Consider the following 56445-nt stretch of genomic DNA (forward strand, 5'->3'; position numbering starts at 1 on the left):
GCCGCGCCCTCGGCCGCGCCGGCCGCGTCCGGGGCCACCGCATCGGCCGCGCCGACCGCGTCGCCGAGCCCCTCGGCCACGACGCCCGCCCCCTCCGCGACCGCGACGGCCCCGGCCCCCACCGGTGCTCCGATCGACATGACGGTCGTGCTGCAGCCGTCCGATCGCGGTGAACTCCGCGACCTGGTCCGCCGGGCGGACACCATGACGAAGGCCCAGCGGAACGACGCGCTCACCGACGTCGCCCCGACCACGGACACCCGGGACGACGTGGTCGACGCACTCCGTGCGGCGGGCCTCCACGTCACCGCACAGGACACGTGGGACGTCCAGGTCTCGGGCACGGTCGCCCAGGCGGAGTCCGTGTTCGGCGTCGACCTCGCGGGCAAGGGGGACACCCTGCACCCGACGACTGCGCTGGACCTGCCGTCGGGCCTGTCCGGCGCGGTGACGACCGTGCTCGGCCTCGACCAGCGCCCGGTGTTCGAGCACCACGCACTCCCCGGCGGCAGGACCCCGGCCGACCTGGCCAGCGCCTACGGCGTGACGCGCTCCGGGAGCACCGGTGCCGGGACGACGATCGCCACGGTGCAGTTCTCCGGCTGGTCGAAGAGCGATCTGACCACCTACGCGAACGCCGTGGGCGTCACCTTGCCGTCGATCACGCAGGTCGCCGTCGACGGCGCCTCCACCACCACGTCCGTCGACGGTGGCGGCTCCGAGGTCGCCCTGGACCAGGAGATGCTCTTCGCCACCGCGCCGAAGGCGTCCCAGCGCATCTACGTCGCGCCGAACTCGGCCCAGGGCATCTACGACGCGTACGACCGCGTCGCGACCGACGTCACGAGCAGTGGCATCGTCGCGCTGAGCACCTCGTGGGGGATGTGCGAGTCGTCGCTGTCCTCGTCGTTCGAGAGCGCCGTCCAGGACGCCATCGATCGCGCGGTCGTCGCCGGTGCCACCACCTTCGCGGCCTCGGGTGACGACGGCGCCTACGACTGCGGCGGCGGGACCTCGAGCACGCCCGACGTCGACTTCCCGGCCGTCCTGCCGTCGGTCGTCGGTGTCGGTGGGACCAACCTCACGGGCAGCGGCACGAGCTGGCGCGAGACCGCCTGGAGCGACCGGGCCGACGCGGTCGGCAGCGGTGGTGGGTCCTCGACCCGGACCGCGCGGCCGACGTACCAGAGCGGTGTGGGCCTCCCGGGCAGCACGCGGCTGGTACCGGACATCAGCGCGGTGGCCGATCCCGACACCGGCCCCGGCGTCTACATCGGCGCGGAGGGCGGCTGGGTCCTCGGCGGTGGGACGAGCGCGGCGGCGCCGATCATGGCGGGGCAGCTCGCCGCCACCCTGTCGAGCCTCGGCTGCAGCACCGGCGTCGGCGACGTGCACGCGACGCTCTACGGGAACCGCGGGGACTTCCGCGACGTCACGAGCGGCAACAACCTGCTCTACAACGCGACCACCGGCTACGACATGGCGACCGGTCTCGGTTCCCCGAACTGGGCGGCCCTGGCGACCGCGCTGCCCGGGACGAGCAGCTGCAGCACCTCGCTGACCGCGCCCGCGACCCTCGCCGTCGGCCACTCGATCACGTCGCCGAACCAGCAGTACACGCTGACGATGCAGGCCGACGGCAACCTCGTGCTGTACGGCAACGGGCGCGCGCTCTGGTCGTCCGGGACGAACGGCCGTGGTGGGACCTCGCTCGCGGTGCAGGCCGACGGCAACGCGGTCATCTACACGGCCGCGCAGAAGGCGGTGTGGCAGTCCCGCACGAGCGGCAAGGGCAGCGGGGCTGTCCTGGCGGTCACGAACACGGGCGACCTCCGTCTGACCAGGGGGAGCACGGTGCTCTGGCACACGGGGCTGTCCGGCCGCGACACCCTCAAGGCGCCCGTGACGCTGACCGGCGGCCAGTTCATCCAGGACGGCTCGGGCACGCGGCAGTTCATCATGCAGGCCGACGGCAACCTCGTCATGTACATCGGCGGCCGAGCGCGCTGGGCGACGAACACGAGCAAGTACCACGGCGCGTACATGAGCCTGCAGGCGGACGGCAACCTGGTGGTCTACGACACCTCGGGCAAGGCGCGGTGGGCGTCGAACACCAGCCGGGCCGGGTCGGGCACGACGCTCGTCGTGCAGGGCAACGGCAACGTCGTGCTCAAGAAGGGCTCGACGGGCATCTGGTCGACGGGCACGAAGGGCTGAGTCGCCAGGAGGGCTGGGTCAGTCGACGCGCGGCCAGTCCGTCGTCAGGTACGCCTCGACGGCACGGTTGCGGAACGAGTAGGGCTTGCCCCGGTCGATGATCCCGCGGACCGTGTCCAGTCGCTGCGAGAACGGCCCCACCTTCGTCGCGGAGGTCATGCCCATCTGGGCGGCGATCTTCGTCAGCGTGCGGTCGGCCGGCGGCAGCGCCGCCATCGCCTCGACGAACTCGTGTTCACGAGCCGGCAGCCGGTTCAGGATGCGCTCGACGTGTGCCGAGGCCTCACCCTGAACTCCGCGCCACCCGGCCACGACCTCCTCCTGGGAGATGGTCGAGGCGCTCCCTGCATTCCAGGCGCGTTGACCGGCGAGCTGGAACAGGAACGGCTCCCCGCAGCAGAGAGCCACGACGGCTCTCGCAGCCCCGGAACTCATCTGGATGGATTCGAGACCGCCGTTCCCGTCGGGGGTGGCCCAACCGTCGAACACGAATGGCTGCAGCGCCTGCAGGAGATCCGCCTCGTCGAGGGCGGCAAGCGTGATGGTGCGGAATCGCCGGGCGAAGGTGGCGCCCTTCCGAGCGCCGGCCATGTCCTCGAAGTCCGGCAGCCCCGTCAGGTACACGGCGAGGGGCAGGTGTCGCTCGACGAGGACACCGCCCGGAGCCGTGACCTCGACCTGGTGCGACAGCGCGTCACCGAGAGCGATGAGCAACTGCGACAGCGCTGCCTCGTCGGTGATGTTCTGCACCTCGTCGATGTGGATCAACACCACGGTGTTCTGCGCGATGGCGGCCTGCCCGAGTTCGACCAGCAGGTCGAACAGTGCGGTGAACGGCTCTGGTCCTGCTTCTCCGCGCACCGCGACGGAGAACCCCGACACCGCGATCTGTTCGACTCGCGCGAGGACGTCCAGGACCCGTTGCCGACTCGTTGCCAGGAGGCCGGCCTTGTCGGCCAGCCGCAGCACTGCGGACGCGACGATCTTCAACGGATCAGCACCGGCAGGTATGCGCAGTTGGGGGGTGACCCAGTCGCCGCCCTCTGCGGCATCGCGTGCGATCCGGCGTACCAGGCTCGACTTGCCGGTACCAGGTTCACCGAGGATGGTTCGGCCTGTCTCGTACAGGCCCGCATGACGACGCGGGCGAACGACGTCCCGCCAATCGGCCAACTGCTCGACACGACCAGCCCATACATCTGGAACCACGTCGGAACCCGGTTGGAACGGGTTCGTGAGAGGTGAGCGCACTTGATAAATTTAGCACATCCGGCAGATGTTGGTGTTAAATTTAACGAGCAACCATGCTCCTCATGGACCGTCGTCCCGGCCATGTGGTGGACGAGCTGGAGCTGGGAGCTGGTGGCATCGGGGCTGCTCACTCACCTGACTCGTGCAGCGGCGGGTACCGTTCCTCGTATGACGGATGCTCGCGATCCCCTCGAGACGCCCGACGACGGCGTGGACATGACGTTCTCGGAGCGGCGCCACGACGAGCTCACCCGGGCTTCGGGGTCGACCGAGGCGGATGCGGCCCCGCGGATCACCACCGAGGACCGTGGCGACGGCATGACCCGGATCGATGTCGCCGACACCGCGGCGGTGCGACCGGGTGGCGTCGACACGGAGGACTGAGGGCACGGCCCGGGAGACAGAGGGTACGGCATGTGGCGACTGCTGTGGACACTGACCCGTTGGGTGGCGCTCCTGGGGCTGGTCATGGCCGTCGGTGCCGCGCTCTGGTTCAACAGGACTCCGTGGGCGATGGTGCTCTTCGACCTGGGGGCTCTGATCTGCGCGGTGGCGGGCATCGGTCAGTCCGTTCTCCGGAGTCGCCGGTGGTTGTCGCGGTACGACGTCCAGCCGGCGGCGCGCTCAGACCGGTCGAACACGCGGGCGCTCGTGCTCCGGGGTGCCGCGATGCTCCTGGCGGTGGTCGGCGTCGTCCTCGTCGTCGGGACCGTTCATGCCGTCGACGCCCGGACGTACGACGGGGGAACGGACGCGCTCGGCTTCTTCTTCGCGGTCGTCGTGTTCGTGACGAGCGCCTGGTTCTGGTCGGGTGCGCGGGTGCGACGATGAGGAGACCGGTGCGGAGCGACACGGTTGGCCGAGGTCACGGCACACGGCGGACCGGCTGATCTGGTCGCGTTGCCCGTGTCGGCCCTCGGTCACCTGGTTCAGATCGGACCGTGCTTCGGGGAAGTCCGACGGCGGAGGAACCGGGACCCGGGTGGGGCGCGCCGCTCGACCTCAGCGCCCGGTGCGCACCCGCGGATCCACGACCCCGTACACCAGGTCGACGATGACGTTCGCGGTGACGACCAGGAACGCCGCGAACAGCGTGAACCCGACGACGACCTGCAGGTCCAGCGAGTGCACCGCGTCGATGAGCAGTGCGCCGAGCCCCTGCATCGAGAACACCTTCTCGGTGATCACCGCACCGCCGAGCAGGGTGCCGAGGTCGAGCCCGAACAGGGTCACGACGGGCAGGATCGCGGTGCGGAGCCCGTGCCGGGCGACGACCTGCGACTCGCTCAGGCCCTTGGCGCGGGCGGTGCGGATGTGGTCCTGGCCCATCACCTCGAGCATCTCGCCGCGGGTCAGTCGGGCGTAGATGGCGGCGCTGATGAACGCGAGCACGCACCAGGGCAGGAGCAGGTGCAGGAACCACTGCACGGGGTCGTCGGTGAACGCGACGTAGCCGCCGGTCGGCAGGATCCGGAGCACGAACCCGAACAGGAGGATCGCCAACAGTCCCACGAGGTACGCCGGCGCCGAGACCCCACCGACGGCGATCGTCATGACCGCCCGGTCGAGGACCGATCCACGCCGGAGCGCGGACACGGTGCCGCCGGCGACACCCGCGACGAGCCACAGCACGGCGGCGCCGATCGCGATGGAGGCCGTGACCGGCAGGCGGGACAGGATCAGCGTCGTGACACTCTGGTGGAGCTGGAACGAGTACCCGAAGCACGGTGCGCCGCAGACCACGGCGGTCGAGCCGCTGCCGAAGTGCCGCCCGACGAAGATGCCCGACAGGTAGTCGAGGAACTGCTGCCACCAGGGCAGGTCGGTGCCGATGAACGCCTTGACCTGCGCCAGGCGGTCGGGCGTGCAGGGCTTGTCGCACATCGCGCGGGCGGCGTTCGTCGGCAGCAGGGTGAACAGCGCGTAGGTGACCGCGGCCACGACGAACAACACCACGATCGCGCCGAGGACGCGGAACAGCACGAAGCGCCAGGTCCTCATCGCGACACCTCCGTCCGGCGCGGGTCGAGGGCGTCGCGGAGGGCGTCCCCGAGCAGGTTGAACGCGAGCGTGATGACGAACAGGGCGGCTCCCGGGAACACGAGGTACATGGGGTCGGTCTGCACCCACCCCACGGCGTCGCCGATGGTGCGGCCCCAGGACGGCGTCGGGGGCGTCACCCCGACGCTGAGGAACGACAGGGCGGCCTCGGCCCCGATCATGCTCGGGATCGAGATCGTCGCGTAGACGGTGATCGTCGCGGCGAGGTTCGGCAGGAGCTGGCGGATGATGACGTGCCAGGAACCGGCGCCCATCGCGGTCGACGCGACGACGAAGTTCCGCTGCCGCAGGGACAGTGTCTGCCCGCGGATCACCCGGGCGACGGCCGGCCAGCCGAAGAACCCGATGACGAGCACGACGAGCACGGGGGCGGGGAACCGGTTCGGCACGATGGCGGTCAGCGCGATCATGAACACGAGCGACGGGAACCCGAACATGACGTCGACGACCCGGCTCATCCCGCGGTCGTACCATCCGCCGAAGAACCCGGTGGTGACGCCGACGAGCACGCCGAGCACCATCGACAGGATCGTCGCGGCGATCCCGACCCCGAGCGAGGTCCGGGCGCCGTAGGTGACGATCGCGAACAGGTCGCGGCCGGTCAGCGGCTCGACGCCGAACCAGTGCGCGGCACTGATCCCGCCGCCCGTGCCCTTCGGTGCGCCGAACCCGGTGAGCGTCCCGAGGTGGTACCGGTACGGGTCCTGCCCGCTGAGTCCGGCGATGAGCGGTGCGCCGATCGCGACGAGCGCGAACACGACGATGACGATCGCGCTGGCGAGTGCCCAGCGGTCCCGGCCCACGCGGCGGGCGACGGCGCGGAACCCGGTGGCGGCGGGCGTGGGGGCGACGGGGCGGTCGACGACGTTCGCGGTCATGCGCGGGCCTCCTCGGTCGTGCCACCGGCGGCGACGAGCCGGCGCCAGGTGGACCGCCGCTCGGCCTGGCGGATCGGGTCCGCGACGGGGGCGGCGGCGAGCAGCATGCGTGTGTACGGGTCCTGCGGGTCCTCGAGGACCTCGGCCGCCGTGCCGCGCTCGACGACGTGGCCGCGGCGGAGCACGACGACCTCGTCGGCGAGCTGCCGGACGACGGCCAGGTCGTGGCTGATGAGCAGGCACGCGAACCCGAGTTCCGCCTGCAGCGTCGCGAGCAGGTCGAGCACGGTGCGCTGCACGGTGACGTCGAGCGCGCTCGTCGGTTCGTCGGCGATCAGGAGGACCGGGTGCAGGGCGAGCGCGCGCGCCACCGCCACGCGCTGCCGCTGCCCGCCGGAGAGCTGGTGCGGGAACCGGTCGGCGTACGCGGGGTCGAGACGCACGGCCTCGAGCAGCTCGCGGACCCGGGCCCGGCGGGCGGTCTCGCCGAGGTCGGTGTGCAGGCGCAGCGGCTCAGCGATGCTCCACCCGATCGTCGCGCGGGGGTTGAGCGAGGACGCGGGATCCTGGAACACGTACCCGACGCGGCTGCGGACCGCGCGGAGCCGCCGCCGCCGCGCGCGCCGGAGATCCGTGCCGGAGACCTCGACGGTCCCGGATGACACCGGGACGAGGCCGGCGAGCGCCCGCCCGATCGTCGACTTGCCCGAGCCGGACTCGCCGACGAGCCCGAGGACCTCGCCCGAGCGGATCGCGAGGTCGATGTCGGCGACGGCGGGCGTCGCGCGCCGTCCGCCGTACGTGATGGCGACGTCGGTCAGGCGGGCCACGACCTCCCGGTCCGTGGACCCGGCCGTGGATCTCGGTCCGGACGACGACGTGCCGGTGGTGGGCCGCGTCTCCGCGTCCGGCCGGGAGGCCCGGCTCGGCCCGCCGAGGACGGGGACCGCGGCCAGGAGCTCGCGGGTGTAGGCGGCGTGCGGCGCCGCGAACAGGTCGGCGGCCGACTGCGCCTCGACCGCCCGCCCGGCCCGCATGACGAGGACGTCGTCCGCCACGTCGGCGACCACGCCCATGTCGTGGGTGATGAGGAGCACGGCGAGGTCACGCTCGCGACACAGGCGGCGGAGCAGGTCGAGGATCCCGGCCTGCACGGTGACGTCGAGTGCGGTCGTCGGCTCGTCGGCGATGAGCGCGACCGGGTCGGCCGCCAGCGCCATCGCGATCATCGCGCGCTGGAGCTGCCCGCCGGACAGCTCATGGGGGTACGCGCGCCGGACCCGGGCGGGGTCGGCGATGCCGGCGGCGGTGAGCAGCGCCTCCGTCCGGGCGACGACGTCAGCGCCGGACCGGTGCGCACGGGCGGCCTCGGCGATCTGCGTGCCGATCGACAGCACGGGCGTGAACGACCCCATCGGCTCCTGGAACACGGTGCCGATGCCCGCACCGCGCACGCTGCGGAGGACGTCCGCGTCCGCCCCGACGAGCTCGACGGGCTCCGCGTCGGGCGTGCGCCGGAAGCGGATGCTCCCCGACACCGCGGCGGTCGACGGCAGGAGCCCGAGGACGCTCATCGCCGAGACGGACTTGCCCGAACCGGACTCGCCGACGAGCGCCAGGACCCGGCCGGGGTGCAGGGCGAACGTGATGTCGTCGACGACGGGGGCACCGCGGCCGAAGGCGACACGGAGCCCCCGGACGTCGAGGACGGGCGCGGTGCGGTCCTCGCTCACTTGGCGAGCGTGACCTTGAGGTAGTTCGGGTACGCGGGGAAGTCCGGCACGAAGAAGTGCTGGACGTCCGAGCCGCGGAGGAACGACTGCTTCGCGTAGGTCAGCGGCACGATCGGCGCGTCCTGCATGATGCGACGGTCGACCTGGGCCCACAGCGCGTTCGCCTTCGAGCGGTTCACCGTCGCCGTCGCCTTCGTGATGAGGGCGTCGACGTCGCTGTTGCTGTAGTGCGACACGTTGTACCCGCCGTTCCCGATCTGGGACGAGGCGAACAGCGGCTGGATGTTCGCGTTCGCGCTCGGGAAGTCCGGCTGCCAGCCGTACAGGACGAGGTCGTACGACGAGTCGTTCGTGGCGTCGGTGTAGAAGCTGTCGACGTCCTCGGGCTTGAGCGTCACCGCGATGCCCGCGCGCTTGAGCCCCTGCTGGAGCGCCTGCGCCTGGGCGAGGTACGACGGGTCGTTCTGCGTCAGGAGCGTGAAGTGCAGGTCCTTCTGGCCCGCCGCCTTGAGCAGCGCCTTCGCCTTCTTCACGTTCCCGGACGCCGGCGCCTTGTACAGGTCGTACGACTTGCGGCCCGCGATGCCCGGTGTGATGAGCGTCGACGCGTACGTGCCCGCCTGGGCGCCACCGGCGGCGATCCGGAAGGCGCGCTTGTCGGTCGCGTACTCCAGGGCCTTGCGCACCTGGAGGTCCTTCAGTGCGCCACGCTGCGTGTTCATGGCGAGGTACGTGATCGGACCGGCCTTCGACGTGGCGACGCGCGACGCGGCGGACGGGTTCTGGCGGACCTGGTTGAGCTCGGCGGCCCCGAGGTAGGTGGCGGCGAACGAGTCCTTCGCGTCACCCGAGTCGGCGATGAGGCTCTGGGTCACGGTCGACTCGTCCTGGCTCTCCTCGAACACGATCTTCGCGGGGCCCGCGGTGCGCACCGTGTCCGTCCCGGCGCTCCAGTGCTTGTTCCGCACGAGGGTCAGCTGGGAGCCCTGCTGGTTCGACTGCACCTGGTAGGGGCCCGACGCGACCGGCTTCGCGTCGTACGTGTTCGGGTCGCCCTTGCCCTGCGGCACGGGCGCGAACGCGGGCATCGACGCGATCCACGGCCAGTCGCCGTAGGCCGCATCGAGGTGGAACACGATCGTGCGGTCGTCGGGCGTCGCGATGCTGTCGAGCTGCCCGCCGTCGAACGGACCCTGGTACCTCGAGCCGCCGACGAGCAGCGACTTGTGGTAGCTCAGGCCACCGGTGAGGGTCGGCGCGAAGGAGCGCTCGACGCCGTACTTGATGTCCTGGCTGGTGATCGGGGTGCCGTCCTGGAACTCGATCCCCTTCTTCAGGTGGTAGGTCCAGGTCTTCCCGCCGTCGCTCGGCGTGCCCGTGGTCGTGGCGAGGTCCGGCACGACCTTCGCGGTCTTCCCTGGCCGGATGTCCCACGTGGTGAGGCGTCGGACGACCAGGCCGAGCGTCGTCGTCGACAGGTTCTGGCTCGTCGCGGGATCGAGGTGCACCGCCGTCGCGGTGGTCAGGATGTGGAGCGTCCCGCCCTTCGTGCTGCTGGCGGCGCTCGCCGGCGCGGTCCCCGTGGCGCCGGAGTACCCGGTGAGTGCGAGTGCGAGTGCCGCGGTGGCGGCGACGACGGTGGCGGTTCTCAGGTGGTGCATGGGGTTCCCTCGGTGCGTTCGCGGACGTTCCTGAAACCCAGCCTGGACCGCGCCCATTCCCGCGCCACTCGAGAATGACGAAATGCGTCCGGTTCAGGCGGACGCCCCGGTCACGGAGAACGCGACGGAGTCGTTCGAGTCGTCGCGCAGTCCCACACCCGGTGCGATCGCCGGGTCCGCACCGGTGAGGACACGCGTGTAGTCGTCGGTTCTGGAGTTGTTCCCGCCGTAGTGCCACCGCCACACCTCACCGGTCGTCGTGACCCCCACGACCGCGAACCGGTTGTGCGCCTCCGCGTCCGCGGCGAGATGCGTGAAGCGGCCGGTCGCCGCCGGGAAGACAGGCGTACTCGACCAGGTCGAGTACGCCCGGCCGTCCGTCCCGACCCAGACGGGAACGTGGTCGTTGGCGTCGGAGCGGATCCCGACCACCGGTGTGACCGTGGGGTCGGCGCCGGTGGCGACGCGGTCGATGAGGGTCGGCGCGCTGCTGCGGTAGCCGAGGCGCCACACCTCGCCGGTGGACGTCACGGCGACGAACGCGTAGTGGTTGGCCAGGGTGCTGGTCGCCGACGCGCCCACGAACCGCGCCGTCGTCGGGAAGGGAGTCGCGTCTGCAGTACTGCGGGAGTGGAGGACGCCGTCCCGGGTCACGAAGACCTGCGAGGAGTCCCTGCTGACGGATCTGATCGCCGACACCGGCGGGATCGTCGGATCCGCGTCCGACGCGACCTGCGCCACGCTGGAGGACGTGTTGCCGTAGAAGTACCGCCAGACGGCACCGGCAGACGTCACCGCGACGACGCAGTACAGGTTGTCCGCAGTACTCGTCGCGGTCAGGTGCGTGAACGGTCCCGGTACCCCGGGGAACAGCGGTGAGCCATTGTCGTTCAAAGCCACGCCTCCCTTCACGTAGTGGGTGAAGCTGTCGTTCGAGTTCCCCCGGAGGGCGATCGCCGGCGCGATCGACGGATCGGCACCGGTGGCGACCCGTCGCACCGTGTTCGTCCCCGAGTAGTAAGTCCACACCTCGCCGGTCGACGTCACGCCAGCGACGCCGTACCGGTTGTTCGACGTGCTGTTCGAGGCGAGTGCGGTGAACGCGCCGGTCGCCGCCGGGAACCGGACCGCGGCCTCCTGGTGGAGCACACCCTGATGGAGGACGCTGATCGTGGCGGTGGCAGTCCCCGCACCGGTCACGGTCGCAGTGAGCGTCACCGTGCCGTTGGTCGTGCCCGCGGTGAGACCGGCGGCAGTCGCCTGGCCTGCGGCGTCGGTGGTGACCGTGATCGTGGTGGTCCCCGGGGAGCCGAAGGAGGCGGGTCCGGAGACCGTGAGGACGACGGTCTCGTTCGGCAACGGAACTCCGCTGCCGGAGCGGACGGTCGCGGTCCCGTCGGCGAGCGAGGAACCCGGTGCGCGAGGCGCGGAATCGGCGAACGAGACCGTGATGGTGGCGCTGTCACTGGCCGCATGTGCAGGGGTCGCGGTGGCGAGGGCGATCGCGGGAACGCTCCACGCCCCCGCGAGGACGATCGAGCGACGGCTGGGACTCCCTAATCGATCCTCCGACGCCGTCGCCGGCGAGAGGGTGCGGGGTTGCTGCTGGTCGGGTCGGTCGTCGCTCATGTGGATCTGTGCTCCAGTTCGGTCGGAGGGGGTCGGGAAGCGTCCGGGCATGGTCACATCCGGTCCTCACCCAGTCCGCGTCGGGCACGGGGGTCGGGGCATCGGCGGCTGGACCTTCACCCGATGTGTCGCCCGTCGTCGCTCGACCGCCACGCCCTGCACGACCCCGCCGTCGTGCGTACGGTGCTCGCGGACGGCTCTCTTCGGAAGTACCTCGTCGGAGCCGAGGAGGGCTGACCGTGCCGGTCGTGCCGGTGGTTCCGGGCATGATCGACGGGTGCACATCGTCCTGAACCGCGTCGACGGCGGCGCGCTCGCGACCGTCCTGTCGGACGCGGGGACCGCCCAGGGCGCGCCGGTGCACGTGGCCGCGGCGGGCCTCCCGGCCTGGATCGCGGCACACGAAGCGCCGGGCGTGCGGTGGGTGTGGGACGACACGGCCCGCTGGTACCCACAGGTGCTCGCCGCGGGCGGCCGCGTCGCGCGCTGCGTCGACCTGCGGCTGTGTCACCGGATCCTGCGCACCGCGGTCGCGACCGCGGGCTCGCCGCTCGCGACGGCGCCGGACGGTTGGTGGGACGACCCCGGCGAGGCCACCCCCGCACCGCGCGCGGACGCCCTGTTCGACGACTCGATCTTCGCGTCGGGGCCGTCGTCCACCGGACGGATCGCTGCAGATCCGGTGTCCGATGCCGATCCCGTCGCCGAGTTCCGCGTGCAACAGGAGGCCGTGGCCGGGTCCCGGGATCCGCGCGCGCTCCGACTGCTGCTCGCGGCCGAGTCGGCCGGGGCGCTCGTCGCCGCGGAGATGCGCTTCGGGGGCTTGCCGTGGCGGGTCGACGTGCACGAGCGGATCCTCGAGGACGTGCTCGGCCCCCGCGTGCCGTACGGCGTCCGGCCGCAGCGGCTCGAGGACCTCGCCGCCGTGCTGCGAGAACGGCTCGACGACCCCGCGCTCAACCCCGACTCGCCCGCGGACGTCCTCCGCTCCCTCCGCCGGGCCGGGCTCGTCGTCGAGTCCACGCGCAAGTGGGAGCTCGCGCGCCACGACCACCCGGCGATCGAACCGCTGCTCGACTACAAGCGGCGCTCCCGGCTGCTCACCGCGAACGGCTGGACGTGGCTCGACGAGTGGATCGAGGACGGCCGGTTCCACCCGGAGTACGTCGTCGGCGGTGTCGTCTCCGGACGGTGGGCGGCCAGCGGCGGCGGAGCCCTGCAGCTGCCGAAGCAGATCCGGGCCGCGGTCGTCCCCGACCCCGGCTGGAAACTCGTCGTCGCGGACGCGGCGCAGCTCGAACCCCGTGTCCTCGCCGCGCTCGCGCAGGACCGTGCGATGGCGGAGGCCGGGCGGGGCCGCGACCTGTACGACGGCGTGGTCGCCTCGGGTGCGGTCGAGACCCGGCAGCAGGCCAAGGGCGCGATGCTCGGCGCGATGTACGGCGCCACCCAGGGCGAGGGCGGACGGCTCGTGCCCCGGCTGGCGCGGGCGTACCCGAGGGCGCTCGCGCTCGTCGAGGCAGCGGCCCGGGCGGGCGAGCGGGGCGAGGTCGTCACGTCGCGGCTCGGGCGGACCTCGCCGGCACCGTCCCCCGACCAGCTGGCCGCCCAGGCCCACGCGTTCTCGGCCGAGGGTTCACCGGCACTCGAACGGGCGGCGCGGAGTCGTGGGCGGAGCTGGGGTCGGTTCACCCGGAACTTCGTCGTGCAGGCGAGCGCCGCCGAGTGGGCGCTGTCCTGGCTCGCCGGGCTCCGGACGCGCCTGATGGCCGAGTGGCCCGGACCGGTCACCGCCGGCCCGCACCTGGTGTTCTTCCTGCACGACGAGATCATGGTGCACACGCCCGAAGGCGACGCCGACCGTGTCGTCGAGCACGTCCGGTCCGCGGCCGCCGATGCCGGGCGCCTGTTGTTCGGGGACTTCCCCGTCGAGTTCCCGCTGCAGGTCGCGGTGGCCGACGACTACGCGTCGGCCAAGTAGGCGGCGCGGCACTCGCCGGGGAGGGTGAGGCGCTCCCCGGTGATCACCCGACGTCGGCTGACACGGCGAGTGATCGAGATCCGGTGGATCCCCGTCGACGTGGGGATCCACCGCGGACCCGGTCGTCCTCGGCGCCCTGTGCACCTACCGTTCCGATCACCTCCGGCACGGGCCGGAGTCCGACGACGAGAGGTGGACGACCGGATGAGCGACGACGACGAGCGGCGGACGGGCCCCGACGGGCGCCCGCAGACGATCGCACGCCGCACGCTGGTGGGTGCAGCGGCATGGAGCATCCCGGCCATCGCGCTGAGCGCGACCACGCCCGCAGCGGCGGCGAGTGCTGGAGCGATCCTCCACGTGGTGTTCGACGAGCCCGACCAACGGCCGACGGGCGGTGATCTGTCGGACGGCCGCGCGGTGCTCGTCGGCGCGGACGGGAAGCCCGTCGCTGGCGAGACGATCGTCCTCCGGGTCTCCGGGCCCGCCTTCTTCGGCGCGCCCGGGGTGACGCAGCGCACGGTGACGACGGACGCCTCGGGGACCGCACGGGCGACCGACCTGACGGCGGGGACGGCAGCCGGGACCGTGACGCTCACCGCGACCGTGAGCGGCATCGCCCCGGCGAGTGCCACCCGGACGGTGGTCCCGGCCTTCGACATCGCCGTGGTCAGTGCCGGCGGACCGACATGGCCGTTCCTGCAGGGCCCCGGCACGACGATCAGCGGGCAACCCGCGTACCGGGTGAACGGCACCTACACGTTCCGCAGTGTGATCCGGAACGCGGGCAGCGTGCCACTGCCCGCGGGGTCCCTGCTCACGTACACGTTCGGCACGATCTCGATCGGGGGCGCCACCATCGTGTCGGCCATCGAACTGGTCGGCGTCGGCGCGGACGGTGCCGCGATCGGTCTGACGACCGGCAACGTCGTCCCGACGGGTCCCGCGACCTTCCCCGGCGGGGCGGTCGGCATCAGGCGCGAGTACCGCGTGGACGCACCGATCCCTACCGGGGCGAGCTTCACCCTCGAGCACTCGGCGCACATCCCGAACCGGGCCCTGCCGTTGCGCACCAACAACGGGCAGGTGCTCGTCGAGGCCGCCGCGGTCGGGGCCCCGGGGAGCGACCCGGTCCCCGGGAACGGCCAGACGTACGGGCCGCTCTTCGCCACCTACGTCATCTGAGGCCGACGACCGCCGAGCTGCACGACGCTGATCCGATCCCGTCACGCCGGAACCGCGCCCCGCGCCCCGCTGTCGGCGCGTGCGGGGAGCGCTGGCATCGTGGGCACATGCACACCGAGGACGCCAGCCGAGTACCGTTCGCCGCCGCGGCCGGCGCGCTCGCCGCGGCGGGCATCGCTGCCGTCCGAGCGGCGCGTCGCGGCCGCCCGGTCCACCCGCACGGGGTCGCACTGCGGGGGCGGATCGACTGGTACCGACGTGCGGAGCCCAGTGGCATCGGGTGGATCGACGACGGCGCTGCCGATGGCCAGGTCGTCGAGGCACGGTTGTCGCGGGGGATCGGCCTGCCGGCGGTGCTGCCCGACATCTGGGGCCTCGCTGTCCGCGCCACCACCCCGGGCGGGCCCGCAGACCTCCTGCTCGCGGCCACCGGGCTCGGGCTGCCGGATCGCTGGATGCTCCGCCCTGCCCGCACCCCCGACGGTCTCCGCTTCACGTCCCTGGTGCCGTACCGCGGCGCGCTCGGCCCCGTGCTCGTCGCCGCACGTGCGCTGCCCGGACCGACGCTGCCGTCCGATCCGAGCGCCAGCGCAGCCGTGCTCGACGAGGGCTCGTGGGTCCTCGAGCTCCTGCACGCGGAACCCCTCGGCGTGTGGCACCCCTTCGCGCGACTGGTGCTCGCCCGCGACGCCGGCACGACGGACACGGACACCGGCACGCGGTTCGACCTGATGCTGCGACCGCTCCCGGGGAGTGGGACCTACCCGTGGACCCGCGCCCTCCGTGAACCCTCCTACGCCGTCGCACGCGAGGGCCTGGCCGGCAGTGCTTCCGTCCCGCTCGGAACCACGCGGCCCCTGCCTCGGTAGCGTTGGGCAGCATGAGCGACGACGGACGTGCCCCACGGACCATCGGCGGCCGCTACCAGGTGCTCGGGACGCTCGGCCACGGCGGCATGGCGACCGTGTACCGCGCGGTCGACGAGCAGCTCGGGCGCGAGGTCGCCGTCAAGGTGTTCCGCACCGGGCCCGTCGACCACGGTGAGCGCAGCCGGGCCGAAGCCGAGATCCGCGTCCTCGCGAGCCTCCGGCACCCCTCGCTCGTCACCCTGTACGACGCGGCGATCGCCGACGGCGACGGTGAGTCGTTCCTCGTCATGGAACTGGTGCCGGGCACCGACCTGGCCACCCGCATGCGCGACGGTGCGCTCCCGCGGGGCGTCGTCGCGCACATCGGCGCGCAGGTGGCCGACGCGCTCGCCGCCGTCCACGCGCAGGGCATCGTCCACCGCGACGTCAAGCCCGCGAACGTCCTGATCGAGGACGACGCGACAGCACCGGGCGGCCTCCGAGTGAAGCTGGCGGACTTCGGCATCGCCCTGCTCCGCGACGCCGCCCGGCTGACCGGGACGGGCATGGTCATGGGCACGGCCGCGTACCTGGCGCCCGAGCAGGTGACGAACCAGGAGCTCACCGGCGAGGCGGACGTGTACGCGCTCGGGCTGCTGCTGCTCGAGGCGCTCACCGGACGGCAGGCGTTCCCGGGCGGCGTCATGGAGTCCGCCACCGCGCGACTGACCCGGGCCCCCGAGATCGATCCGTCGCTGCCCGTCGCGTGGCGCACCCTGCTCCACACCATGAGCGCGATGGCGCCGGAGGATCGGCCGACCGCCGCCGAGGTCGCCGCCCGACTCCGCGCCCTCGGCCGCGACGTCGACACGGCCGCCGCGCCGACTGCCCTGCTCGATCGACCGGGAGGTCCGGGGCGGGCCGCCGCCGCAGCCGGTGCGGCTGCCGGGGTGGCCGGCGCCGCGGTCGGCGCCATGGGCGCGGACGCCGCGCACGCGGACCGTCCGACGGCCGCGATGGACGCGCCGACGCGGGCGATGCCCACCGGAGACGCGCCGACGCGCTTGCTGACCAGCACCCAGGGCGGCGGGGCAGACGCACCGACCGCCGTGCTCGGTGGCGGCGTGGCTGGTGCCGACGGTGGGGGTGGAGGCGGCGCCAGGGCCGGCGGGGCCGGCGGACGCGGCGCGGGATCCGGTGGACGTGGCGCGGGATCCGGCGGTGGTGGTGCCGGGCCGGACGGACCGGGCCCGTCGGGCTCGGGAGCCGAGCGCGCGCGGCGCCGCCGGACCGCGTGGATCGTCGTCGCGGTCGTCGCCGCGCTCGTCGTCATCGGCGTCCTCGTCGCGCTCGCCGTCCGGTCGCGGGGTCCGGCGACCCCGGAGCCGACCGGGACCGCGACGACCATGACGTCCGGGCCGGTGACGTCGCCCCTGCCGTCCCAGGCCCCGAGCAGCGGTCCGAGTGAGCCGGCCCAGCCGACCCAGCCGGCCCAGACCGCCGAGCCCGCGCCGCAGCCGTCCGTCACCCCGACGACCGTGCCGCAGCCCGAGCCGACCGTGCCCGTGGCGACGCCGACCACTGCCGCCGGCACCGTGAAGCAGCACCCCGGGAAGGGCGTCGGCAACGTCGTGGAGGACGCTGCGGACGGGCACGGGAACGGGCACGGGAACGCGACCGGCAACGGCAAGCGCTGACTGGCGGCCCCGGGGCGCACAGCTGCACGATGCGACGCCCGTTACGCCACCGGTGGGGTCCGGGTCGGATCATCGACCACGAGCAGATGCGTGCTCGTGGTCACGGTGGAACCGCATCACGCTCGTGGCGCCGCCGCGGTCGGGCACGTCGACGCGGTACCCGGCCGACGTCAGGGCCGCGATCATCCGCGATCGCCAGGGCCGGTCCTCCCGGGTGGTGACCAGCCAGACCGTCCGGTGCCCTCGGGCGCACCGGAGTGCCTGCGACAGGGGCCGCCGACTCGGGAACAGCGTGTCGCGCGTGTCGGCGGAGCGCCCGGCTCTGCAGTCGACCGCGCCCGGGAACGAATCCGGGTAGAGCAGGGGGATGACGTCGAGGGTCGAGTCCGCGTCCCCCTCGACGTCGCCGTACAGCGCGGCGGTGGTCCTCGGCGCCGCACGCACCGCGCTCGATTCCCGGGCCACACGCGCCCAGTCGGTGTCCTTGCCCTCCTCGGTGCGCTGTCGCGCGTACGCCGGCGCCGCGAGGACCGCCGCGAGCACGAGGACCACGACGATCCGGCTCGGACGCCAGCCACGGATCGCCACGGCGGCGAGCAGCGCGACGGCCGGGCTGCAGAAGGCCAGGTACCGAGCCTGGTAGACGGGCGTCCAGACCACGGACACCGCGAGCAGCATGATCGTCGGGACCAGGAGCCACGCCACGAGCAGCGGGCCGGTCGTCGACCGCTCCCGCCAGCACCGCGCCAGGCCGAGACCCACCAGGAGCACGCCGAGGACCGCGAACGGCGGATCGGCGGAGAACCACTGTTCGACGACGATCTGCTTGACCGTGCCGAGGTCGGGGCGATGGAGCCAGGAGACCTGGCCCACCTGCGCGGCCGCCATCCGGACGAACGGCACGCACACCACCGCGGCCCCACCCGCGGCGCTCACGAAGCCGACGGCGAGGCGTCGGCTCGCGGTGCGGTCCGGGGAGCGGGTCGCCCACACCGCGACGGCGATCGCGTGCACGACCAGCATGAGCGCGTCGTGCAGGAACACGACGACCGCGAGCACCGCCATGATGCCGTACAGGGTCCAGAGCAGCGTCGTCCGTGGCCGTCGTCCGAGCGGGTCCTCCCCATGCTCGCGCAGGAGGCGACCGGCCACCGTCACGAGCACCAGGGTGAGCAGGACCGAGACGAACGCGGAGGCAGCGCCCGACCGTCCGTCGGTGGCGGACAGCGTGACCCGCGGGAGGAGCACGAAGAACGCACCCGCGAGCAGCCCGGCCGATCGATCGAGCAGCATCCGACCGAGCACCGTGACGAGCCCGGCGGTCGCACCGACGCAGAGCACCGACACGGCGCGGAGCGCGAGCGGCGAGTACCCGACGAGGTCGAACCAGCAGTGCATCGTCGCGTACCAGGCCAGATGCACGAGATCGACGGTCCGGGCCAGGGCGAACAGCTCCGACCACGACCGGGTCGCCGCGCTCACCGTCGCACCCTCGTCCCACGTCGCGGACGGCACCCAGCAGCCGGCTCCGGTGACGAGCGTCGCGATGGCGGCCACCACGAGGGCGTCCGACCAGGGGGACCCCGTCCCTGTCCACGCCCGCCGACGCTGGCCCACGACGTCATCGACCGGCGGGGTCCGCGCCCGCATGGTGCTGCTCATCGCGGGAGCGTTCCACGCGGGACGTGCCCACCTCGCGCTCGTTCCGGACCCTGTGGGGGTCACCGCGGGTCGAGGTCACCCCGGATGGCACCCGCTCCGGACGCCGGCACGGGGTGTCCCTCGCCTGGAGTGGCTGGCGGTCGGCGGCCAGTACGCCACGCTAGGGCGCGTCGACGACGAGCGGCTGCATCCACGACTCGTACACCGCGAGCGCGTCGTCGAGCGTCCGGGTCCCCGGGTCGGACAGCGATGCCGCCAGCACGTACCCGCTCGTGAGGGCGAGCGACGCGCCGCCACCGCCCATCGGCGTGACACACCACGCCGCGTCGCCGGCCAGGCAGACCCGGCCGCGATGCCACGTCGGCATGCGGATCTGCGTCAGCTGGTCGACGTCGACGTCGGAGGTGGCGAACCCGTCCAGCACGCGCCGCGCCTCCCAGCCGGCGTCGTCGTACCGGTCGCGGAGGTGGGCCATGACGGCGTCGCGGTCGAGTCCGGTGATGTCCTCGCCGCGGCCGTGCGCGAGGATCGCGCGCGTCGTGCCGTGGTTGTCGTGCCGTGGTTGTCGGGCCGGAGGTGGACCTGCCGCCCGCGCACCGCGTTGTACCAGCGCCAGCGCCAGCGGTCGCCGTCGGCGTCGGTGCGCGGGATCGTGCCGAACACCATCGTGACGCCGAGGTCGTCACGACGCACGTCGTCGAAGAGCAGGTCGCGCGTGGTGGACCGCACGCCCTCGGCGATCACGAGCAGGTCGGCGTCGAGGGTCCGGCCCGACCTGGTCGTCACCCGCACCCTGTCCGCCAGGTCGTCGACGTGCTCGATCTGTTCCGCGTGGTGGAACGTGACGTCGGCAGGCAGGGAGTCGAGCATGACGCGCGCGAAGTCACCGCGCAGGACCTCGAGTTCTGCCGTCGCGCCGTCGGTCCCGTCCGACGGCAGCGTCGCACGGACGCTCCCGTCCCCGCGGACGAGCACGGTGGCCGTCTCGGTCGTGAGATCGGCATGACCTCCGGCGCGACGACCGTGCTGCTCAACCGTCTCGAGGCCGCCGGGCACATCGTGGGGTCACGCGAGGGCAGCGACCGTCGACGCGTCACGCTGCGACCCGTCCGGGAGGCCCGGGAACAGGCCCGCGCGTTCCTCGCCTTCTCGGGTGCGCAGATCGCGGGGTGGCTCCGTGAGACGCCGGACCCCGAGCTGGCGACGGTCATCGCGTTCCTGGAACGGATGACCGCTGCGGCCCGGCAGGCCAACGCTCGTCTCGCTCGTGGCGCGCGCGGCGGTCAGAACACGGGGTAGCCGCGGTGATGGACGGCCTGCCTTCGACGCGTTGTACGCGGGCTACCACTGCTGGCGCGGTGATCGATCCGGGACTACGGTCCCTGGTCCGCGCTACGACGGGGCCGGAACCTGGTCACATGAGCGATCACGAACTTCAGCACACGGGTGACATCGTCGTCGGCGTCGACGGGTCGCCGCAGTCCAGGGAGGCCTTCCGCTACGCGGCGGACCTCGCGCGGTCCCTGCACACGAAGCTCGTCGCGGTCGGGACCTGGCAAACCCCCCAGGCCGGCTACGGAGCTGCTGTACTCACCGATTGGTCACCCGAGGAGGACGTCCGCGCGGTCCTCCATGACGCCTGCGCCGACGTGTTCCCGGACGGCCAGCCGAGCTGGTTCCGGACGAAGGTGGTGAACGGCCCCCCGGCGCGCTCGCTCATCGAGGCGAGCGAGGACGCGGTCATGCTCGTGGTCGGCAGCCGTGGTCACGGTGGCTTCGCCGGACTCCTGCTCGGTTCGGTCAGCTCGGCGTGCGCGGAGTACGCCACGTGCCCGGTGCTCGTCCATCACGACGGACCGCGCGGGCGTGCCCGAGGCGCGCGGACGGCGGACGTCCACCGCGCCTGACGGCGCTGTCCCGTGGGCCCCGCGGCGGCGGTCAGAACACGGTGTAGCCGCCGTCGATCGTCAGCACCGACCCGGTCACGAAGCTCGAGGCGTCGCTCGCCAGGAACACCATCGCCGGCCCCAGCTCGTCGGGCTCCCCGGCGCGCTGCTGCGGCGTGTCCTCGATCCAGTGGCGGTGGAACTCGGGGGCGTCGACCGGCGCCATGTCCGTCCGCATGTACCCGGGCGCGATGGCGTTCACGCGGACGTGCATCGGCGCCCACTCGGCAGCGAGGCTCCGCGTGAGGTGGTGGACGGCCGCCTTCGAGGCGTTGTAGGCGGGCTGCCACTGCGGGCGGTTGACGATCGCGCCCGACATCGATCCGACGTTGACGATCGATCCACCACCCCGCTCGATCATGTGCCGCCCGAAGACCTGGCTCGCGATCCAGAGCCCGTCGACGTTGACGCTCATGACCTCGTGCCACTCCTCGTCGGTCACGTCGAGGGCAGGCTTGTGGATGCAGGCGCCCGCGTTGTTGACGAGGACGTCGACCCGCCCGAACCGGTCGACCGCGGCGGCGAGGAGCCGCTCGACGTCATCGCGGCGGGTCACGTCCGCGAGGACGGTCAGGACGTCGGCACCGAGCGCGCCGAGTTCGGCCTCGACGGTCGCGGCAGCGTCCGCGTCCCGCCCGACGACCACGACGTTCGCCCCGGCCTCCGCGAGGGCCGTGGCGAAGGCCCTGCCGAGCCCGCGGGTCGAACCGGTGACGACGGCGGTCCGTCCGGTCATGTCGAAACGGTCCAGGACGGGCATGGCGTTCCTCTTCCTCGGGGAGTCGCTGGGTGGTGTGCACCCAGCGTGCTCCCTCGGTGGGACGGCGGTGCCGTCGGCCGCGCCTCCCGGACCACTGACCCGAGCTCGAGTGAACAGCGGGTGACGGCCCGGCGCGGCCCGGGCGCGGCGGGCCGTCCGAGGAGCATGTTCGGAACATGTCGATGATGGAACCCCTGACACCCGGCGGTGGCGATCCCGAGGGCGGTCTGCCCGGCGGCGACGGGCCCGAGGGCGGTCTGCCCGAGGGCGTCGACTTCGACGACGCGGACTTCGAGGACGAGGACCCCGCGGCCCCGAGCGTGTTCCGCACGCCGGTCGTGGGCCGCGGCCTCACCGAGGAGGAGCTGCAGGACGACCTCCGCGACGAGGAACGCGACGACCAGCTCGGGGACTGACACCGGCGAACCCGGTCGTCGGGCTGGCGCCGGCCCGCGGTGTTGCCCTCGGTGACGGTCGGTCGTCGGGGGTCCCGGGGGTGCGGCAGGATCGACGCATGACCAACCGCATCCTCACCACGCACACCGGGAGCCTGCCGCGTTCCCCCGAGCTCACCCGGTTGCTCGTGGCACGCGATCAGGGTCACGACATCGACGTCGACGCGCTCCGTGCGGAGACCGACCGCGTACTCGCACGCACCGTCGAACAGCAGCTCACCACGGGTCTCGACGTCGTCAACGACGGTGAGGTCCCCCGCGTCGGGTTCTCGACCTACATCCGCGACCGCATCGACGGGTTCGGCGGGGTCGGCCACCGCAAGCCCACGCTGGACTCGATCAAGTTCCCGGAGTACGCCGCCTTCCAGGCACGGCAGATCGACGAGGGCGCCGAGTTCGCCCGGGTCTGGGACACCCCGCTGGCGCAGGGACTGCTCCACTACGACGAGGAGCGTGCCGGGGTCCGGTCCGACCTCGACGCGTTCGAACGGGAGCTGGCGCGGAACGCCGAGGCCGGGCGTCGTCCCGCGGGCACGTTCGTGTCCGCCGCGACCCCGGGCATCGTCGCGACGACCCTGCTCCTCGACGAGGAGAACCCCCACTACGGCGACCACCGCGAGTACGTGTTCGCGCTCGCCGAGGAGCTCCGCGTCGAGTACGAGGAGATCGTGGCACGCGGGCACACGCTGCAGCTCGACGCCCCGGACCTCGCCATGGAGCGGGTCATCCACTTCGGCGACGCGACGCTCGACGAGTTCCTGGCCGCCGTCGACCTGCACGTCGAGGCGATCAACCGGGCACTGCGGAACATCCCGAAGGACCGCGTGCGACTCCACGTCTGTTGGGGCAACTGGCAGGGCCCGCACCAGGACGACGTCCCCGTCGACGAGCTGCTCGAGCACCTCTACCGGGCCGAGGTCGGGGCGTTCAGCATCCCGTTCGGGAACCCCGCCCACCAGCACGAACTCCCCGCCTTCCGGCAGCACCCGCTGCCCGACGGTGCCCTGCTCATCCCGGGCGTCATCGACGTCACGACCAACTACCTCGAGCACCCGCAGGTCGTGGCGAACCGGATCGTCGAGGCCGCCGAGGCCGTGGGCGACCCGGCACGCGTCATCGCGGGGACCGACTGCGGGCTCGCCACCTTCGCGAGCTACGAGTTCGTGGCGACCGACGTCGCGTGGGCCAAGCTCGGCGCACTCGTCGAGGGCGCGGCGATCGCCTCCCGGCGCCTGTTCGGCTGACGCTGCCGACCGGGGCGGTCAGGCCGCGGGCCTGCCGGTGACGCCCTCGGCGGGGCGGTCAGGCCGCCACGACGGCGTCGTGCCGCGGCTCGACCCAGACGACGGTGACCCCGACGCCGAGCACGTCGAGCGCGCGCCGCACGGCGTCATCACGGTCGCACGCACCGAGCACGGCCACCGCGACCTCGGTGCTGCCGGACTCGGTGTAGGCCACGGTCCAGAACGGTGTCGGAGCCACGTCGACCACCTCTTCCCTCTCGCCGATCGCTGCGTGTCGCTGTGCAGGGTGTTCGGAACGGGGGACCGGGGCGGTTGGGTGTCGGCCCAGGCGCCGGGAGTTCCATCGACGGCATGACGACGCTCCCCGGTGGAACCCTGACCCTCGCCGACGACCTCACCGTGACCCGCTTCGGCTACGGCGCGATGCAGCTCGCGGGACCCGGGGTGATGGGTCCGCCCGAGGACCGCCAGGGCGCCGAGGAGGTCCTCCGCGCCGTGATCGAGCTCGGCATCACCCACATCGACACGAGCGACTACTACGGCCCGTTCACGGTCAACGAGCTCATCCGCGAGACCCTGCACCCGTACCCCGAGGGACTGCACATCGTCACGAAGGTCGGCGCGCGGCGGACGGCCGACGGCGACTGGCCCTCGGCGCTCGGCCGCGAGGACCTGCGTGAGGCGATCGACGAGAACCTCGAGCACCTCGGCGTCGAGGCCATGGACGTCGTGAACCTCCGCGTCGGCGGGGCGTTCGGTGCCGAGGAGGGCTCGATCGCCGAGCCGTACGAAGCGCTCGTCGAACTCCAGCAGGAGGGCCGCATCCGGCACCTCGGCATCAGCAACGTGACGATGACGCAGTTCGAGGAGGCCCGGAGCATCGCCCCGTTCGTCACCGTGCAGAACCACTACAACCTCGCGCACCGCGACGACGACGCGCTCGTCGACCGCTGCGCGGAGCTCGGCATCGGGTTCACGCCGTTCTTCCCGCTCGGCGGCTTCAACCCGCTCCAGTCGGACACGCTGGGACGGGTGGCGGCGCGCCTGGGTGCGTCGCCCCTCCAGATCGCGCTCGCCTGGCTGCTGCAGCGCTCGCCGGTGATGCTGCTCATCCCGGGCACGAAGTCGGTGCAGCACCTGCACGAGAACGTCGAGGGCGCGGGCATCGCGTTGCCCGCGGACGCGCTCGAGGAGCTCGACGCCATCGGGCGCTGACGACCTCCGCGGACGTCGCACCGCGCGGTTCCGGTTGCACCGCGGGATCGCGCGGTGCAATGGGACGAACGCGGTGCGACGTCGAGCGCCCCGCTACGGGACCAGGTGCCCCGCGGCGGTGAACAGCCGATACCAGTCCGGCCGCGACAGCCGGACGTCCGACCCGGCGGCCGAGTCCCGCACACGCTGCGGGTTCGTCGTGCCGAGGACGACCTGCATCTGCGCCGGGTGGCGGGTGATCCAGGCCACGGCGATGCCGGTCGGGGTGCAGTCGTACGTGTCGGCGAGCTCGTCGATGACGTCGTTGAGCTCCCCGTACTGCTCGCGGTCGCCCAGGAACACGCCGTCGAAGAACCCCTTCTGGAACGGCGACCACGCCTGCAGGGTGATGTCGTTGAGGCGCGAGTAGTCGAGGATGCCGTTGTCACGGTCGACCGACTGCTCGAGCCCGGCCATGTTCGCGGCGACGCCCTGCGCGACGAGGTTCGCGTGCGTGATGCTCAGCTGCACCTGGTTGAACGCGAGCGGCTGCCGGACCGAGCGCTTGAGGAGCTCGACCTGACCGGGCGTGTGGTTCGAGACACCGAAGTGCTTCACCTTGCCCGCCGCGTGGAGCTCGTCGAACGCCGCGGCGACCTCGTCGGGCTCGACGAGTGCGTCGGGCCGGTGCAGGAGCAGGACGTCGATGTGATCGGTGTGCAGGGCCTCGAGCGAGCCGTCGACCGACTCGAGGATGTGCTCCTTCGAGAAGTCGAAGTACCCGTCGCGGATCCCGACCTTGGTCTGGATGACGATCTCGTCCCGCTCGGAGGACGAGAGTCCGAGCGCCTCGCCGAACCGGCGCTCGCAGTGGTGCATCGCGCCGCCGTACACGGCCGCGTGGTCGAACATCGTGATCCCGGCGTCCCGGGCGGTGCCGACGAGGGTGCGGATCTCCTCGTCGGACATGTCGGTGATCCGCATGAGTCCGAGCACGATGTCGGACGCGGTCAGGTCGGTCTGTGGCAACTCCAGTGTCTTCACGCTCCGATCTTCCTCCCTCGGCCCGCTTCGTGCGCCAGCGACCGGGAGGCGCGGTGCGGGCCCGTCACGTGCTCGTCGCCGTGCCGTGCGTGTGCGTGGTGACGGTTCCGACGCCGAGGTGTCCCGCGATGGGGAGCCGCACGACGACGGTCAGGCCGCCGCCCGGGGTGTCGTCCACCTCGACCGACCCGTCCATCGCCTCGATGAACCCGCGGGCGAGCGCCAGTCCGAGGCCGAGCCCCGTGTCGTTGTCCGTGTCCCCGAGTCGCTGGAACGGCATGAACACGTCGTCCCGACGCTCCGGTGGGATGCCCGGGCCCTGGTCCGCGATGCGCAGCTCGACCATGCCGGCGAAGGCGCTCGCCGCCACGCGGACGCGGGTCCCCGCGGGGGCGTAGCGCTCGGCGTTCGCGAGCAGGTTCACGACGACCCGCTGCAGCAGCACCGCGTCGGCACGGACCGGCGGGAGCTCGGCGGGCAGGTCGAGGTCGACGGCGCCCGGGCCGAGCTCGAGCTCGTCGAGCGCCGGAGCGACGACGGTGTCGACGCCGATCGGTGCGGTCGCCACGGCGAGCGCGCCCGCCTGGACCCGCGAGACGTCGAGCAGGTCCGCGAGCAGTGACCCGAGGGTCCGCAGGCTCTCGTCGGCGGTGGTGAGGAGGACCTCCCGGTCGTGGTCGGACAGGGTGACGTCCTGCGCGCGGAGACCTTGGATCGCGGCCGACGCGGCGGCCAGCGGCCGACGCACGTCGTGCCCGACGGCGGCGAGGATGGCGCTGCGCACCCGGTCCGCCGCCGCGATCCGCTCCGCCTCGCCCGCCGTCCGCGCCAGGGTGCGGTGGTCGAGCGCCACGTCGATCTGCCGCTCGACGACGCGGAGCAACCGCTGTCCGCCCGGGTCGGCGGAACCGTGGAACTCGACCGTGCCGCCGGACTGGAGGCGCGTGGTCGCGCTCGGCGCACCACGCACGGCGCCGGCCTCGGCGACGACGTCCTCACCCTGCCGGACGAGCACACCGTCGAACCCGAACGCCTCACGCGCTCGGTCGACGAGTGCCTGCAGGGCGTCGTCCCCGCGCAGGACGCTGCCGGCGATCCCGACCAGGAGCGCGGACTCGGCGGCGGCACGGCGGGCGGCGCGCGATCGTCGCGCGGACCGGTCCACGACCCAGCTCACCGCGACGGCGCTCGCCACGTAGAGGATGAGGGCCGCGAGGTGCCAGGGCCGCTGCACGGTCACCGTGTACAGGGGTTGCACGAAGAAGAAGTCGAGGGACAGCCCCGACAGCACCGCGGCGAACACGGCCGGCCACATCCCGCCGACGAGCGCGACGACGAGCACGAGCATCTGGTAGGCGAGCACCTCGACCGTGATCGCGTCGCGGTCGCCCACGGAGGACAGCACGAACGTCAGGAGCGGCCCGATCGCGAGGGCCAGGAGGAACGCGGCCACGACCCGGGAGCGCGACAGACTGCCGCCCAGTCGGGGGAGTGCGAGGCGGCCCCCGGCGGCGCTGTGCGTCACGATGTGGACGTCGATGTCACCGGACTCGCGCACGATGGTCGTGCCGATGCCCGGACCGGTCAGCGCGGCGAGCACCCGCGACCGACGGCTCACCCCGATCACGATCTGGGTCGCGTCGACGGATCGGGCGAACCGCACGAGCGTGGTCGGGACGTCGTCCCCGACGACCTGGTGGTAGGTGCCGCCGAGCTGCTCGACGAGTGCCCGCTGGCGACCGAGCGCACCCGGATGGCGCTCGCGGAGGCCGTCGCTCGTGGTGACGTGCACGGCGGCGAGCTCGCCGCCGGCGGACCGGGCGGCGATCCGTGCCCCGCGGCGGAGCAGGGTCTCGCCCTCGGGACCGCCGGTGAGTGCGACCAGGACGCGATCCCGGGCCTCCCACTTGTGCTGGATGCCGTGCTCGGCGCGGTACTTCTTCAGGGCGTCGTCGACCTCGTCGGCGAGCCAGAGGAGCGCGAGCTCGCGGAGCGCCGTCAGGTTCCCGAGCCGGAAGTAGTTGGACAGCGCGGCGTCGATCCGAGCCGCGGGGTAGACCAGCCCGTCGGAGAGCCGGTCTCGCAGGGCCTGGGGCGAGAGGTCGACGACCTCGATCTGGTCGGCGGCCCGGACGACCGCGTCGGGGACGGTCTCGCGCTGCACCGTGCCCGTGATCTCCTGCACGACGGTCGACAGCGACTGCATGTGCTGCACGTTCACCGTCGAGATCACGTCGATCCCGGCGGCGAGGATCGCCTCGACGTCCTGCCAGCGCTTGTCGTGCGGGCTGCCGGGGGCGTTGGTGTGGGCGAGTTCGTCGACGAGCGCGACGTCCGGGCGGCGGGCGAGCACGGCCTCCAGGTCCATGTCGTCGAGCCGGACGCCGCGGTGCAGGACGGTGCGCCGCGGGACCAGCTCGAGCCCCGCGACGAGGGCCGCGGTCGCCGCGCGGCCGTGGGTCTCCACCACGGCCACGACGACGTCACGGCCCTCGTCGCGGAGGCGGCGGCCCTCCTCGAGCATGGTGTAGGTCTTGCCGACGCCCGGGGCGGCGCCGAGCAGGACCCGGAGGCGTCCCCGCTGCATGCTCGTCGTCCTCAGCGCAGGTCGGCGAGCGCGAGGTTGAGCTCGAGCACGTCCACCGTCGGGTCACCGAGGAACCCGAGCTGGCGTCCGGCGGTGTGGTCCTCGACGAGCTGCCGGACCCGCGTCGTGGACAGGCCGCGGGCGTGGGCGACGCGGTCGACCTGCTCGAGCGCGGACGCCGGGCTGATGTCGGGGTCGAGGCCCGAGCCGGACGCGGTGACGGCGTCGGCCGGCACGGCGGAGACGGGCACGCCGTCGGCCTTCGCGATGGCGGCGCGGCGCTCCCGGACGGCCGTGACGAGGTCGGGGTTGTCCGGGCCGAGGTTCGAGCCGGAGGACGCGTTGGCGTCGTACCCGTTGCCGGCCGCCGAGGGGCGCGACCGGAACCAACGGTCGATCGTGGCGCCCTTCCGCGTCGTGAACGACTGGCCGATGCGCGACGAGCCGACGACGTGGCCGGACGAGTCCCGGACCATCGAGCCGTTCGCCTGGTGCGGGAACGCGACCTGCCCGACGCCCCAGACGGCGAGCGGGTACCCGACGCCGAGGACGATCGTGCTGAGGACGGTGAGACGGAGGGCGACGCCCGCCGTGCGGAGTGTGGTGCGTGTCGATGCCATGGTGTGGAACTCCTCGTTGCCGGGCTCAGAAGCCCGGGATGAGACCGACGATGAGGTCGATGATCTTGATGCCGATGAACGGCACGATGACGCCCCCGAGGCCGTAGACGAGCAGGTTCCGGCCGAGGATGCTCGACGCGGACGCCGCCCGGTACGTGACGCCGCGGAGCGACAGAGGGATGAGCGCGACGATGACGAGCGCGTTGAACACGACCGCGCTGAGGATCGCCGACGCCGGGCTGTGCAGGTGCATGACGTTGAGCACCGCCAGGCCGGGGAACGCCACCTGGAACATCGCGGGGATGATCGCGAAGTACTTCGCCACGTCGTTCGCGATCGAGAACGTGGTGAGCGCCCCGCGGGTGATGAGCAACTGCTTGCCGATCCGCACGACGTCGATGAGCTTGGTCGGGTCCGAGTCGAGGTCGACCATGTTGCCGGCCTCCTTGGCCGCGGTCGTGCCCGTGTTCATCGCGACGCCGACGTCGGCCTGGGCGAGCGCCGGGGCGTCGTTCGTGCCGTCACCGGTCATCGCGACGAGGTTGCCGCCCTCCTGCTCCTGCTTGATGAGCCGCAGCTTGTCCTCGGGCGTCGCCTCGGCGAGGAAGTCGTCGACGCCCGCCTCGGCCGCGATCGCGGCCGCCGTGCGCGGGTTGTCACCCGTGATCATGACGGTGCGGATGCCCATGGCGCGCATGTCCGCGAAGCGCTCGGCGATGCCGTCCTTGACGACGTCCTTGAGGTGGACGACGCCGAGGAGGGCCGTGGTGCCGTCGGCGCCCCGGCGCGCGACGACGAGCGGGGTCCCGCCCTGGTCCGAGATCTCCGCCACGGTGGCGTCGACCTGGGCGACGACGGCGCTGTCCGCCGTCCCGGCCCAGTCGAGCACCGCGGCGGCGGCACCCTTCCGGACCTGCGTGCCGTCGCGGAGGTCGACCCCGGACATGCGGGTCTGTGCAGTGAACGGGACCTCGACCGCGCCCGCGGGAGCGCCGGTCGGGGCGCCGGCCTGGGCGGCGAGCTCGACGATCGACCGGCCCTCCGGTGTCCCGTCGGCGGCCGACGAGAGCGCGGCGGCGGCCATGAGTTCGGCCTCCGTCACCGCGCCGACCGGGACGAACCGGGAGGCCCGGCGGTTGCCGTACGTGATCGTGCCGGTCTTGTCGAGGAGCAGTGTGGTGATGTCGCCGGCGGCCTCGACCGCGCGGCCCGACATCGCGAGCACGTTGTGCTGGACCAGCCGGTCCATGCCGGCGATGCCGATCGCGGAGAGCAGCGCACCGATCGTCGTCGGGATGAGGCAGACGAGCAGGGCGATGAGCACCGTGACGCTGACGGTCGACCCGACGAGGCCGGCGAGTGGCTGGAGCGTGAGGCAGACGATGACGAAGATGATCGACAGCGACGCGAGCAGGATGTTGAGCGCGATCTCGTTCGGGGTCTTCTGCCGTGCCGCGCCCTCGACGAGCCGGATCATCCGGTCGATGAACGTCTCGCCCGGCGTCGACGTGATCCGCACGACGATCCGGTCGGACAGCACGCGCGTGCCGCCCGTGACGGCCGATCGGTCGCCGCCGGACTCGCGGATGACGGGGGCGGACTCGCCCGTGACGGCCGATTCGTCGACCGAGGCGATGCCGTCGATGACGTCGCCGTCGCCCGGGATCACGTCGTTCGCCTCGACGAGCACGACGTCGCCCTTGGCCAGGTCGACGCTGGCGACCTCCTCGGTCTGTGCCCGGTGGGCAGCGGGGTCCCCGGCTCGGTCGTACGCGACGACACGGCGGGCCGTCGTCGTGCTGCGGGTCTTCCGGAGCGCGTCGGCCTGCGCCTTGCCGCGCCCCTCGGCCACGGACTCGGCGAGGTTCGCGAACACGACCGTGAGCCAGAGCCAGATCGCGATCGCCCAGGTGAAGGACGCGGGGACGGCCGCGGCGCCCGTTGCCGACTCGTGCGAGAGGGGGTCGACGATCGCGGTGACCGTCGTCAGTGCGGCGCCGACCTCGACGATGAACATGACGGGGTTCCCCCACATCATGCGGGGGTCGAGCTTGCGGACGGCGCCCGGGAGGCCGGCGGCGAGCTGCCGGGGGCCGAACGCGGCGTTCCGCCGGGTGGGGTGGTCGGACACGGTCGTGTCCTCGGTGTCGGGAGCGATGGTGCTCATCGGACGAGTCCTTCTGCGAGGGGGCCCAGTGCGAGGACCGGGAAGTAGGTCAGGGCGGTGACGATCACGGCGACACCGGCGAGCAGGACGATGAACAGCGGGCGGTGCGTCGGCAGCGTCCCGGAGGTGGCGGGCACGTGGTCCTGCTGGGCGAGGGACCCGGCGAGCGCGAGCACGAGCACGATCGGGACGAACCGGCCCAGGGCCATCGCGACCGCGAGGGCCGAGTTCATCCACGTCGTGTTCGCGGTGATGCCGCCGAACGCGGACCCGTTGTTGTTCGCGGCGCTCGTGAACGCGTAGAGCAGCTCGGAGAACCCGTGGTTGCCCGGGTTGGAGATCGAGGTGTGCTCGACCTGCTGGGCGACGCCGGGGATCACGAGGGAGAGTCCCGCACCGAGCAGGACGATCGCCGGTGTGACGAGCACGTACAGGGACGCGAACGTCATCTCGCGGGCACGGATCTTCTTGCCGAGGTACTCGGGCGTGCGGCCGACGAGCAGGCCGGCGATGAACACCGTGATGACGGCGAGGACGAGCATGCCGTACAGGCCGGACCCGGTCCCACCCGGCGCGATCTCGCCGAGCATCATGTTGATCATCGCCATCATGCCGCCGAGCGGGGTCTGGCTGTCGATCATGCCGTCCACGGCGCCGGTGGACGTGATGGTCGAGGAGGTGTTGAAGATCGTCGTCCCGATGACGCCGAACCGGACCTCCTTGCCCTCCATCGCGGCACCCGCGAGGTGGGCCGCGGTGCCGCCGCCGGCGAGCTCGAGTGACGACATCGCCGAGAGCGAGACGAGGAAGATGACGCTCATCGTGGCGAGGATGGCGTACCCCTGGCGGCGGTCGCCGACCATCGTGCCGAACGTGCGCGGCAGGCTGAACGGGATCGCCAGCAGCAGGAACACCTCGAGGAGGTTCGTCCACGGCTGCGGGTTCTCGAACGGGTGGGCGGAGTTCGCGTTGAAGAACCCGCCGCCGTTCGTGCCGAACTCCTTGATGGCCTCCTGCGACGCCGCGGGGCCACCCGCGATCGTCTGCGTGCCGCCCGCGAGCGTGTGGACGGTGGTCGGGTCGAGGAAGTTCTGCACCGCACCGCCCGCGATGAGGACGATCGCGAACACGAAGGACACCGGCAGCAGCAGACGCCACACCGTGCGGACCGTGTCCACCCAGAAGTTGCCGAGGGTCCCGGTACGTCGCCGGGCGAACCCGCGGACGAGCGCCGCGGCGACCGCCATGCCGACCGCGGCCGACAGGAAGTTCTGCACGGCCAGGCCGGCCATCTGAACCGTGTAGCCCATCGTGAGCTCGGGGGAGTACGACTGCCAGTTCGTGTTCGTCACGAACGAGACCGCCGTGTCGAACGCCAGGCTCGGCGTGACCGCGGGGAGTCCGAGGCTCGCGGGGAGCACGGCCTGCAGACGCTCGAGCGTGTAGATGGCGAACACGCCGACCACGCTGAACAGCAGGACGCTCCGCAGGTACGCGGGCCACGACTGCTCCGCGTCGGGGTCGACCCCGATGAGCCGGTAGACGCCGCGCTCGACCCGCATGTGCTTCGTGGGGGTGTAGATGCGGGCCATGTGGTCGCCGAGCGGGCGGTGGACGACGACGAGGAGCAGCACGAGTGCCGCGACGGACGCGATGCCCGCCCAGGTCTCCGCGGCGCTCATCAGAACTGCTCCGGGCGGACGAGCGCCCACACGAGGTAGCCGATGGCGGCGATGCCGAGCACGGCCGCGGCGATGGTGATGACGATCACAGGCGCTCCACCCCCTTGCCGATGAGCGCGATCACGCCGAACAGCGCGACCGTGCCGAGGACGACGAACACGTCGAACACGAGGACCAACTCCTGGTTGTCAGCTGGCCGAGGCCGGAGCCGGGGCCGCACCCGATCCGGATGCCGGAAGCGATCGTGCGCCCGGCGCGGAGTCCGGCCGGGCGTCCTCACGGATCCCTAACGCCCCCGGAGCGAAGCCGTACGGACCACTAACACCTGCCCCCGGCGCGCGTCACGGGCGCTCGCGCAGGAGGCGCGCGACCTCACTGCGCGCGGCAAGGTCGCGCGCGGCCTCCTCGGACAGCCGGCGCACCTGCCCGACGAGCCGACGGCGTTGGGTCTCCGCGCCCTGCATGATGCACTCGTGATGGGCGACCCGGTTCCGGAACCGCCGGAGGGCGTCGAGCGCGTCGCGCACGTCATCGCGGTGGGTTCCCGGTCCGTACACACGGTGCAGGTACGGTCGCCAGACTCCCCGTTCCAGACGGTCCGTGGGCATCAGTGCCCAGAATCCGAACGGCAGCTCGGCGATGATCTTGCCGGGGAGCACGGTGCTTCCGTCTGCTGGTCGCGCCCGTGCGGTCGCCTCGGCCACCCTTCGGCGCGCGATGGCGTTGGCGTCTCGGATCCCACCGGTGTGTCGATCTGGACGCGCCTGGACCGGGAACAGCTGACGGAGCGTCCGGCGGTCCGTCCAGTAGTCGTCGCCATCGAGGACCGCGTCGCAGAGCGCGCGGTCGAAGGCGTTCCGCAGACCGACCTCGAGATGCGCGAGGTCGTGGAGGAAAGCAGACGCCAACCGTGCGTTCCATCCGTACAGCGCACGAGCGCGTCGGGCATCGTGGCCCGCGGCTCGGAGGTACGGTTCGAGCCTCGGTTCACTCACCCAGCCTCGGAACCAGGCATCGTCCGGATCAGGCATGGAATGTGGTATGTTCCTCTCGAAAGCCCTCGATGACCTCTGCTGCATGTCGCCTGGGCCACGGAAGGAAGCTCCGGTATTCCGCCTCGGCGGACCCGGAGCTTCTGCCGTCTCTGGGTCGTCGTCGCCCGTGTCCCCTTTCTGATACGTAGTATATCGTGCGGTGACAGGCGGTGCACGCAGCCAGACGGCAGGATGAGTGCATGGAGCGTCGACGACCCGAGGCCGATCGCGCGGTCCACCCCGACTCCTCGGTGCTCCGCCGCACCGTGCGGTTCGCGACCGGGCGGACCGGCAGCCTCAGCCGGTCCCGCGTGCTCGGTGCCGTCGCGTTGGTGGTCGTCGTCGGACCGTCGCTCACCGGGCTGCTCGTCGCGATCGGGGCCCGCGGGGACATCACGGTCGAGGCGTTGGCGTACCAGCTCCTCGTGCTCGTCGCCGCGCTCATCGGCGGCGCATGGCCGGCGGTGCTCGCCGCGGTGCTGTCGGGACTGTCGCTCGACTACTTCTTCGTCGCTCCCGTCCACCGCATCACGGTCCAGCCGCCGTCGCACCTCGCGGGCCTCGTCCTGTACGTGGTGAGCGCCGTGCTCGTCAGCGTGGTCGTGGACCGCTCGGCGCGGCACTCCCGCACCGCCCGCCGTGCCGCTGGGGAGTCCGCCCTCCTCACGGGCATCGCGGGGAGCGTGCTCCGCGGCGACGACGCCCTCGCGGCGCTCGTGGACCGCACCCGCGAGGCGTTCGGGTTCGACAGCGTGCTCGTCCGGCAGGACGACGACGTGGCGGGGTCGTCCGGGACGGTCCGCGGCACGCCGGACGCGACCCGGAGCCTCCCGGGCGGCGGCGTGGTGGAGTTCCGGGGTGGCGCGGTCGGACCGGGCGAGCGCCGCCTCCTGACCGTCGTCGAGCAGCAGATCGACGCCGCGCTCGAGCACCGCGTGCTCGCCCGTGCCGCGGTCGACGCGGAGCGGATCGCGGCGGCCGACCGGGTCCGGAGCGCCCTGCTCGCCGCGGTCGGGCACGACGTGCGCCGCCCGATGGCCGCGGCCACGGCCGCGATCGGCGGGCTCCGCGCGGCCGACGTCGCGCTGACGGCCACCGACCGGGAGGAACTGCTCGCCACCGCCGACGAGAGCCTGCGGTCCCTCGCGGCGCTGCTGGCCGACCTGCTCGACGTGAGCCGCGTGCAGGCCGGCGTGCTCGCGGTCACGCCGCAGACGGTCGCGCTCGAGGACGTCGTCGCCCCCGCGCTCGACGAGCTCGAACTCGGCCCGACGGACGTCGACCTCGACCTGCCCGTCGACCTCCCGCCCGTCCGTGCCGACCCGGTCCTGCTGCAACGGGTCGTCGTCAACCTGCTCGCGAACGCGCAGCGCTTCTCGCCGGACGGCGTGCGGGTCCGCGTGGCCGCGACCGCCTCCGGCACGGTCGTCGAGCTGCGCGTCGCGGACTCGGGTCCGGGCATCCCGGCGTCGCGCCGTGAGGACGTGTTCCTGCCGTTCCAGCGGCTCGGGGACACGGACAACACGACCGGGCTGGGCCTCGGCCTCGCGCTCGCCCGCGGGTTCACCGAGGGCATGGGCGGCACCATCCGCGTCGACGACACTCCGGGTGGCGGGCTCACGGTCGTCGTTCGCCTGCCGATCGCCGGCACGGGGCAGGATGGACCGCAGTGAAGATCCTCATCGCCGACGACGACGCCCAGCTCGTCCGGGCACTCTCCGTCACCCTCGGTGCGCGCGGCTACGAGATCGTGACCGCACGCGACGGTCGGGCCGCACTCGACGCGGTCATCACGCAGCGCCCGGACCTCGTGCTCCTCGACCTCGGCATGCCGCGGCTCGACGGCCTCGGGGTGCTCGAGGCGCTCCGGGCGTGGACCCAGGTGCCCGTGCTCGTGCTGTCCGGACGCACGGACTCCGCCGACAAGGTGGACTCCCTCGACGCGGGCGCGGACGACTACGTGACGAAGCCGTTCCAGATGGACGAGCTCCTGGCCCGCCTCCGGGCGCTCGGCCGTCGACGAGCGTCGGCCGAGGAGGTCCCGACCGTCCGGATCGGCGACCTCGTGGTCGACCTCGCCGCCAAGCAGGTCACGCGGGCCGAGGGATCCGGCACACCCGTGCGGCTCACCCCGACGGAGTGGCGGCTGCTCGAGGTCCTCCTCGCGCACCCGGATCGACTCATGACCCGCGAGATGCTCCTCACCGAGGTGTGGGGTCCGTCGCACGGGGGCGACAGCGGGTACCTGCGGCTGTACATGGCGCAGCTGCGGAAGAAGCTCGAGCCGGATCCGGCGAGCCCGCGGTACCTCGTCACCGAGGCGGGGATGGGCTACCGGTTCTCACCGACGGGCTGAGCACGGGCCTCCCGGGTGCGACGCACCATCGGGCGCCCCGTCAGCGGCAGGCTGAGCGGCGTCCACCGGAACACCTCGGTCGTGACGACCGCACCGATCACGACGAGGACGTACGCGATCGGCACGCGCAGGGCGGCGGGGTTCGACGGTGCCGTGATGCCGAGCGCGAGCAGGATCGTGATCATCGCCGGATGGCTGAGGAAGATCCCGAACGACCGGTCCGACGCCCACGCGAGCGTCCGGTCGTCCCACGAACCCGGGCGGCGGTGGTCCGCCCACCAGGCGCCGACGCTCAGCAGGGCGAGTGTCGCGACCGTGCTCCACACGAGCTGCACGGGCTGCATCTCGTCCGAGGCGTCGCTGAGGTCGAGGCCGATGTGACGGTTCAGCGCGTAGACGGCGAGGGCGAGCACGGCGGTGGCGGTGAGTGCGACCGCGAGGACGACCCGGTGCCTGCGCACCCACCTCAGCACCGCGTCGGCATGCGCGCCGGCGACGACGCCGCCCACGACGAAGAACAGGTAGCTCGTGAACACACTCGTCAGGGAGCCGTGCGTCCAGGCGACGGTCGCGGGCTCGTACCGCGCGACCCAGAACACCGCGCCCTGGACGAGGAACGCGACCGAGAGGAACAGCAGGTGGGCCTCGGGGAACCGCCGCACGGCCCAGATGAACGCCGGGATCACGAGGTACACCTGCATGGTCACGAGCAGGAAGTACAGCTGCTCCGCCGCGTCGCCCCGCAGGAGCGCCTGCCCCCAGTCGACGAGCCGGGCGATCGGGTCCCCGAGCGAGTCCGAGATCGTCGCGTTCAGGAACACGTACACGCCCGACCAGACGACGTACGGCAGCCCGACGAGCAGGAACCGCCGCGGCCAGAACCGGCGGAGCGGCCGCGGCCGACGGAGCTGCCCGTAGGTGAGCACGAACGCGGTCAGCCAGAAGAACGCCCCACGCGTGAAGTGGAGCAGGGTGAGCAGCGCGTCCGTGACGACGCCGAACCCGCCGATGTAGTTGACGGTGTGGACGGCGATGACGCACGCGAACGTGAGGAGCCGGAGCACGTCGATCTCGTACAGGTGCGAGCGCGGCGTGGTCTGCGCTGCGGCGAGTTCGGGCTCCGACATCCGGGGCACGCTAGGCGCGGGAGCTATGCAGGACGTCCATCGGCCGCCACGATGACCGACCGCGCCAGAGGTCCGACCTCGGGGTCACGCCCCGCGTACGCCGCCCCGCAGCAACAGCAGCGCGAGGAGGGACAGCAGGAGCGCGACGACGAGCGCCACCTCCGGGTGGCCGATGAGCGCGAGCACGGCGACCGTCAGCACACCGACGACGCCCACCGCCGCGAGGCCCACCTGGCGCGCGATCCGGCCCGTGGGCTGGTCGCGGTCGGGGGACCGTGGGCCGAGCGGCCGGTCGTCCCGCCGGTCCGTCAGGAACCCGACCACGGCGGCCGCGATGAGCAGTGGTGATGCGACGAGTGGGGACCACGACGGCGAGCCGGCGAGGACGAGGAGGCCGTCGACCACGAGGACGACGAGGAATGCGACACTCCGGATCACCAGGGCCCGGTGCGAACGTCCGCCCGTGCGTGCCACGGTGTGACTACCGAGGGCCGGTCGTGTTGTCGCCGGCGCCGTTGTCCGACGCCTGGAACGGCAGGTGGATGTCACCCGCCTCGGGCTCGACGTCGCCGACGTCGTCCGCGCCGCCGGTCCCCGGCGCCGTCACGACCTTCGACGGGTCGATGCCGTCCTCCGCCAGGTCGGCGTCGTCGCGCTGGAGGTCCTGCGCGGCCTCCGTTTCGGCGTCGCTCGAGGGGCTGTACGCCGTGTCCTTCACGCGGTGGGCGTGGTCGCCGATGCCGTGCTCCTGCCGTCCGGTCGACGCATCGGCCGCCTTCTGCAGCGGGCCGTGTTCGTCGCCGGCCCCCGTCTCGCGTGGTCCCAGGTCCGTCATGCCCGTCCCTTCCGTCTGGAGGCCCGACGCTAGTCCGCCGTGACGGTGGCGTCCGCAGGCCGCCGTACCCGTGCCTCTTGCTTTCCGTGTTGGAAACAGTATTGTTGCCAACATGGAAAACATCGACGAAAACCGGGCCTTCGGGCCGATCGACCCGCTCGCTGCCCGCGAAGCCGTCCGTGCCGCACGCGCCCGGATGACCGACCGGCTGCGCTCACCGTGGTGGTTCCACGCGCTGCACGGCCTCGGCATCGCCCTCACCGTCTACGGCGTGCGGAGCCGATCCGCGTGGGACCTCCTCCCGCTCGGCATCGGACTCGTCCTGTCCATCGGCCTGGCCCGACGCCGCACGGGCGTGGTCGGGTTCTCGCGGGCGAACCCGGACCGGTGGCAGTTCCTCCGCGCGGGCGCTCCCTGGTCCGTCATCGCCCTGGTCGTCGCCGTCGCCGCGCTCACGGCCTCGGTCGTCGTGCGCTCGTGGACCGTGCCCGAGGGCATCGTGGTGGCGACGGTCGTCGGGCTCGTGTCCGCCCTGACCGGTCCGCTCGCGGACGCGGCCGCACGGCGGTACCTCGGGCGCCGCGACGCGTGACGGCACCGATGGAACCGACGTTCGACGCGACGATCCACGCGCCGCAGCGCCTCCAGATCTGCGCGCTGCTGGCACGCGGTGGCGAGGTCGAGTTCGCGACGTTGCGGGACGCACTCGACGTCTCGGACGCGACGCTGAGCAAGCACCTCCGGGTGCTCACCGATGCCGGTTACGTGGTGCTCCGCCGGGTCCAGCGCGACCGAGGCCACGCCCGCACCTGGGCCGGCCTGACGCGCGACGGTCGCCATGCGCTCGATGCGCACTTCGCGTACCTCAGCGCACTCGCCCCGGACGCAGGCGACCTGGGCTAGACCACGCGCCAGTCGCGGACCAGCACGCCGAGCGCGCGGTCGAACGCCGCCTGCATGTCCATCTGCGGGCGGAGCAGGAACTGCATCCACAGCCCTTCCCAGAGCCCGAGGATGAGCTCGGCGGCGTGGTCCGCCTGCAGGTCGTGGGGCAAGCGCCCCATCGCGATGTCGTGTTCGACCGCGGTCAGGATGGTCTGGTGGAACGCCTCGTAGCGCGTCTGCAGGTAGGGAGCGCTCGGGTGCGTCGGGTCCATCGCCTCCGCGAGCACCATGACGAGCAACCGTGCCATCACGGGGTCGTCGAGGTTCTCCTCGACCAGGCGACGCATGAACTCGAGCACGCCGTGGTCCCGTCCGACGTCCAGGAGGTGCGCGGTCCGGAGGGTCTGCCAGTGGTGCAGGGTGGCCATGACGAGCCCCGGCCACGTGGGGAAGTGCTCGCCGACCTGCTCCAGGGTCATCCCGGCCTCGTCCGCGACGTCCCGCAACGTCGTGCGGCGGTAGGACTGGCGGGACAGCACCCGCAGGGCCGCCTCGACGATGCCGATGCGGACGTCCACGGCCGCGAGCGTCTGGGTGGCCGACTCGGTGGTGTCGGTCGTCGTTTCCATCAGGGTGGTCCTCCTGCGGTGGGCGTCGCGTCATGGGTGGTGCGCGGTCCTTCCATGCAAGCGGTGGCGGGAGCCTGTGGAAAGCGCCCGTTCTGGGGGTCAAGTTGCGGAATGGAACAACCCGGATCGCGGTTCGGGCCTCGTGTGAACCTCTTCGACCCCGCCCAGTTCGGCGACCTCCAGCTCCGCAACCGCATCGTCATGGCCCCGCTCACGCGCACCCGCGCCGGGGTCGACGGCGTCCCGAACGACCTGCTCGTCGAGCACTACGCGCAGCGCGCCGGGCTCGGCATGATCGTCACCGAGGGGACCTGGCCGGTGCAGGAATCCCGCTCGTACCCCGGCCAGCCGGGCATCGAGACGGACGAGCAGGTCGCCGGGTGGGCCCGGGTCGCCGACGCGGTGCACGCCGCCGGGGGCACGATCGTGATGCAGCTCATGCACGGCGGCCGCGTCTCCCACACCGACATCTCGCTGACGCCGCGCATCGTCGGCCCGAGCGCCCTCGCGGCGCCGGGTGAGGCACACACGCCGCTCGGCAAGGCCGAGTACCCGGTGCCGCACGCCCTCACCACCGACGAGGTGCACGTGGTCGTCGAGCAGTTCGTCGCCGCAGCCCGCAACGCGATCCGCGCCGGGCTCGACGGCGTCGAGGTCCACGGCGCGAACGGGTACCTGGTGCACCAGTTCCTCTCGCCCGCGTCGAACGAGCGCACGGACGAGTACGGCGGGACGCCGGAGAACCGGGCGCGCCTCGCGGTCGAGGTGACCGCCGCGGTGGCCGCTGCCGTCGGTGCCGGCCGGACGGGCATCCGCCTCTCCCCGGAGCACAACATCCAGGGTGCGCTCGAGACCGACCGCGACGACCTCGTCGCGACGTACACGGCCGTGGCCGAGGGACTCGCCCCGCTCGGGCTCGCGTTCGTCGACGTGCTCCACGCCGAGCCCGCCGGTGACTTCGTGCAGGGGATCCGGCGCACCATCGGCGCGCCGTTCATCGCGAACAGCGGGTTCAGCGCGCCGACCACCCGGACCGAGGCGATCGGTCTCGTCGAGGCTGGTCTCGCCGACGCCGTCGGGGTCGGGCGCGCCGCCATCGCGAACCCCGACCTCGCCACCCGTTGGGAGCGCGACGCCGAGGAGAACACCCCGAACCCGGCGACCTTCTACGGCACGACGGCCGAGGGGTACACGGACTACCCGGCGCTCAGCGCCTGATCGCACGACCCGACGCCCTCCGACCGCGCACGGACGTGGCACCGCATCGCGTCCGGAACCGGACGTGACGACGGGCGCACGATAGCGTCGACGGCGTGAGCAGTCCCTCCACGACCGGCGGAGCCGCGACGCTCCGCACCGCCGTGCCCCTGACGGTGATGACCTACAACGTCAAGAACCACCACCACGACCCGGCGCACGACTGGGCGGACCGCCTGCCGCTGCTCGTGGCGATCATCCGGCGGAACGACCCCGACGTGCTCTGCGTGCAGGAGGCGTTCCACGCGCAGATGGAGGACCTCCGAGCAGCGCTGCCCGAGTACGGCGACATCGGCCAGGGACGCGAGGGCGGCGAGCGCGGCGAGTACGCGGCGGTGTTCCACCGACGGGACCGCGTGGCGGTCGAGGAGGACGGCGCGTTCTGGCTGTCGGACACCCCGGACGCCGTCGGGTCGAACACCTGGAACACCTCACACGTCCGGATGGCGACCTGGGGGCGCTTCCACGACCTCGTCACCGACGAGCGCTTCACGCTCCTGACGACCCACACCGACTACGTCCAGACGTCCCGGGGCGCCGAGGTGCGCCGGATGAGCGCGGACCTCATCGCCGCGCGCCTCGCCGATGCCTCCGGGCCGGTCGTCGTCACGGGGGACTTCAACGAGGGCGCGGGGCTCGCCGCGGCGTCGGAACGCTTGGCGGTCGCGGGGTTCGCGGACGCCTGGACGCGCGCCGGTTCCGACGACCCCGTGTCGAGCTTCAACGGCTGGGAGCCGCCCGTGGACGGGGGCGTCCGGATCGACTGGATCCTGACGCGCGGACCCGTGGAGGTCGAGGGCATCCGCATCGACCACGACGACCCGAGCACCTGGGCGGCGAGCGACCACTTCCCGGTGGTGGCGCGGCTCGTCCTCGGCGTCTGACGCCCGCCCGCGAGATCGCACTCGTTGCCCCTCTCGGGAGCTCCAGAGCGGCAGCAGGTGCGATCTCGCGGGGACGGGTGGGCATCATGGCGGCGTGCCGATCCAGGTCTTCGACAGCCACCTCCACGTCATCGATCCGCGGTTCCCGCTCGTGCCGAACGAGGGGTACCTCCCGCCGCGGTTCACGGTGGACGACTACCGGACCCGCACGGCGGCGTTCGACGTGATCGGCGGCGTCGTGGTGTCCGGTTCGTTCCAGGGCGTCGACACGACGTACCTCCTCGACGCGCTGGACCGGCTCGGACCGTCGTTCGTCGGCGTCGTGAACGTGCCGACGGACATCGCCGACGACGGACTCCGGGCGCTCGCCGCGGCCGGGGTCCGTGGGATCCGCTGCAACCTGTACCGCGGCGGATCCACGGCGGTGACCGATCTCGTGGCGCTCGGGCGTCGAGCGTGGGACGTCGCCGGCATGCACGTCGAGCTGTACCTCGACGCGGCGGATCTCGCCGAACTCGAGCCGGTGCTCCGGGCGCTGCCTCGTGCCTCCGTCGACCACCTCGGGATGACGCACGCGCACCGGGACGTCCTGCTGCGTCTCGTCGAGCGCGGGCTCCGTGTCAAGGCGACCGGGTTCGGCCGCGTGGACCTCGACGTGCGCGAGACCCTCGCCGCCATCCGCCGGGTGGACCCGCGCGCGCTCCTGTTCGGGACGGACCTGCCGAGCACGCGAGCGCGGCGACCGTTCCGGGACGAGGACGTCGCCGTGGCCGTCGAGGGGCTCGATCCCGACGACGCCCGGGCCGTGCTCGTCGACAACGCGGTCGCCTTCTACCGGGTCGGGACCCCGCTCGACTGAGACCGGCGCGGACTAGCAGTCGTCGGACGAGTGCACCGGCATGGGCGATCCGATGACGGCGACCTCGGTGCCCTTCGTGATCGCGGAGACGCCGTCGACCTCGGCGTCGGAGGCGTCCGGATCGAGGACCCAGCCCTCCTGCAGCACGATCTGCCAGTTCGCGCGGTCACCCGAGGCGTAGGACTCCTTGTCGCGGCCCGAGGCCGTGGCGACGCGCTCGCGGATGTCGTCGCCGACGGTGACACCGTTGGGCCCCTGGAGGTGCACGGTGGCCCCCGACCGTCCGGTGATCGACGCCTTGAGCATGCGGATGTCGACGGCGTTCCCGCGGGTGGACGTCTGCGCGAGGTCGACGACCCGGAGGCCTCGGCCCCACGTGTACGACGTGCTCGCCGGGACACAGGTGCCGCCGTCGCCCACCGCCGTGCGGGTGATCCGCGGCTTGCCGAGCAGTCGACGGAGGAGGCCGACGGTGGCGTCGCCGTCGGTCATCGGCGCGACCGCGACGAGGTCGTCGCCGTCGGACAGCCGGAGCTGCTCGGCGTCGAGTTCGATGACGTCGACGGTCCGCAGGCTGGCGGCGCTGATCGTCGTGTCGGTGCTCGGCTCGCCTTCGGTCCTCAGGAGGCTGGCGGTCTCGACCACGCGCGGCGTGGCGACGGCAGCGCCTGCCCCGTCGGTGGTGGCCCCGGCGATCGCCGCGGTCCCCGGGGTGCTGCATCCGCCGAGCAGCAGCGCACCCACGACGAGCGTGGGCAGCAGCAGCGTTCGAGCGGTCATCACTCGACCGTAGGGGCCGTGGGGGCTCCCGCGACCGGCATTCATCGAATCGCAACGTCCCCGTGTCCGCATCGTGACCTGCGGACCGGTGTCGGCCCTCCGGGCCGACGCTGCCGCAGCATGGGGAGGTACGCGACGATCCCCGCGATCGTCGTCGCGTTGAGCGTGGGCCCGGACGCGATCGCAGGAAAGGGGGGTGCTACTCGTCGTCCTCCGTGCGCTCCCGCCCGAGCGTCGCGATGAGGTCCTCGTGCAGCTCCATCCACACGTCGTGGTACGAGCCGGACAGGGGCCGGGCGAGGGCGTCCCGGTCGCCTCCGCGGTAGGCCGTGATCGCCCGCTCGAGCCGCTCGCCGTACCGACCGAAGCGCGGGTCGACAGCCCCGAGCTGAGCGAGCACGGCTCCGATCTGCCCGTGCACGACCTCGAGGCGCTCCGTGACGTCCGCTCCCGACTGCGCGTCCGCGGTGAGCTGCTTGACGTCGCGGTTCGGGAACAGGAACGACTCGTACACGTCTGCCACGGTGCTGCGCTGTGTGGCGCTGAGTCGGTCGCCCGCGAGGAGCACGGCGCGGGCGCGCCCGGCCGGCGTGAGCGTGTGCATGGCCCGACGTCCCCCGGTCGGCTGGGTGTGTCCGCGCTCGTCGGTGGCGGCGAGTGTCGCGTCGATCGCCGCGGCGTCGAGCCCGGTGCTCTCGGCGATCTGCTCGGTCGTGGCGAACCCGCGGACGCGCAGCGCCTGGAGGACGGCGAACTCGGTCTCGTCGGCGACGAGACCGGTCGAGGCGGTCTCGGGGACGGGGTTGCCCCACGACCCCGTGAGGAACAGTCGTGGGATCATCTCGGTCGCGACCCCGCTGACGATCGTGTCGTAGCAGGCGGCGACCGCGGGGTGGATCCCGAGGAAGTCGTGATCGGCGATGAGCTCGTCGAGCAGGCCGGCGGCGCGGGCGAACGGGAGCGCGAAGCCCGCGGTGTACGTGAGGGCGCCCGCCTCGATCTTCTCGCGGCGGTCCATGCTCGCGATCCGTCCGTACAGGGCGGCGGACTGCGCCTCGATCTGCGTGCGCAGGGCGGCCATGTCCTCGAGCGACAGGACGTCGACGTCGGACATCGGCGCGTCCCAGGTCGGTCGGGTGTACGCCGCCACGCCCTGGATGTACGGCACGTAGTTGGCCGGGTTCGTGAACGCGGTCGAGATGTCGATGACCTGGACGTCGAGGCCGGAGTCCGGGCCGAAGAACATCGCGGTCGTGACGGACCAGGGCAGCGGCGAGGCCGGGTCGTTCCAGTGCCAGGCGGGCTCGTTGAGGAAGATGTCGCGGACGAGGACGAACCCGCCGTCGTCGGTCGGGTAGGGCCCGTGATCCGACACACCGAGCCGGTTGTCGAAGTGGAGCAGGAACCCCATGAGCTCCGCGGCTCCCTGGAACCGCTGGAACGTCGAGCGGTCGGCGTCCGCGCCCAGGGCGATCCGGTCCTGGCTGAAGCGGTCGATCCAGTCGCGGTCGAGGACCTCGGCACGGTACCCCTGCATCGACGTGAGGATCGGGCCGTCGCCCCAGAAACCGTTGTAGAGCCGACGGACGACGCCGAACGCGTCGCGGATCCGGTCGGCCTCGTAGTCGGCGTCGTGCAGGCCGAGCTCGAGCGCGATGCCCCGCCCGAACGACGGCGCGGTGGCGAGCGCCCAGATGTGCAGCATGTTGACCTTGGTGCCGATCTCGCGCTTGGCGATCGACGCGATGTCGACGACGCCGTCGATCCCGATCCGGTCCTCGATCGCACGGAGCCACCGCGGGTGCTGGAACCAGCAGTTCATGATCCCCATGGCCTCGTACTCCTGGCGGGGGATGAGTCCGGACTCGCCCTCGGTGGCACGCGAAGCGAGGGCGTCCCACTCGTTCCAGGTGTAGTAGCGGATCGCCTCGTTGACCTCCTCGCGCGTGAGGTCGCGGTGGATCGACTCCGCGTCGGTGTACAGCACCCGGGTGGTCATCTCGGCCTGCATGACGGCATCGCCCTCGGAACCCTTCGGCACGACGCCACCGAACTTCTCGAGCAGGAGCATGATCTGCGCCAACTCCTCCTGGCTCATCGCCGGGGCGGCGCCCTCGGGCGCCGGGGAGTCGTCGACGGGAGCACCGCGCTCGACGCTCACCCTGCCTCCCGGCCGCGACGACACGTCGAGCCGGATCCGCACGCCGTCGGCGGGGACCACCTCGCCGCGCGGCGTGCGGACGCCCTTGTCGAACGTGACCGACATCACCGCCGGGATGCCGTACTCGCGGCAGAGGATGCCGAGGTGGCTCTCCGGTGCGCCCTGCAGCGTGACGACCCCGCGGATGCCCGCGTTGAGCGCCATCGTCAGGAAGGTCGTGGTGCCGCCGCGGGCGATCACGACGACGTCGGACACGTCGTCGAGGTCGGCGAAGGCGATGACGTCCTCGGGTGTCTCGAGCCACTTCGCCACGCCCTCGACGAGGTCGTCGGTCTCGTAGACCGTCAGGCCGGTGCCGACCTGCTCGAAGGTGGTCTCGTCGTCGGTGAGCTGCTGGGCCATGTCGGTCCTCCGTGTCGGTGCGCTGCGCTGCGCGGTTCGTGGTCGTCGGGTGTTCGGACCGGTCGGTCGGTCGGACGGGTGGTCACGGTGTGACCACCACGCGGAGGACGTCGCCGGCGCGCTGCCGGGCCGCCGCCGCCTCGAGGTCGTCGAGGGACACGACGTCGGTCAGGAACGCGTCGAGCCGGAGGTCCCCGGCACGCCAGGCGTCGACCATGCGCGGGACCTGCCGCCACATGTCGCTCGAGCCGTAGAACGACCCGGTGATCGACTTCTGCTCGTGGAACAGCTCCTGGGCGCTGAACCGCACGGGGTCGTCGCTCCGGCCCGCGCCGACCACGACCACCCGACCACCGCGTCGGACGGCGTCCCACGCGGCCCGGATCGTGCCGGACGACCCGACCGCGTCGATCGCGACGTCGAAGCCCTCGCCATCCGTCAGCGCGGCACCGTCGAGGTCCCCGGGCGCGGCGGTCGTCGTCGCACCGAGCTCCGCGGCCAGGCGACGGCGGTCCGCGCTCGGGTCGACCGCCGCGATCGTGGTCGCACCCGCGATCCGGGCGCCCTGCACGGCGTTGAGCCCGACCGCGCCGGCCCCGATCACCAGGGCGGTCTCGCCCGGGGCGACGTGCGCGGTGTCGACGGCGGCACCGAACCCGGTCGGGACGGCGCAGCCGAGCAGCGCACCGACGGTGAACGGCACGTCCTCGGGCAGCGGCACGAGCGCCGTCACGGGCAGGACGGTCTCCTCGGCGAGGGTCGCGGTGCCCATCCCGGCGACCACGTCCGCACCGCCGGCCGTCATCGCCGCGCCCTGCGCCGACGATCGGGGGCGGTTCCGGCAGATGTACGGTTCGCCGCGGCGGCACGCGGAGCAGTGGCCGCACCGGGGGACCCACGACACGACGACGCGGTCGCCCACCGCCACGGTGTCCACCGCCGGACCGAGGGCGACGACCTCGCCCGCGCCCTCGTGTCCGAGGACGGCCGGGAGCCGCTGCCCGAACGCGCCCGCGGCCAGGGACAGGTCGGTGTGGCACAGGCCCGCGGCGCGGATCCGGACGACGACCTCGCCAGGGCCGGGCGCGCGGTGCTCGACGTCGTCGCGGACGACGAACGGACCACCGGCCTCGGTGACGACGGCGGCCCTCACGCGAGCGGGTCCTGCCCCGCCGCCGCTGGTGCGGCGGTGGTCGCGGTCGGATCGAGCACGGGGTCGCCGAGCACGGCCTTCACCTCGAGGTACTCCTCGATCGCGAACGGCCCCATCTCGCGCCCCAGCCCCGACTGTCCGTACCCGCCGAACGGCGAGACCGGGAGGGCCGGGGTGCGGACGCCGTTCACCCGCACCTGACCGGCACGGATGCGTCGGGCGATCGCCGCCGCGCGCGCCTCGTCCGCCGACCAGACCTCGCTCGACAGGCCGTAGGGGGTGTCGTTCGCCATCCGGACCGCGTCGTCCTCGCCCGCGTGACCCTGCACGACGAGGACCGGACCGAACACCTCCTCGCGGACGATCTCGGCGTCCTCGGCGAGGTCGGTGACGATCGTCGGGCGCAGGAAGAACCCCGTGCCGTCGACGGCGGTGCCGCCCGTGGCGACCGTCGCCCCCGCGGCTCGTGCGGTGTCCACGAACCGGAGGACCTTCGCGCGCTGCTCCGCCGACACGACCGGACCCATCGTCGTCCCGGGATCGAGCGGGTCCCCGAGCACGTACGCGTCGGCGGACTCCGCCGCGATCCGGACCGCGTCGTGCAGCCGGTCCGCCGGCACGAGCAACCGTGTCGGCGCGTTGCACTTCTGGCCCGCGTTCGTGAAGCAGTTGCGCACGGTGGTCCGCACCGCCAGGTCGAGGTCGGCGTCGTCGAGCACGACCGCGGGGGACTTGCCGCCGAGTTCGAGCGTCGCCCGCTTGATCCGCGACCCGGCGACGGCGCCGATGTGCCGACCGACGGCGAGCGAGCCGGTGAACGACACCATGTCCCACGTCTCGTCCTGGAGGAGCGCCTCGCCCGTCGTCGCGCCGGTCCCGGTGACGACGTCGAACACCCCGGCGGGCAGCCCCGCTCGGCGCCCGAGCTCGGCGAGGAACAGCGCGTTGAGCGGCGTGAGCTCGGCCGGCTTGAGCACGACCGTGCAGCCCGCGGCGAGTGCGGGCGCGAGCTTCGCCACGATCTGGTGGACGGGGAAGTTCCACGGCGTGATCGCGAGCACCACGCCGACCGCCTCGCGCACGACGGAGCTGCCCGAGGCGTCGCGGCTGTCCCAGGCGAGCTGCCGGGCGATCGCCGCCGTCGAGCGGAGCACCTTGACGGGCAGGTCGACCTGGACCGCGCGGGACTCCCGGATGGGCATGCCGATCTCGTGCGTCGCGAGCTCGGCGAGGGCGTCACCGTGCCGTTCGAGTTCCGCGGCGAGCGCGTCGAGGAGCCCGGCACGTCGGGACGGTGGCAGCGCCGCCCAGGCGGGCCAGGCCTCCCGGGCATCGAGCAGTGCGCGGTGCGCGAGGTCGGCGGATGCGTCGAGGACGGTGCCGATGATCCGTTCCGTCGCCGGGTCCACGACGTCGAGTGGGGCCTCGTCGTCGGGCGAGACCCAGCCGCCGCCGATGAACACGGAGCGGTCGGGGACGACGACCGCGTCGACGGGAGCGGCGGTGGTGCTGACACCGGTCTCGGGACTCATGCCGCGCCTCCCGTCCGGACCACACGCACCGGCACGCGGTCCCACCCGCGGAACAGGTTCACCCGCAGGCGTTCCGGCTCCCCGTCGAGCTCGAACCGGATCCCGCGGTCGAGCACGGCACCGAAGAACGACCGGACCTCCGCCCGCGCCAGGTGCGACCCGAGGCAGAAGTGCGCGCCCCACCCGAAGCTCAGGTGGTCGTTCGGCGTTCGGTCGAGACGGAAGTCGTCCGGGTCCTCGAACACGGCGGGGTCACGGTTCGCGGCCGAGAACCACAGGACGACCTTGTCGCCCGCGGCGACGTCGCGTCCGTCGATGGTCAGGTCCTCGAGTGCGGTCCGGCGCATCGCGGCGACCGGGCTGACGTGGCGGAACATCTCCTCGACGGTCGTCGGCAGGAGGCCGCGGTCACGTTCCAGCCGTGCCCACGCGTCGTGCTCGTGGAGCGCCACCGTGCCGCCCGAGACGAGGTGCCGCGTGGTCTCGTTCCCGGCCGCCACGAGCACGATGTAGTACGCCGCCAGCTGGTTCCAGGTGAGCGGCTGCCCGGCCACGCTGCCGTTCGCCATGACGCTGATGAGGTCGTCCCGGGGGTCGGCGCGACGCTCCTCGGTGAGGCGCTGGAAGTACCCCATGACCTCGTCCCGCGCTTCGGCGAGGGCGTCGGCGTCGACCAGGTGGTCCGGGTCGGAGCTCGTCAACCGGTTCGTCCAGTCGACCATGCGGGGCGCGTCCGACGCGGGGACGCCGAGGACGCGGGACAGCACGAGCATCGGCAGGCGGGCGCTGATGCGTTCGACCAGGTCGAAGGTGCCGCGGGCCTCCGCCTCGTCGAGCAGGAGCGTCACGGCCTCGTCGATCATGGCCTGCCACTGCTGGATCTTCACGGCCCGCAGGTGCGGGATCGTGACCCGGCGCAGGGCGACGTGCTCCTGCCCGTCCATGTTGTGGAGGCTCTGCAGCGCGCCCTCCACCTTGCGGTCCAGGATCTGGGTGCCCTCGGCGCTCGTCAGCTGCGGCATCTCGCTCGCCGCGGCCTTGACGTCGGCGTACCGAGTGAGCGCCCAGAAGCCCGGCCCGCGGTGCGACGGGGCGTTCCAGTGCACGGGGTCCTGCTCCCGGAGCGCGGCGAACACCGCCATCTCGCGGTCGTCCGCGAACGCGGTGAGGTCCATCAGGTCGACGCCCGCCGTCGGGCTCCCGATCGTCATGGTCGCCAACCGTAGTCGCGTCCGGCGACGAACTGGCTACTGTGGAACACCTTTCCGACCCCAGGAGCGCCGTGATGTCCTCCCCGTCCGAGCCGTGCGTCGAACCGCGGGACCGCGCGCTCGACGACGCCGTGTTCGCGCTCGACCACCACCACGGCGTCCCCGCCCGCGAGCTCCCGGAGCTGCTCGGCGGCAAGGGCGCGGGCCTCGCCGAGATGACCGCGCTGGGACTCGCCGTGCCCCCGGGGTTCACGATCGCGCTGCCGGTCTTCCGTCGGTGGCGTCACGGTGGGTGGCCCTCCTCGCTCGACGCCGTCGTCGCGGCACACGTCGCGGCGCTCGGCGAGCGGATGGGCCGCCGGCTCGGCGACCCGGACGATCCGCTGCTGCTGTCCGTTCGGAGCGGCGCCGCCGTCTCGATGCCCGGGATGCTCGACACGGTCCTCGACCTCGGGCTCAACGACGACACCGTGCGGGGGCTCGCGCGCGCCACCGGGGACGACGCCTTCGCCGAGGACAGCCACCGCCGATTCCTCCGGATGTACGCCACGATCGTCATGGGCGTGTCCGTCGAGGCGCTCGCCGACGCCGAGGACGCCCGCACGCTGCAACGACGGATCACCGAGCTCGCCGGGCGGCCCGTGCCGCACGACCCCGAGCAGCAGCTCCGCGAGGCGATCGCCGCGGTCTTCGCGTCGTGGGACAGCGAGCGTGCCCGCGCCTACCGCGCCCGCGACGGCATCGACGACGACGCCGGCACCGCCGTCACCGTGCAGGCCATGGTGTTCGGCAACCGCGGACCACGCTCCGGGACCGGCGTCGTCTTCACGCGCGACCCGGCCACCGGCGCGCCCGGCCCGTACGGCGACTACCTCGACCGCGGCCAGGGTGAGGACGTCGTCGACGGCAGTGCGCACCCGGTGCCGGTCCGCGACCTCGCCGACCTCGACCCCCAGGTGTACGTCGACCTCATGGCCGCGCTGCGCCGCCTGGAGGCCCACTACCGCCACGTCTGCGACGTCGAGTTCACCGTCGAGGAGGGACGGCTCTGGTTCCTCCAGACCCGCGCCGGCAAGCTCAGCGCGGTCGCCGCCGTGCGCACCGCCGTCGACCTGGTGGACGACCCGGAGGTCGCGCTGACGCCCGAGGAGGCCGTGGCGCGCGTCCCGGAGGAGGTCCGGGAGCGGGCGCGGCGCGACCTCGAGACGGGTGGTGCTGGTGCCGCCACGGAGCACGGTGACGACGCGCACGGTGCTGCCGCCGGCGGGACGCTGCTCGTGACCGGGCTCGGCGCGTCGCCCGGGATCGTCACCGGGGCGGTCGTGTTCTCGTCCGAGGCGGCGCTCGCCGCGGACGGCGACGTCGTGCTCGTGCGTCGTGAGACCAGCCCGAAGGACGTCGTCGGGATGTCCGCCGCGGTCGCGATCGTCACCTGCCGGGGCGGCCTGGCCAGTCACGCGGCCGTGGTCGCGCGGGGGTGGGGTGTCCCGGCCGTGGTCGGCGCCGGTGACCTCGTGCTCACGGGATCCGGGGACGACGCCACCGCGACGGGCCCCTCCGGGGTGGTCGTCCGCGTCGGTGACCTCGTGACCGTCGACGGTGCCTCCGGTCGGGTCTGGGTCGGCTCGCCCGACGCGCGCGACGGGGCGGGCGCCCCCGTGCCTCCCGACCGGGGCGGCGACCGGGCCGCGGCGCTGCGCGCGCTCGAGCGGCTCGACACCTGGGCCGCCGGACGGTGACAGACTGCACCCATGACGGAGTACGTGGTCGACAACACCGGTGACGACCGCGCGCGGGGCGTGGACCTCGTGGACGGCGACCAGCCGCCGATCCGCCTGATCGTGCGGGGCGAGCTCCCGACGACCATCGAGCACGAGGGACGGACCTGGATCGCCACCGACGACGTCGACGAGGAGCCGGGAGCGCTGCCGATCGCGGTGTTCCGGCCCGCCGACTGACGACGGGGCGGGCGGGGACCGGAGCGCCTCCGCCCGGGGGACAACCGCCGCCGGCTGGCCGTGAGCGCGTCCCGGTCTCCCGCGTACCGTCGGGGTCCTCAGCCAGGAGGAGGAGACCCAGACATGACGGACCAGTACACGTTCCAGGACCCGAGCAAGCTCTACGCCGACAAGGTGCCCGACGAGCAGTACCTCGGCGGATCCGGCACCGATGCCGAGATGGCGGAGAACGTCCCCGCCGACCACGGTGAGGAGACCTACCGCGGCTCCGGTCGACTCGAGGGGCGCAAGGCCCTGATCACGGGCGGTGACTCGGGCATCGGCGCAGCGGTCGCGATCGCCTACGCGCGCGAGGGCGCCGACGTCGCGATCGGGTACCTGCCCGAGGAGGAAGAGGACGCCAAGCGCATCGTCGGCCTCATCGAGGACGCGGGCCGCAAGGCCGTCACGCTGCCCGGCGACATCACGGACGCCGCGTTCTGCCGTGAGCTCGTGGCGAAGGCCGTCGACGAGCTCGGTGGGCTCGACATCCTCGTCAACAACGCGGGCAAGCAGCAGCACGTCGAGGACCTCACCGACCTGTCGGACGAGGAGTTCGACGCCACCTTCAAGACGAACGTCTACGCGATGTTCTGGATCACGAAGGCCGCGCTGCCGCACCTGCAGCCGGGCTCGACGATCATCAACACGACCTCGATCCAGGCGTACCAGCCGTCGCCGGCGCTCGTGCACTACGCCTCGACCAAGGGTGCCATCAACACGTTCTCCAAGGGGCTCGCGGGCCAGCTCGCGTCGAAGGGCATCCGCGTCAACGCGGTCGCTCCCGGCCCGATCTGGACGCCGCTGCAGCCGGCGGGTGGCCAGGCCCCCGAGAAGCTGCCCGAGGTCGGCGCCGAGACCCCGCTCGGACGCTGGGGTCAGCCGGCCGAGCTCGCGCCGGCCTTCGTGTTCCTGGCGAGTGGTGAGTCCTCGTTCGTCATCGGCGAGACGCTCCACGTGAACGGTGGCATGCCCACGCCGTGACGCCCGGCGCGTGATCGCCCGGCGCGTGATCGACCGGTCCGCCGGCCGAGCACCGCGACGAGATCGCGCAACACGCCGCTTCCCACCATCGGGAAGCGGCGTGTTCTGCGATCTGGGCGTTCCAAGTCCGGGCCGTCCGGGGGCGTCAGCGGGTGTCAGGGGCGGGGCGCATCCGCGCCATGCGCTGCAGCAGTTCACGTGCGGACAACGCCGCGGCGAGTTCGACCTCGACCGGCTGGATGCCGAAGGCCCGCTCCATCTCGGCCCGGCGCGCCAGGTCGGCGACGGGTACCTCCGGACGCTGCGGCAGCTTCGCGACGGCCTCGGCCGCGGCCTCGAAGGCACCGGCCGGAGCGCCGAGGTGCTCCCACATGAGCCGGACGTCCCGTGCGACCTCGTCCGCGCCGCCACCGAGCTCGAACCCGGTGCTCGCCATCTGCGCGAGGCCCTGTGCCAGATCGTCGGGGGACATGGCGTCCATCCTCGCACCGCGATCCCGGCGCCGCGCCAGCGGTGTCCCGCCGGCCCGGTCCGTGCCGGCCCGGTCCCGACGGCGCGGTCCCGACGGGACGTGGGTCAGCGCTGCCGACGGAGGCCGTGACGCGGCGTCGCGGATCCGGACGACTCGGGCGCGTCGACGGTGAGCCGACGGCGACGCGCCAGGGCGAGCACGGCGATCCCCGCCAGGAGCAGGGCCGAACCGAGCGCGATCGCCGGGCGGTCGTCCTGCCCGGTGAACGCGAGGGAGCCCGATGTGTCGGTCGCAGCGGCAGCAGCCGGTACGGCGCTCGCTCCGGCCGGGGACACGCGCGCGGTGCCGCCCGAGGGGGACGGCGTCGGCGTCGCGATCGGCGCGACGGCAACGGCGACGCCCTGCCCCATGCCGCCCGCGCTCGCCTGGATCATCTGTGCACCGGCATCCGTCGTGGCGGTCGTGCCGTCGGTGGCGCGGGTGGTGACGGTCGCCACGTTCTGCTCGGTGCGGGACGGACCGTCCCCGTTCGCCGTGCGCTCGGAAGCCGCGATCTCGACCCGGTACTGGTCCGCGACGGTGAGTGTGGGCCAGGACACGGTCACGCTGGTGGTGGAGCAGGTGACCGGGATCCCCGACCCGGGAAGGTCGGCGATGTGCGTGTAGACGCCGTCGACGTAGGAACCCTCGGAGAGCTGCACCGTGGCGCAGTCGAACTGCCAGGTCTGTCCGGCGGGAACGGCGTCGGTGGTCGTGGCGGAGGCGAACGGGCCGTTCGGGGTGTCGATGTGCCAGACGACCGCGTCCGTCGGGTTCGTCCGGCCCTGGTCGGGCCGCGCCCACGTGCCGTACTTCGACGCGGCCGCCGGGTCACCCCAGGCCGGGCCGGTCGGCGTGATCGGCGTCGTGAACTGCCGCCCGTCACTCGTCGTCGAGGTGATCGGGGTGGTGACACCGCCCGGGGTCGTCGTGCCGTTGAAGTCCGACTGGACGTACGCCGTGCCGCAGGTGTCGCGGTGCGTGTCCACGTAGTTCGTGAACGTGAACGAGACGATCCACGGGGTGCTCGATGCGATCGTTGCCGTCGCCACCGTCGCGCCGGTCGCGGGGTCGTCGAGTTCGAAGCCCGTCGGCAGGTGGCCGAGGTGGTCGCTCAACGTGAGGCCGAACGTGTCGCCGGCGTGGGCGTCGGCGGGCGCGCACCAGTCGATGGACGTGCGGAGCTGACTGCCGAGCGCCGGCGTGGTCGGGCTGACGGTGACGTTCGTGATCGCGCCGGAGACCTCGGTGGCGTGGGCTGCGGGGCCGGCGGCCAGGACGAGGGCGCCCGCGACGGCGAGGGTGACACCGCCCACGATCGGGATCCGGACACGGCGGACGAGGGCATGCTTCGGGTACATGGTGCTCCTGGGATACGGGGTCGCGGGTTCGGGGCCCGCGTCGGGTGTGGTCATGCTACGTCGTCGCTCCCGATACCCCGAGGGCGCCGCCCCCCGGTTGTCCCCTGAAGAGAGGACCCCCGGACCGGGGGGTGCGGAAGAAACCTTCTGGGCGGTTTGATCGTAGGGACGGACACGACGTCCGCCAGACCGGACCAGGGTGCCAACGTCGTCCGCCCTCCCGTCTCCACGAAGGGGCATGATGCTCGACCACACCAACGCGGACACCGCGGCCGCTGCCGCCGCAGCCCAGACGCTCCACCTCCGCGTCATCATCGTCGACGGGGCCGTCGACCTGCTCCACGAGGTGCCCTTCCACGAGGCCCGTCCGGACGCCGTCGCCGCCCGCATCGGCATCTCGCTCGAGGAGCTCCACCAGCACTTCCCGTCGTGGGACGGCCTCGTGCTCGCCGCCGTCGACCGGTGGAACGGCCAGCGCACCGAAGCCATCGAGCACACCCTCGGCGACGTCAGCACCGTCGAGTTCCTCCGCGCGATGGTGGCGTCGAACGTCCGGCAGCCCGCGCTCATGCGCCTGCTCGTCGCCCTCGCGAGCGTCGCGAGCGACTGCACGCACCCCATGGCCCCCTACCTGCAGTCGCGGTACCAGCTGTTCGTCACGCAGATCCGCCGCGGTCTCGAGCACGACGTCGCCGTCGGTCGTGCACCGCACACCATGGACCCCCGTCGCGGCGCGGAGCAGCTCATCGCCCTCTACGAGGGCCTGCAGCTGCAGGCCCTGCTCCGGCAGGACCTCGACCTGATGTCGGCGTTCGACCGGGCGGCCTCCCGCCTCGAGCGCGGTTGGGAGGAGCGGTACCAGGTGCGCGCTCCGCTCACGCCGTCGACGTGGGTCGACGACGCCTGGTCGCTCTGAGTCACGGCGAACGCCGCCCGGACCGCCCTGGGCCGTCGCGCTGACCTACGCCGTCAGACCGCGACGCTGAGGCAGCGGCGGAGACCGCGGAGACCGCTCCGGATCCGCGTCTTCGCGGTGCCGACCGGGACGCTCAACCGGTCGGCGACCTCCAGGTCCGTGAGCCCGTCGCGGTACCGCAACAGCACGGCGGATCGCTGGTTCGGCGTGAGGCCGGCGAGCGCGTTCCGCACCGCGACCCACTCGGCCAGCACGTCCAACCGCTCGGCGGCGTCGTGGTCGACCGGCTCGAAGTCCCGCATCCCGACGCGGATCTCCCGCTGCCGGGTGCGCTCGATGGACCGGACCCGGTCGACGGCGCGGCGGTGGGTGAGGGTCTGGAGCCAGCTCGTCGCCGAGGCGCGCGCGGGGTCGTACGGTGTCGTGTCGTCGGACCAGACGTCGAGGAGGACGTCGTGCACGACCTCCTCGGCCTGGGCGTGGTCGACGAGCGTCCGGCGGGCGAACGACACGAGGCGCGGCGTCAGCCGGACGTAGAGCTGGCGGAAGGCCTCGCGGTCGCCGCCGCAGACGGCGATGAGCAGCGCGTCATCGCTCGTCGTGACGGGGTCGGTGGTCGGTCGACGGTGCAGCATCTCGGGTCCGTCTCGGGTGTCGTGATCTCGGGTGGTCCTGTCGACGCTGACTCCGCCGACGGGGTACGACGGCTGCGTCTCGTCTACTCGTGCCTCCTGGACCGGCTCGGAGGCACCGTTCGGGCCGTGCTTCCCCGATGCGCCCCGAACTGGGTGTCCCGCTCGCGGCGGTCGTGGGTGGAATCTGGGTCCTACCCCTGATCCCCACCTGAGGAGAACCGTCGTGCTGTCCACCGTCTACACCAGTTCCGCGACGTACCCGTTCACGGATGACGACCTGGCGGTCCTGCTCCTGAACAGCCGCGCGAACAACGCCCGTGCCGGTCTGACCGGCGTCCTGCTGCACCAGGACGGGCAGTTCATGCAGGTGCTCGAGGGCCCCGACGACGCCGTGCGCGAGCGCTACGCGATCATCGCGTCGGACCCGCGGCACG

General features: G+C 72.6%; 54 protein-coding genes (1 of these 54 only partly in view). 24 read left to right on the forward strand and 30 right to left on the reverse strand.

Features of this window, described 5'->3' with window-relative positions:
• Window positions 1–2217: protease pro-enzyme activation domain-containing protein (locus DEI81_RS09880; RefSeq protein WP_146244069.1), on the forward strand; the 2217-nt coding region annotated here is incomplete at its 5' end.
• 18 nt (window positions 2218–2235) lie between these two features.
• Here DEI81_RS09880 and DEI81_RS09885 read toward each other — a convergent pair.
• Window positions 2236–3468, reverse strand: a complete 1233-nt coding sequence (locus tag DEI81_RS09885; RefSeq protein ID WP_111010559.1) for an ATP-binding protein — start codon at window positions 3466–3468, stop codon at window positions 2236–2238.
• A 168-nt stretch (window positions 3469–3636) separates the two neighbouring features.
• On the opposite strand from DEI81_RS09885, the gene DEI81_RS09890 reads away from it, so the two are divergent.
• Complete coding sequence (locus DEI81_RS09890) at window positions 3637–3852, forward strand: hypothetical protein (RefSeq protein ID WP_111010560.1); 216 nt, start codon at window positions 3637–3639, stop codon at window positions 3850–3852.
• Window positions 3853–3882: 30 nt separating this feature from the next.
• Window positions 3883–4299: a hypothetical protein gene (locus tag DEI81_RS09895; RefSeq protein ID WP_111010561.1), complete on the forward strand. Its 417-nt coding sequence runs from the start codon at window positions 3883–3885 to the stop codon at window positions 4297–4299.
• Between the two features lie 171 nt (window positions 4300–4470).
• On the opposite strand, the gene DEI81_RS09900 is transcribed toward DEI81_RS09895, so the two are convergent.
• From DEI81_RS09900 to DEI81_RS09920, 5 genes are all read right to left on the reverse strand, one after another.
• Window positions 4471–5469: an ABC transporter permease gene (locus DEI81_RS09900; RefSeq protein ID WP_111010562.1), complete on the reverse strand. Its 999-nt coding sequence runs from the start codon at window positions 5467–5469 to the stop codon at window positions 4471–4473.
• Window positions 5466–6407: an ABC transporter permease gene (locus tag DEI81_RS09905; protein WP_111010563.1), complete on the reverse strand. Its 942-nt coding sequence runs from the start codon at window positions 6405–6407 to the stop codon at window positions 5466–5468. The genes DEI81_RS09900 and DEI81_RS09905 overlap by 4 nt, the downstream gene beginning before the upstream one ends.
• The gene (locus tag DEI81_RS09910; protein ID WP_111010564.1) at window positions 6404–8140 is read right to left on the reverse strand and encodes an ABC transporter ATP-binding protein; all 1737 of its coding nucleotides are present in this window, start codon (window positions 8138–8140) and stop codon (window positions 6404–6406) included. The genes DEI81_RS09905 and DEI81_RS09910 overlap by 4 nt, the downstream gene beginning before the upstream one ends.
• On the reverse strand, window positions 8137–9801 hold the full coding sequence (locus DEI81_RS09915; protein ID WP_111010565.1) for an ABC transporter substrate-binding protein: 1665 nt from the start codon (window positions 9799–9801) through the stop codon (window positions 8137–8139). The genes DEI81_RS09910 and DEI81_RS09915 overlap by 4 nt, the downstream gene beginning before the upstream one ends.
• A 93-nt stretch (window positions 9802–9894) precedes the next feature.
• A complete protein-coding gene (locus tag DEI81_RS09920; protein WP_111010566.1) occupies window positions 9895–11430 on the reverse strand; it encodes a hypothetical protein in 1536 nt (511 codons plus the stop codon).
• A gap of 277 nt (window positions 11431–11707) precedes the next feature.
• Between DEI81_RS09920 and DEI81_RS09925 the strand changes: the two genes are divergently transcribed.
• From DEI81_RS09925 to DEI81_RS09940, 4 genes are all read left to right on the forward strand, one after another.
• Window positions 11708–13411, forward strand: a complete 1704-nt coding sequence (locus tag DEI81_RS09925) for a bifunctional 3'-5' exonuclease/DNA polymerase (RefSeq protein WP_258368618.1) — start codon at window positions 11708–11710, stop codon at window positions 13409–13411.
• A gap of 204 nt (window positions 13412–13615) precedes the next feature.
• Entirely contained in the window at window positions 13616–14596 is a 981-nt protein-coding gene (locus tag DEI81_RS09930) for an invasin domain 3-containing protein (RefSeq protein ID WP_146244070.1), read from the forward strand.
• Between the two features lie 107 nt (window positions 14597–14703).
• The gene (locus DEI81_RS09935) at window positions 14704–15465 is read left to right on the forward strand and encodes a hypothetical protein (protein WP_258368619.1); all 762 of its coding nucleotides are present in this window, start codon (window positions 14704–14706) and stop codon (window positions 15463–15465) included.
• 11 nt (window positions 15466–15476) lie between these two features.
• A complete protein-coding gene (locus tag DEI81_RS09940; protein ID WP_111010569.1) occupies window positions 15477–17141 on the forward strand; it encodes a serine/threonine-protein kinase in 1665 nt (554 codons plus the stop codon).
• Window positions 17142–17210: 69 nt separating this feature from the next.
• Here the strand turns inward: DEI81_RS09940 and DEI81_RS09945 are convergent, their stop codons facing one another.
• The 3 genes from DEI81_RS09945 to DEI81_RS09950 form a co-directional block, all read right to left on the reverse strand.
• A complete protein-coding gene (locus DEI81_RS09945; RefSeq protein ID WP_111010570.1) occupies window positions 17211–18803 on the reverse strand; it encodes a hypothetical protein in 1593 nt (530 codons plus the stop codon).
• A 160-nt stretch (window positions 18804–18963) separates the two neighbouring features.
• Window positions 18964–19227 (reverse strand): FAD-dependent monooxygenase, encoded by a 264-nt coding sequence (locus DEI81_RS16405; protein ID WP_220035668.1) that lies wholly within the window; start codon window positions 19225–19227, stop codon window positions 18964–18966.
• Window positions 19182–19778, reverse strand: coding sequence for an NAD(P)/FAD-dependent oxidoreductase (locus tag DEI81_RS09950; RefSeq protein ID WP_220035669.1), 597 nt, complete (start codon window positions 19776–19778; stop codon window positions 19182–19184). Before DEI81_RS09950 ends, DEI81_RS16405 begins: the two co-directional genes overlap by 46 nt.
• Window positions 19779–19805: 27 nt before the next feature.
• Between DEI81_RS09950 and DEI81_RS16225 the strand changes: the two genes are divergently transcribed.
• A complete protein-coding gene (locus DEI81_RS16225) occupies window positions 19806–20102 on the forward strand; it encodes a MarR family winged helix-turn-helix transcriptional regulator (RefSeq protein WP_181435386.1) in 297 nt (98 codons plus the stop codon).
• 119 nt (window positions 20103–20221) lie between these two features.
• Entirely contained in the window at window positions 20222–20710 is a 489-nt protein-coding gene (locus DEI81_RS09960) for a universal stress protein (RefSeq protein ID WP_111010571.1), read from the forward strand.
• A gap of 31 nt (window positions 20711–20741) precedes the next feature.
• Here DEI81_RS09960 and DEI81_RS09965 read toward each other — a convergent pair whose 3' ends face one another.
• Window positions 20742–21485 carry an SDR family NAD(P)-dependent oxidoreductase gene (locus DEI81_RS09965; RefSeq protein ID WP_258368620.1) on the reverse strand — a complete coding sequence of 248 codons (744 nt, stop codon included), beginning with the start codon at window positions 21483–21485 and terminating at the stop codon, window positions 20742–20744.
• A 200-nt stretch (window positions 21486–21685) separates the two neighbouring features.
• Here DEI81_RS09965 and DEI81_RS09970 point away from each other — a divergent pair, with 200 nt between their 5' ends.
• Complete coding sequence (locus DEI81_RS09970; protein ID WP_111010573.1) at window positions 21686–21925, forward strand: hypothetical protein; 240 nt, start codon at window positions 21686–21688, stop codon at window positions 21923–21925.
• Window positions 21926–22023: 98 nt separating this feature from the next.
• Window positions 22024–23208, forward strand: coding sequence for a methionine synthase (locus DEI81_RS09975; protein ID WP_111010574.1), 1185 nt, complete (start codon window positions 22024–22026; stop codon window positions 23206–23208).
• Between the two features lie 58 nt (window positions 23209–23266).
• On the opposite strand, the gene DEI81_RS09980 is transcribed toward DEI81_RS09975, so the two are convergent.
• The gene (locus tag DEI81_RS09980; RefSeq protein WP_146244071.1) at window positions 23267–23446 is read right to left on the reverse strand and encodes a hypothetical protein; all 180 of its coding nucleotides are present in this window, start codon (window positions 23444–23446) and stop codon (window positions 23267–23269) included.
• A gap of 113 nt (window positions 23447–23559) precedes the next feature.
• On the opposite strand from DEI81_RS09980, the gene DEI81_RS09985 reads away from it, so the two are divergent.
• Complete coding sequence (locus DEI81_RS09985) at window positions 23560–24423, forward strand: oxidoreductase (RefSeq protein WP_111010576.1); 864 nt, start codon at window positions 23560–23562, stop codon at window positions 24421–24423.
• Window positions 24424–24516: 93 nt separating this feature from the next.
• Here the strand turns inward: DEI81_RS09985 and DEI81_RS09990 are convergent, their stop codons facing one another.
• The 7 genes from DEI81_RS09990 to DEI81_RS10025 all read right to left on the reverse strand — a co-directional run bounded on the left by DEI81_RS09990 (window position 24517) and on the right by DEI81_RS10025 (window position 33497).
• Window positions 24517–25446 carry an aldo/keto reductase family oxidoreductase gene (locus DEI81_RS09990; RefSeq protein WP_181435377.1) on the reverse strand — a complete coding sequence of 310 codons (930 nt, stop codon included), beginning with the start codon at window positions 25444–25446 and terminating at the stop codon, window positions 24517–24519.
• 64 nt (window positions 25447–25510) lie between these two features.
• Entirely contained in the window at window positions 25511–28033 is a 2523-nt protein-coding gene (locus DEI81_RS09995; protein WP_111010577.1) for an ATP-binding protein, read from the reverse strand.
• 11 nt (window positions 28034–28044) lie between these two features.
• Entirely contained in the window at window positions 28045–28653 is a 609-nt protein-coding gene (kdpC, locus tag DEI81_RS10000; RefSeq protein ID WP_111010578.1) for a K(+)-transporting ATPase subunit C, read from the reverse strand.
• Between the two features lie 25 nt (window positions 28654–28678).
• Window positions 28679–30820, reverse strand: coding sequence for a potassium-transporting ATPase subunit KdpB (gene kdpB / locus DEI81_RS10005; RefSeq protein WP_111010579.1), 2142 nt, complete (start codon window positions 30818–30820; stop codon window positions 28679–28681).
• Window positions 30817–32502, reverse strand: a complete 1686-nt coding sequence (gene kdpA / locus DEI81_RS10010) for a potassium-transporting ATPase subunit KdpA (protein WP_111010580.1) — start codon at window positions 32500–32502, stop codon at window positions 30817–30819. The genes kdpB and kdpA overlap by 4 nt, the downstream gene beginning before the upstream one ends.
• Window positions 32502–32591, reverse strand: a complete 90-nt coding sequence (locus DEI81_RS10015) for a potassium-transporting ATPase subunit F (protein WP_111010581.1) — start codon at window positions 32589–32591, stop codon at window positions 32502–32504. Before DEI81_RS10015 ends, kdpA begins: the two co-directional genes overlap by 1 nt.
• A 252-nt stretch (window positions 32592–32843) precedes the next feature.
• Entirely contained in the window at window positions 32844–33497 is a 654-nt protein-coding gene (locus DEI81_RS10025; RefSeq protein WP_181435378.1) for an Abi family protein, read from the reverse strand.
• Between the two features lie 239 nt (window positions 33498–33736).
• Between DEI81_RS10025 and DEI81_RS10030 the strand changes: the two genes are divergently transcribed.
• Together DEI81_RS10030 and DEI81_RS10035 are read left to right on the forward strand one after the other, a co-directional pair.
• Window positions 33737–35209: an ATP-binding protein gene (locus DEI81_RS10030; protein WP_111010584.1), complete on the forward strand. Its 1473-nt coding sequence runs from the start codon at window positions 33737–33739 to the stop codon at window positions 35207–35209.
• On the forward strand, window positions 35206–35892 hold the full coding sequence (locus tag DEI81_RS10035; protein ID WP_111010585.1) for a response regulator: 687 nt from the start codon (window positions 35206–35208) through the stop codon (window positions 35890–35892). The genes DEI81_RS10030 and DEI81_RS10035 overlap by 4 nt, the downstream gene beginning before the upstream one ends.
• Here DEI81_RS10035 and DEI81_RS10040 read toward each other — a convergent pair.
• The 3 genes from DEI81_RS10040 to DEI81_RS10050 all read right to left on the reverse strand — a co-directional run bounded on the left by DEI81_RS10040 (window position 35868) and on the right by DEI81_RS10050 (window position 37854).
• The gene (locus tag DEI81_RS10040) at window positions 35868–37019 is read right to left on the reverse strand and encodes an acyltransferase (RefSeq protein WP_111010586.1); all 1152 of its coding nucleotides are present in this window, start codon (window positions 37017–37019) and stop codon (window positions 35868–35870) included. The two genes, DEI81_RS10035 and DEI81_RS10040, sit on opposite strands and share 25 nt — an antisense overlap.
• Before the next feature lie 84 nt (window positions 37020–37103).
• Window positions 37104–37457 (reverse strand): hypothetical protein, encoded by a 354-nt coding sequence (locus DEI81_RS10045; RefSeq protein ID WP_111120041.1) that lies wholly within the window; start codon window positions 37455–37457, stop codon window positions 37104–37106.
• A 43-nt stretch (window positions 37458–37500) separates the two neighbouring features.
• Window positions 37501–37854: a hypothetical protein gene (locus DEI81_RS10050; protein WP_111010588.1), complete on the reverse strand. Its 354-nt coding sequence runs from the start codon at window positions 37852–37854 to the stop codon at window positions 37501–37503.
• A gap of 112 nt (window positions 37855–37966) precedes the next feature.
• On the opposite strand from DEI81_RS10050, the gene DEI81_RS10055 reads away from it, so the two are divergent.
• Together DEI81_RS10055 and DEI81_RS10060 are read left to right on the forward strand one after the other, a co-directional pair.
• A complete protein-coding gene (locus tag DEI81_RS10055) occupies window positions 37967–38446 on the forward strand; it encodes a hypothetical protein (RefSeq protein WP_111010589.1) in 480 nt (159 codons plus the stop codon).
• An 8-nt stretch (window positions 38447–38454) separates the two neighbouring features.
• Window positions 38455–38757, forward strand: a complete 303-nt coding sequence (locus DEI81_RS10060) for a transcriptional regulator (protein WP_181435379.1) — start codon at window positions 38455–38457, stop codon at window positions 38755–38757.
• Here DEI81_RS10060 and DEI81_RS10065 read toward each other — a convergent pair.
• A complete protein-coding gene (locus tag DEI81_RS10065) occupies window positions 38754–39368 on the reverse strand; it encodes a TetR/AcrR family transcriptional regulator (RefSeq protein WP_111010591.1) in 615 nt (204 codons plus the stop codon). The genes DEI81_RS10060 and DEI81_RS10065 overlap by 4 nt on opposite strands.
• Before the next feature lie 144 nt (window positions 39369–39512).
• Here DEI81_RS10065 and DEI81_RS10070 point away from each other — a divergent pair, with 144 nt between their 5' ends.
• The 3 genes from DEI81_RS10070 (at window position 39513) to DEI81_RS10080 (ending at window position 42368) form a co-directional block, all read left to right on the forward strand.
• Window positions 39513–40586 carry an alkene reductase gene (locus DEI81_RS10070; protein WP_181435385.1) on the forward strand — a complete coding sequence of 358 codons (1074 nt, stop codon included), beginning with the start codon at window positions 39513–39515 and terminating at the stop codon, window positions 40584–40586.
• Between the two features lie 95 nt (window positions 40587–40681).
• The gene (locus tag DEI81_RS10075) at window positions 40682–41509 is read left to right on the forward strand and encodes an endonuclease/exonuclease/phosphatase family protein (RefSeq protein WP_111010593.1); all 828 of its coding nucleotides are present in this window, start codon (window positions 40682–40684) and stop codon (window positions 41507–41509) included.
• A gap of 94 nt (window positions 41510–41603) precedes the next feature.
• Window positions 41604–42368 (forward strand): amidohydrolase, encoded by a 765-nt coding sequence (locus DEI81_RS10080; protein ID WP_111010594.1) that lies wholly within the window; start codon window positions 41604–41606, stop codon window positions 42366–42368.
• A gap of 12 nt (window positions 42369–42380) precedes the next feature.
• Here DEI81_RS10080 and DEI81_RS10085 read toward each other — a convergent pair whose 3' ends face one another.
• The 5 genes from DEI81_RS10085 to DEI81_RS10105 form a co-directional block, all read right to left on the reverse strand.
• Window positions 42381–43148, reverse strand: a complete 768-nt coding sequence (locus DEI81_RS10085) for a hypothetical protein (protein ID WP_111010595.1) — start codon at window positions 43146–43148, stop codon at window positions 42381–42383.
• A 199-nt stretch (window positions 43149–43347) separates the two neighbouring features.
• Window positions 43348–45711: a PEP-utilizing enzyme gene (locus DEI81_RS10090; protein ID WP_111010596.1), complete on the reverse strand. Its 2364-nt coding sequence runs from the start codon at window positions 45709–45711 to the stop codon at window positions 43348–43350.
• 82 nt (window positions 45712–45793) lie between these two features.
• Complete coding sequence (locus tag DEI81_RS10095) at window positions 45794–46864, reverse strand: zinc-binding dehydrogenase (protein WP_111010597.1); 1071 nt, start codon at window positions 46862–46864, stop codon at window positions 45794–45796.
• Complete coding sequence (locus tag DEI81_RS10100) at window positions 46861–48396, reverse strand: aldehyde dehydrogenase family protein (RefSeq protein WP_111010598.1); 1536 nt, start codon at window positions 48394–48396, stop codon at window positions 46861–46863. Before DEI81_RS10100 ends, DEI81_RS10095 begins: the two co-directional genes overlap by 4 nt.
• Window positions 48393–49607 carry a cytochrome P450 gene (locus DEI81_RS10105; protein WP_220035670.1) on the reverse strand — a complete coding sequence of 405 codons (1215 nt, stop codon included), beginning with the start codon at window positions 49605–49607 and terminating at the stop codon, window positions 48393–48395. Before DEI81_RS10105 ends, DEI81_RS10100 begins: the two co-directional genes overlap by 4 nt.
• A gap of 74 nt (window positions 49608–49681) precedes the next feature.
• Between DEI81_RS10105 and DEI81_RS10110 the strand changes: the two genes are divergently transcribed.
• The 3 genes from DEI81_RS10110 (at window position 49682) to DEI81_RS10120 (ending at window position 52588) form a co-directional block, all read left to right on the forward strand.
• A complete protein-coding gene (locus DEI81_RS10110; RefSeq protein WP_111010599.1) occupies window positions 49682–51346 on the forward strand; it encodes a PEP/pyruvate-binding domain-containing protein in 1665 nt (554 codons plus the stop codon).
• Window positions 51347–51358: 12 nt separating this feature from the next.
• Complete coding sequence (locus tag DEI81_RS10115; RefSeq protein ID WP_111010600.1) at window positions 51359–51565, forward strand: hypothetical protein; 207 nt, start codon at window positions 51359–51361, stop codon at window positions 51563–51565.
• Between the two features lie 123 nt (window positions 51566–51688).
• The gene (locus tag DEI81_RS10120) at window positions 51689–52588 is read left to right on the forward strand and encodes a glucose 1-dehydrogenase (RefSeq protein ID WP_111010601.1); all 900 of its coding nucleotides are present in this window, start codon (window positions 51689–51691) and stop codon (window positions 52586–52588) included.
• Window positions 52589–52733: 145 nt separating this feature from the next.
• Here the strand turns inward: DEI81_RS10120 and DEI81_RS16230 are convergent, their stop codons facing one another.
• Window positions 52734–53060 (reverse strand): hypothetical protein, encoded by a 327-nt coding sequence (locus tag DEI81_RS16230; RefSeq protein WP_111071871.1) that lies wholly within the window; start codon window positions 53058–53060, stop codon window positions 52734–52736.
• A 104-nt stretch (window positions 53061–53164) separates the two neighbouring features.
• Window positions 53165–54460 carry an Ig-like domain-containing protein gene (locus tag DEI81_RS10125; protein WP_111010602.1) on the reverse strand — a complete coding sequence of 432 codons (1296 nt, stop codon included), beginning with the start codon at window positions 54458–54460 and terminating at the stop codon, window positions 53165–53167.
• 238 nt (window positions 54461–54698) lie between these two features.
• Between DEI81_RS10125 and DEI81_RS10130 the strand changes: the two genes are divergently transcribed.
• A complete protein-coding gene (locus DEI81_RS10130) occupies window positions 54699–55376 on the forward strand; it encodes a TetR/AcrR family transcriptional regulator (RefSeq protein ID WP_111010603.1) in 678 nt (225 codons plus the stop codon).
• Between the two features lie 53 nt (window positions 55377–55429).
• On the opposite strand, the gene DEI81_RS10135 is transcribed toward DEI81_RS10130, so the two are convergent.
• Complete coding sequence (locus tag DEI81_RS10135; RefSeq protein WP_111010604.1) at window positions 55430–56011, reverse strand: sigma-70 family RNA polymerase sigma factor; 582 nt, start codon at window positions 56009–56011, stop codon at window positions 55430–55432.
• A 223-nt stretch (window positions 56012–56234) separates the two neighbouring features.
• Here DEI81_RS10135 and DEI81_RS10140 point away from each other — a divergent pair, with 223 nt between their 5' ends.
• Window positions 56235–56445, forward strand: partial view of a BLUF domain-containing protein gene (locus tag DEI81_RS10140; RefSeq protein ID WP_181434736.1) — the beginning only. 215 nt of this gene lie beyond the right edge of the window; only the first 211 of its 426 coding nucleotides appear in the window; the start codon lies at window positions 56235–56237; its stop codon lies off the right edge, out of view.

Source organism: Curtobacterium sp. MCBD17_013 (genome assembly GCF_003234565.1).
Taxonomy (GTDB): domain Bacteria; phylum Actinomycetota; class Actinomycetes; order Actinomycetales; family Microbacteriaceae; genus Curtobacterium.

Excerpts from the sequence above, each read along its gene's own strand:
- DEI81_RS10105 (WP_220035670.1), bottom strand. The coding sequence starts at position 49,607 with ATGACGATCGGGAGCCCGACGGCGGGCGTCGACCTGATGGACCTCACC.
- DEI81_RS09975 (WP_111010574.1), top strand. The coding sequence starts at position 22,024 with ATGACCAACCGCATCCTCACCACGCACACCGGGAGCCTGCCGCGTTCC.
- DEI81_RS09970 (WP_111010573.1), top strand. The coding sequence starts at position 21,686 with ATGTCGATGATGGAACCCCTGACACCCGGCGGTGGCGATCCCGAGGGC.
- DEI81_RS10055 (WP_111010589.1), top strand. The coding sequence starts at position 37,967 with ATGGAAAACATCGACGAAAACCGGGCCTTCGGGCCGATCGACCCGCTC.
- kdpA (WP_111010580.1), bottom strand. The coding sequence starts at position 32,502 with ATGAGCGCCGCGGAGACCTGGGCGGGCATCGCGTCCGTCGCGGCACTC.
- DEI81_RS09900 (WP_111010562.1), bottom strand. The coding sequence starts at position 5,469 with ATGAGGACCTGGCGCTTCGTGCTGTTCCGCGTCCTCGGCGCGATCGTG.
- DEI81_RS10135 (WP_111010604.1), bottom strand. The coding sequence starts at position 56,011 with ATGCTGCACCGTCGACCGACCACCGACCCCGTCACGACGAGCGATGAC.
- DEI81_RS16225 (WP_181435386.1), top strand. The coding sequence starts at position 19,806 with ATGACCTCCGGCGCGACGACCGTGCTGCTCAACCGTCTCGAGGCCGCC.
- DEI81_RS09995 (WP_111010577.1), bottom strand. The coding sequence starts at position 28,033 with ATGCAGCGGGGACGCCTCCGGGTCCTGCTCGGCGCCGCCCCGGGCGTC.
- DEI81_RS09915 (WP_111010565.1), bottom strand. The coding sequence starts at position 9,801 with ATGCACCACCTGAGAACCGCCACCGTCGTCGCCGCCACCGCGGCACTC.
- DEI81_RS10115 (WP_111010600.1), top strand. The coding sequence starts at position 51,359 with ATGACGGAGTACGTGGTCGACAACACCGGTGACGACCGCGCGCGGGGC.
- DEI81_RS10040 (WP_111010586.1), bottom strand. The coding sequence starts at position 37,019 with ATGTCGGAGCCCGAACTCGCCGCAGCGCAGACCACGCCGCGCTCGCAC.
- DEI81_RS09965 (WP_258368620.1), bottom strand. The coding sequence starts at position 21,485 with ATGACCGGACGGACCGCCGTCGTCACCGGTTCGACCCGCGGGCTCGGC.
- DEI81_RS09935 (WP_258368619.1), top strand. The coding sequence starts at position 14,704 with ATGCACACCGAGGACGCCAGCCGAGTACCGTTCGCCGCCGCGGCCGGC.
- DEI81_RS09985 (WP_111010576.1), top strand. The coding sequence starts at position 23,560 with ATGACGACGCTCCCCGGTGGAACCCTGACCCTCGCCGACGACCTCACC.
- DEI81_RS10065 (WP_111010591.1), bottom strand. The coding sequence starts at position 39,368 with ATGGAAACGACGACCGACACCACCGAGTCGGCCACCCAGACGCTCGCG.
- DEI81_RS10100 (WP_111010598.1), bottom strand. The coding sequence starts at position 48,396 with ATGAGTCCCGAGACCGGTGTCAGCACCACCGCCGCTCCCGTCGACGCG.
- DEI81_RS10130 (WP_111010603.1), top strand. The coding sequence starts at position 54,699 with ATGATGCTCGACCACACCAACGCGGACACCGCGGCCGCTGCCGCCGCA.
- DEI81_RS09905 (WP_111010563.1), bottom strand. The coding sequence starts at position 6,407 with ATGACCGCGAACGTCGTCGACCGCCCCGTCGCCCCCACGCCCGCCGCC.
- DEI81_RS10085 (WP_111010595.1), bottom strand. The coding sequence starts at position 43,148 with ATGACCGCTCGAACGCTGCTGCTGCCCACGCTCGTCGTGGGTGCGCTG.
- DEI81_RS10125 (WP_111010602.1), bottom strand. The coding sequence starts at position 54,460 with ATGTACCCGAAGCATGCCCTCGTCCGCCGTGTCCGGATCCCGATCGTG.
- DEI81_RS09895 (WP_111010561.1), top strand. The coding sequence starts at position 3,883 with ATGTGGCGACTGCTGTGGACACTGACCCGTTGGGTGGCGCTCCTGGGG.
- kdpC (WP_111010578.1), bottom strand. The coding sequence starts at position 28,653 with ATGGCATCGACACGCACCACACTCCGCACGGCGGGCGTCGCCCTCCGT.
- DEI81_RS09940 (WP_111010569.1), top strand. The coding sequence starts at position 15,477 with ATGAGCGACGACGGACGTGCCCCACGGACCATCGGCGGCCGCTACCAG.
- DEI81_RS16230 (WP_111071871.1), bottom strand. The coding sequence starts at position 53,060 with ATGTCCCCCGACGATCTGGCACAGGGCCTCGCGCAGATGGCGAGCACC.
- DEI81_RS10120 (WP_111010601.1), top strand. The coding sequence starts at position 51,689 with ATGACGGACCAGTACACGTTCCAGGACCCGAGCAAGCTCTACGCCGAC.
- kdpB (WP_111010579.1), bottom strand. The coding sequence starts at position 30,820 with ATGAGCACCATCGCTCCCGACACCGAGGACACGACCGTGTCCGACCAC.
- DEI81_RS09960 (WP_111010571.1), top strand. The coding sequence starts at position 20,222 with ATGAGCGATCACGAACTTCAGCACACGGGTGACATCGTCGTCGGCGTC.
- DEI81_RS09930 (WP_146244070.1), top strand. The coding sequence starts at position 13,616 with ATGAGCGACGACGACGAGCGGCGGACGGGCCCCGACGGGCGCCCGCAG.
- DEI81_RS09945 (WP_111010570.1), bottom strand. The coding sequence starts at position 18,803 with ATGAGCAGCACCATGCGGGCGCGGACCCCGCCGGTCGATGACGTCGTG.
- DEI81_RS10110 (WP_111010599.1), top strand. The coding sequence starts at position 49,682 with ATGTCCTCCCCGTCCGAGCCGTGCGTCGAACCGCGGGACCGCGCGCTC.
- DEI81_RS10050 (WP_111010588.1), bottom strand. The coding sequence starts at position 37,854 with ATGACGGACCTGGGACCACGCGAGACGGGGGCCGGCGACGAACACGGC.
- DEI81_RS09920 (WP_111010566.1), bottom strand. The coding sequence starts at position 11,430 with ATGAGCGACGACCGACCCGACCAGCAGCAACCCCGCACCCTCTCGCCG.
- DEI81_RS09890 (WP_111010560.1), top strand. The coding sequence starts at position 3,637 with ATGACGGATGCTCGCGATCCCCTCGAGACGCCCGACGACGGCGTGGAC.
- DEI81_RS10030 (WP_111010584.1), top strand. The coding sequence starts at position 33,737 with ATGGAGCGTCGACGACCCGAGGCCGATCGCGCGGTCCACCCCGACTCC.
- DEI81_RS10060 (WP_181435379.1), top strand. The coding sequence starts at position 38,455 with ATGGAACCGACGTTCGACGCGACGATCCACGCGCCGCAGCGCCTCCAG.
- DEI81_RS10090 (WP_111010596.1), bottom strand. The coding sequence starts at position 45,711 with ATGGCCCAGCAGCTCACCGACGACGAGACCACCTTCGAGCAGGTCGGC.